The organism is Micromonospora sp. DT47, from assembly GCF_049844475.1.
In the GTDB taxonomy this organism is placed as follows: Bacteria; Actinomycetota; Actinomycetes; order Mycobacteriales; family Micromonosporaceae; genus Micromonospora.
Genome location: NZ_JBNCLC010000006.1, coordinates 111,597 through 166,685 on the forward strand (window position 1 = coordinate 111,597; position 55,089 = coordinate 166,685).

The window sequence follows — 55,089 nt, forward strand, 5'->3', positions numbered from 1 at the left end:
GACCGGAACCTCGGCGCGGCCACCGTGCGCCCCTTGCGCCTGCCGCTGATCGAGGCGAAGAAGTTCCGGTACGCCATGTTCAGGTCCGCGAGAGCCTGCTGAAGCACGACCGCCGACACCTCACCCAGCCACGCCCGCTCCGGCGTCCGCTTGGCCAGGGTGATGACCCGCTTCGACAGCTCACCATCCGACATATACGCCTCGCCCGCCTCGCGGGCATGCTGACGTGCGCGCAGCCCGTCATTGAACACCACCCGCGCGCACCCGAACGCCCGCGCCAGCGCGTCCCGCTGGCCCGGCGTCGGGTACAGGCGGTAGTTGTACCGGAGCTGCACGTTGGACAGTCTACCATTGGTTTATGGCCGATCGTGAAACCATTCGGACTGGCAGGCACTGCATATTCACCCTGCATGCTCATTTGGTTTTCGTGACGAAGTTCCGGCACAAGGTGTTCGCCGACCAACACCTTGCCCGCCTAGAGGAGATCATGCGGGCGGTGTGCGCCGACTTCGAATGCGAGCTGGTCGAGTTCAACGGCGAAGGCGAGCACGTGCACCTGCTGGTCAACTTCCCACCGAAGGTCGCCCTGTCGAAGCTGGTCAACAGCCTCAAGGGCGTGTCCTCGCGGCGAATGCGGCAGGAGTTCCCCGACCTGGTGTCCCACTACTACCGGGCCAACCGGCTCTGGTCAGGCTCGTACTTCGCCGGGTCCGTCGGCGGCGCACCCTTGACCGTCCTACACCAGTACATCGAGCAGCAGCACAGGCCCAGCTAGAGCACGCTCCGGCCTAGCCGGCCCCGCCACACGGCCTTCACCCCGCTCTGAAGTGCGGAGCACTGGCCGCATGTTGGTAGCCCGCCGGCGGGTCGGGACCGCCGGGCGCCTCGACCGCGTACCGCGCGACCAACCGGAACACCGCTGGACGCTGAATGGTTGTGGATCATTGAACCATTCGTGACCGCCTATGATCTCCACTGTGGATCTTCTGACCGGCCTGCTCGACGGGCCCCGCGCCCGGGGCGCGTTCCTGCTCCGCTCGCTGCTGGACCCGCCGTTCGCGCTGCGCATCGAGGACCGGGCGCCGCTTGCCGTGGTCGCCGTGGTCCGGGGCGCCGCCTGGGTGGTGCCGGACGAGGAAACGGCCGAGTTGTTGCATCCCGGTGACGTGGCGGTGCTGCGCGGCCCGGACTCGTACACCGTCGCCGACGACCCGGGCACCGCCCCGCAGGTGGTCATCCATCCCGGCCAGCGCTGCACCACGCTGCGCGGCGAGCCGCTGGCCGCCACTCCGTCGCTGGGCGTCCGCACCTGGGGCACCGGGGCGGCGGGTGACACGGTGCTGCTGACCGGGACGTACCAGCTGCCCGGCGAGATCAGCCGGCGGCTGCTCGCCGCCCTGCCGGCGCTGCTGGTGGTCCGGGCGGACGAGTGGCACAGCCCCCTCGTCGGGCTGCTCGCCGACGAGGTGGTGCGGGACTCCCCCGGCCAGGAGGCGGTGCTGGACCGGCTGCTCGACCTGCTGCTGATCGCCGCCCTGCGCAGCTGGTTCGACCGCCCCGGGGCGGCCCCCTCCTGGTACGCGGCGGCCGGCGACCCGGTGGTCGGGCCGGCGCTGCGGCTGCTGCAGAACGACCCGGCCCGGCCGTGGACGGTGGCGTCGCTCGCCGCCGAGGTGGGGGTGTCCCGGGCGGCGCTGGCCCGCCGCTTCACCGAGCTGGTCGGCGAACCGCCAATGACCTTCCTCACCGGCTGGCGGCTGAGCCTCGCGGCGGACCTGCTGCGCGAGCCCGAGGCGACCGTCGGCGCGGTGGCCCGGCAGGTCGGCTACGGCAGCCCGTTCTCGCTGAGCACCGCCTTCCGCCGGGTACGCGGGGTCAGCCCGCGTCAGCACCGCACCCAGGTCCCGGCCGAAGATCGGTAGCAGGGCGGTCGGGGTGGACGGGGCGCCGGTCAGCGGCCGGCGGTGACCAGGCCGGCGTAGTCGGGCGAGGCCAGGAAGCGGGTCAGCACCTCCACCGTCCCCGGCGTGTACGGCCGCCCGTCGAGGACCTGGTCGGCCGGGATGAAGACGATCGCCACGCCCTCGCCGAGCACCACGTCCTCCTGCCGGGCCCGGGTCGCGCCCCAGAAGTAGTGCTTGACCCGGCCCAGCTCGGGCAGCTCCTGGACGGCGAAGGGGCGCAGCCGACCGTCGGGGACCAGCCCGGTCTCCTCGTGCAGCTCCCGCAGGGCCGTCTGCTCGACGGTCTCCCCCGGCTCCCCGTGGCCGCCGGGGAGTCCCCAGACGTTCGGGTGGTGCGGGGCGTGTTCGTCGCGCAGCTGCAGCAGCAGCCGGCCGGCGGGATCGACCAGCAGCACGCAGGAGACGGGATGCATGAGGTGATCCTATTCCGGCGGCCCGACGCCCGGGCCGGGCCGCGCGTCCCTCAGGGGCGGTCCCGCCAGAGCGGGCTGTCGACGTAGTGGTTGTCGTAGCGCGGGCCGCTGGCGCCGATCTCCGCCGGGTCGGCCTCGCCGCGGTGGACCCGCTCCAGCAGCCGGTAGTAGTCGAACCGGTCGATGCCCGGGGTGAAGACCACCAGCACGTCGGCGGACTCGCCACGGGTCGGGGCGAAGGCGTGCGGGGTGCCCGCCGGCACGACCAGGAAGTCACCCCGGCGCAGCGTGCGGATCTCGTCGGCGACCAGCACGTCGAGGACTCCGTCGAGGACGAAGAAGGTCTCGGCGGCCCGGGTGTGCAGGTGCGGCGGGGCGCCGGGCGAGCCGCGGTGCAGGGTGGCCCGGTTGGCGGTCAGCGCGCCGCCGGTGTCGCCCGCGTCGCCGAGCAGGGTGATCAGGCTGGTCGGCCCGTCGGCGAGGACGGTGGCGTCGTCGGCGCGGACGTGCAGGGGTGCGGTGGTCATGGTGGTCACCTTTCGGGACGGTGGGTCAGGACAGGGCGAAGCGGTCACGGGTGTTGCGCGGGGTGTCCGGGTAGTGGCCCTCGACAGACGCGCGCAGGCCGGCGAGGGTCTGCCCGGCCAGCTCCCGCCGCCAGGCCAGGTCGGCCCGGCGCATGGCCTGCGAGATCAGGCAGGCCTGCCGGTAGTCGACGTCGGCGCTGCCCCCCGGTCCCTGGCGCAGCAGCTGCTCGCAGCGGAACGCCTCCTCCGGGCCCTCGATGGCGGTGACCACGTCGAGCAGGGTGATCTCCTCGGGCGGGCGGGCCAGCCGGAAGCCGCCGCGCGGGCCCGGGGTCGAGCTGAGGATCCCGGCCCGCACGAGAGCTTGGAGCTGCTTGTTGAGGTAGGCGGTGGGGAGCCCGTAGAAGGCGGCAAGCCGGGCCGCCGACACCGCCCGACCCGGCTCCAGCCAGGTCATGTTGAGGCAGCTGTGCAGCGCCCACTCGACGCCCTCGACCATCCTCATATTCTGGATATTACTTATCCAGGATAGATTCGGCAAACACTTCCCCGTATGCCCGCGCACCGACGTCGGCCAGCCACCGTCGGGTCGACGCGTCGCAGAGCGCCCCGGCCAGCCCCGCCCCGTACGCCGCCGCCGGCTCGACCCCGAGCCGGGCCGCGACCGCGTACTCGCCGGCGAGGGTGATGTCGAAGATCGCCGGGTCGTCGGTCGACACCGAGCAGCGCACACCGGCCGCGGCGAGCCGGGTCACCGGGTGCGGCCGGTCCGGCGCGGCGACGCCCAGCCGCAGGTTGGACGTGGGGGTCACGTCCAGCACGGTCCCCCGGTCGGCCAGCTCGGCGACCAGGTCGGGGTCGTCGACGGCGCGTACCCCGTGGCGCACCCGGACCGCCCCCATCGCCAGGACCTCGCGCACGGCCGCCGGGCCGGCCGCCTCCCCGGCGTGCGGGACGAACGGCAACCCGCCGTCGGCGGCGATCCGGACGGCCCGGGCGTACGGCACGGTCGGGAAGCGCCCCTCCGCGCCGGCGAGCCCGAAGCCGACCGCGCCCCGCCCGGCGAAGCGGGTCGCCACCCGGGCGGCCTCCTCGGCGAACGCGACGTCCTGGCCGCGGAAGACCTGCGGGGTCAGTCCGATCGCGACACCGAACCGGTCCCGCGCCTCGGCGGCGGCGTCGGCGCAGGCGGCGAGCACGTCCGCCCAGCCCGACGGCCCGCCGAGCCGCTCCTCGGCGTCCAGCACGGGTTCCAGGTACACCGCGCCGTGGCCGGCCGCCTCGGCCGCGTACGCCAGCAGGCTCCGCCGGTAGTCCTCCGGCGTGCGCAGACAGTCTGTCAGCGCGTTCCAGATGGCGATGAAGTCGTACAGGTCGGCGAAGGCGTACGACCCGTCCGGCGGCACGGGCGGCGCCACGCCGTTGCCGCGGGCGATCTCGGCGAGCAGCCCCGGCCGGACGGCGCCCTCCAGATGCACGTGGAGTTCGATCTTCGGCGAGCTCCGCTGGGCGGGGGTCATCGGTCTCCTCGGGTCGGTCGGGTCAGCGCACCGTCCACCCTGCCCGGAGCCGGGCACGCCGGCCTCCCCCAGGCGAGGGAGAACTGGCTCGGGGCAACCCATCAGAATATCTGTCGCGCGCATTTCCGGGCTCGGCCGAATGGGAGAGCGGGCCGGTAAGATCGGTGACAGCGTTGTGACTGATCGCTGACTGCTCGCAGTGAAGTGGATCACACACACTGTGCCCATGATTACGGGACCCGTACGCGGCAGGGCATGCCGCGTCGCGGTGTGCCGGCGCCCAGATCAGTTACCACCGCACGCCGCTGAAGGATTTCACCAGGGAGAGCGTGAAACTGCCAGGCCCACCGCGTCGGGCGCCCCCGTCGCCGGTGGTGCCGCGGCGCCCACCCAGGTCGCGCAGGGTCGCGAGCCCCGCTACATCCGCTCCTGGGTCTGCATGAGGTGACCCCATGGTCTTCGGAATCATCAGCGCCGCCGTCCACATCGCCTTCGGCGCCCTGCTAGGCGGATGGGCCGGCGGCACCCTCGGCCTGACCATCGGGGCGGTCGTCGGGCTGCTCGTCGGCGCCCCGTTCTGCTGGGCGATCGCCTCGGCCCGGGTGTACGGCCCGGACGTCCGCGGCGTCCTGCTCTTCGTCGTGGACCACAGCTGGAGCCTGCTGAACACGTTCGTCGGCGCGATCTACCTCGCCGCGCACCTGGTGGTCGGCCACCAGCTGGACCGGACCACCTCCGCGCGGACCTGCCGGGTCAACGTGGTGGATGGCGTCTCCCCGCGGTACGCCACCACGCTCGGCACGGTCTGCGCCGGCTCCACCTCGGGCATCCAGCGGCACGAGGACGTGCACATCCTCCAGGGCCGGCTGCTCGGCCCGCTCTACCTGCCGACGGTGGGCCTCAACTACGCGCTCTTCACCATCGCCCCGGTCTGGTGGCTCTGGCACGACCACACCAACGCCCCGATCAACCGCTTCGCCCGGTACTTCGAGATCGGCGTCTACCCGCACGTCTGGAACGAGGCCATCGCGTACCGGATCCAGGGGAAGCCGCCGCGATGACCGGCGACGGGCGCGGACCGATCGAGGCGGCCACCGCCGAGCTGGCGGCCTGGCTGGCCGGGCGGCGGGCGAGGACCTCCGGGTAACCTCATGATCAACGGGACACGACCGGGTCGTTTCCCGCCATGATCGTCTCCGCTTCGGCGGCGCCCTCCACCGCATGTCGTGTCGCTGACGTGCAGACGATCACGAGCAGGTGGGGCGGTCGCGTCGGGCCGCATCGCGGTGCCGCCAGAACCAGATCGCGATCAACAGCAGGAACACGGCGAGCAGCGCCTCGCCGCCCAGCCCGAGCCGCCGTTCCAGCAGCCGGTACGACGCCGCGAAGAGGTAGCCGAGCAGCGCGACGGTCACCGCCCAGATGGCGCCGCCGGTCAGGTTCGCCGCGGTGAAGGTGCGCTGCGGGATGCCGCTCAGCCCGGCCAAACCGGGCACCAGCGCCCGCAGCGCCGCCGCCCAGCGCCCGAGCACCACCGCGACCGCGCCCCGTCGGCGGACCAGGTCCATCGCGCGGCGCAGCTCCCCGGAGCGGACGAACCGGCGCGGGGTCCGGGCCAGCAGGCGGTGGCCGTACCGGCGGCCGACGAGGTAGCCGGTCTGGTCGCCGAGCGCGGCGCCGGCCAGGGCGGCGACCATCACCGCCCAGAGCGGCAGCCGCCCCTCGTGGGCCAGCACCCCGCCGACCAGCACCGCGACCTCCCCGGGCACGAGCAGGCCCAGGAAGGTCGACGCCTCCAGCGCGGGCAGCAGGAAGACCAGCGCCAGGACCAGGGCCGGCGGTAGTCCGACCAGCACGTCCAGCACCCGGTCCACCCGATGATTGTCGCCGGCCGGAGGCGATTTGGGCTCCGGTGCACCGATTTCCCCGATGATCAGAGTCCCGGCGGTTGGACCGGACGGCGGGCGGGGACAATGGGGGATCAACGGGCAGGCGCTGGTCAATGCGCGCCTGCTCAGCACGGGGTGGGGGGACGGGACGTGACGGGTGACCGGGCTGGCGCCGGGCCGACGGGCAACCCCTTGTCGATCGACGAGCTGTTCCCTGGCACCGATCCGACCAGCGCCGCGCACCGGGCGACAAACTGGGCGGACACCCCGTTGGGGCCGGTGGACTCGTGGCCGGCGGAGCTGCGCGCGGCGATACGCACCGTGCTGCCGTCGAGGATCCCCATGCTGATCTGGTGGGGCCCCGAACTGGTGCAAATCTTCAACAACCCCTACACCGGGGTGCTGGGCGAGAAGTTCCCGGCCGCGGTCGGGCAACGGGCTGTGGAGTGCTGGGCGGAGGTGTGGGACACCGTCGGCCCGCTGACCGAGCAGGTGCTCCGGGGCGCGGGCGCCACCTACTCGCACAACCAGCTGCTCTTCATGCAACGGCACGGTTACCGGGAGGAGACGTACTGGACCTTCTCCTACAGCCCGGTGCACCGCGAGGACGGTACGGTCGCCGGAGTCTTCGTGGCCACCAGCGACGTGACCGGCCGGGTGGTGGGCGACCGCCGGCTGGCCCTGCTGCGCGAGCTGGGGGAACTCTCCATCGCCGAGGCGGACAGCGCCGGTGACGCCGTCCGGGCGGCGGCCCGGATCCTCGCCGCCGGCCGCGCCGACCTCCCGCTCGGGTTGGTCTACCTCCGCGAGGACCCGCTCCTCGGGGACGAGGGCGCAGCCCAGGCACCGCGCACCGGGGCGGACGGGGACGCGGGCGACGAACTGACCCTGGTGGCGTCGTTCGGCGCCGACGGCGAGGACGGCCCGGCCGCGCACGGGCTCCCCGCCCCCGGTCAACTCGCCGAGGTGGCGGAGGTGATGCGTACCGGACGACCGGCACGGATCACCGGCCTGGCCCGGCGCAGCCCCAACCCGGACCGCGCCGTGCCGGTGGACGACGCCATGGCGTTGCCGTTGCTGGCGACCGGACGGGTCCGCCCGGTCGGCGTGCTGGTGCTCGGCGTCAGCCCGTATCGGGAGCTGGACGAGCCCTACCGGCACTTCTTCGACCTGGTGGCCAGTCGGGTCTCCACCGCGCTGACCGACGTGCTGGCCTACGAGGCCGAGCGCCGCCGGGCCGCCGCGCTCGCCGAGCTGGACGTGGCCAAGACGGAGTTCTTCACCGACGTCAGCCACGAGCTGCGGACACCGCTGACGCTGATCACCGGCCCGGTGCAGGAGAGCCTGGCCGACCAGCGGGATCCCCTGCCACCCGCCCAACGCGAGCGGCTGGAACTGGTGCGCCGCAACGCCGGACGGTTGCGCAAGCTCGTCAACGACATGCTCGACTTCGCCCGGGTCGAGGGCGGCCGGCTGGAGGCGGAGCGGGTCGCCACCGACCTCGCGGCCCTGACCGCCGGCATCGCCGAGTCGTTCGCGCACGCCATGCGGCAGGGCGGACTGACCTACCTGGTCGACGTCGGGTCGCTGCCGCACACCGCGTACGTGGACCGGGACATGTGGGAGAAGGTCGTCGTCAACCTGCTCTCCAACGCCCTGAAGTACACCCTGTCCGGCACCGTCCAGCTGCGCCTGGGCGGTGACGACGACGCGGTGACGCTGTCGGTCAGCGACACCGGGGTGGGCGTCCCCGCCGACCAGCAGCCGCTGCTGTTCCGTCGGTTCCACCGGGTCCGGGGCAGCGTTGGCCGGTCGAGCGAGGGCACCGGTATCGGGCTGGCCCTGGTGCAGGAGCTGGTCCGGCTGCACGGCGGCGAGGTGGCGGTGCGCTCGGTCGAGGGCGAGGGGTCCACCTTCACGGTCCGGTTGCCGTACGGCCGGCCGACCGGGACGACGGGCCGGGCGACGTCGGTCGGGCCGTCGTACCGGCAGGAGGCCATGAGCTGGGCGACCCCGACCGGCGGCGACCGGGGTGCGGTGCCGGCCGCCATGCCCGCTCACCCGCGCGACACCGCCACCGTGCTGGTGGTGGAGGACAACGCCGACCTGCGAACGTTCCTGGGCGGGCTGCTGACGCCGCACTACCGGCTGGTGACCGCGGTGGACGGCCGGGACGGGCTAGAGAAGGCCCTGGCCGACCCGCCGGACCTGGTGCTGACGGACATCATGATGCCGCGGCTGGACGGCTTCGGGCTGCTGCGGGAGCTGCGAGCGCACCCGCGCACCGCGACCGTGCCGGTCATCGTGCTCTCCGCCCGGGCCGGTGAGGAGGCGGCCGTGGAGGGGCTGCGCGCCGGCGCCGACGACTACCTCGCCAAGCCCTTCTCCTCGGAGGAGCTGCTGGCCCGGGTCGGGGCCCACCTGGAGCTGTCCCGGCTGCGCAACCACGAGGCGACCTGGCGCACCGCGCTGGTCGACTCGTTGCAGGACGCGTTCGCGGTGGTGGAGCCGGACGGCACGCTGGTGGAGGTGAACGAGGCCTTCTGCCGGCTGGTCGGTGTCGGCCGACTGGACCTGCCGGCGCACCCGCCGTACGGGTGGTGGCCGGACGCGGAGCTGGAGCCGGACGAGCGGGCCCGGATCTCCTCGGCGCTGGTCGACGCGGGCCGCGCCGGACGAGGCCGGCTGACCCTGCCGCTGCGACATGCCGACGGCCACCGAGTCTGGGTGGAGGCTGTCTACAACTCGGTACGGGAGCCACGCACCGACCGTCGGCTCTTCGTGGCCACCCTGCGTGACGTGACGGTCGAGGTCGGCGCGGCTACCCGCAACGCCGCACTGGCCGCGCTCACCGCCCGGCTGGCCGGCGCCACCGACATCAGCGAGGTGCTCGACGCGGGCCTGTCCGAGCTGTCCGACCTGGCCCACGGCGCGCGTGGTGTCGCGGTCGCGCTGGACGGCGCCGGGACGCCGGTGGTGGTGAGCGCGGGGGTCGAATTGTCCGACCGGGTGCGGCGGATCTTCGCCGAACTGGGGCCGGACGGCGACCCGTACCTGCTCCGGGACGACGCGGGCCGGGTCACCGGCCTGGGCGCCCGGATCGAACCCGGCGTTGGTGAGGGCGGGATCTGGCTGGAGCTGGACCCGCCGCGACCGTTGCCGGCGCTCGATCAGCCGCTGGTCCGGCAGCTCTGCGGCGCGCTGGCGCAGGCGCTGGCCCGGGCCCGCGCCTACGAGACACAGCGGACGGTGGCGCTGGCCATGCAGCGCGCGATGCTCGGCCCGGTGAGGCTGCCGACCGGTTTCGCGGTGCGCTACGAGCCCGCGGTCCGGCCGCTCGAGGTGGGCGGCGACTGGTACGACGTGGTGCCGCTCCCCGGTGAGCTGGTCGGCGTGGTGGTCGGCGACTGCGTCGGCCGAGGGCTCACCGCGGCCACCGTGATGGGCCAGCTGCGCAACGCCTGCCGAGCGCTGCTGTTGCAGGCCAAGAGCCCGGCGGAGGTGCTGGCGGCGCTGGACGACTTCGCCCGGATGGTGCCCGGCGGCGGCAACACCACCGTCTTCTGCGCGATCGTCGACCGGTCGCTGGGGGTGCTGCGCTACTCCTCGGCCGGGCACCCGCCGGGCATCCTGATGCACCCGGACGGCACGTCGGAGATGCTGGATCGGGCCGGCTCCGTGCCGCTGGCCAGCGTCGCGGTCAGTGGCCGCCCGGAGGCGGAGGCGCAGCTGCGCTCCGGTTCGACGCTGCTGCTCTACACCGACGGCCTGGTGGAGCGGCGACGGGAGCTGATCGACGCGGGCATCGCCCGGGCGGTCGACAGCCTCGCCGAGGGCCGGCAGCTGCCGGAGAGCGAGCTGGCCGACCGGATCATGCATGACCTGCTGCCGGACGTCCGCGACGACGACGTGGCGGTGCTCGTCTACCGGCACCGGGAACCGGCGGTGTTCCACGCCGCGCTCGCCGCCGACCCGGCGCAGCTCTCCCCCACCCGGGAGGCGCTGCGGGCCTGGCTCGCCGGCCTGGGCGCCAACGAGTCGGACATCGAGGCGGTGCTGATCGCCGTCGGTGAGGCGTGCGCCAACGCCATCGAGCACGGCTACCGGTTCGCCCCCGGGGCGACGACCACGGTACGGGGGCGGCTGCGGGCCGACCGGCTGGAGATCGAGGTGGCCGACACCGGCGGCTGGCGGGAGGCCCACTCGGAGGGGTCGGAGCGGGGCCGGGGCCGGTTGATCATGGCTCGGCTGATGGACGAGGCGAGCATCGACGGCGGCCCGGAGGGGACCACCGTCCGGCTGGTCAAACGACTGTCCGGTACCGCCTGACCGGTCGGGAAGGTGACCGCCGGACCCGGCAGGTAATGAAGATCCGCTATAAGTGGTGCCATGGAGTTCCCGCCGCACCTCGACACCATGCCGATGCACGCGATCACCGAGATCCACGGCGAACCCGGCCTGCTGGAGCGGTTCCGGCTGGAGATCCGGGCCTTCGACCCGGCCGCCCGGGACCGGCTGACCGCCGCCCTCGACCTCGCCGCCGAGCTGCACCGCGACGACCGCCGGGTCCGGGAGCCCTACCTGAACCACCTGCTGCGGGTCGCGATCCGGATGATGCACCACTACCAGGTGCGCGACATCGACGTGATCGTCGCCGGGCTGCTGCACGACGCGGTGGAGGACCACCCCGACGAGCTGGCCGGCCCGGGCACCGCCGACCCGACGGCGGCGGCGCTGACCACACTCGCCGACCGGTTCGGGCCGCGGGTGGCCCGGCTGGTCGGCGCGGTCACCAACCCGGCGTACGACCCGGAGCGGGACCGGAACCTCCAGTACCGGGAGCACGTGGCGGCAAGCCTCGACCGGGAACCCTGGGCCCGGGTCATCAAGGTCTCCGACTTCACCGACAACGGGGTCGGGGTCGTCTACACCATCGGGCCGAAGGTGGCCCGGTCGGCGGCGAAGTACCGGCCGCTGGTGCCGGTGTTCCGGGACCTGATCGCCCGGCCGGACACGCCGCTCTCGCCGCCGGTGAAGCGGCACATCTTCGCTCAGCTGGACCTGGCCGAGGAGCGGTTCAGCGCGATCCTCGACCAGCCGGCACATCCGAACTGACGGTGGCCGGATGGCACGATGTCCAGCATGGACTGGATACCGCGTCAGATTTGACCAGGATGGCGTCCAGTGAACGCGGCAAGACGGTCGTACAACGGGGCGTCGTCGGCAACCGGGACCTCGGGGCCGAACGCGCCGCCGTCCGTCTCCTTGGCCCGGAACTGCGGTCGCAGTGTGCCCTGGATCCAGTCCAGCGAGACCTGACCGACCTCCGGATCGAGGTCGGTCGACTGGCCGGTCGCCTTGGCCAGGTCCCAGGCGTGCACCGCGAACTCGGCGGTCTGCTGGTCGACCGGAAAACGGGCCGGCACTTCGCCCATCCCCGGCAAGGTGATCGTTCCGGTCAGGTCGCCGGCTTTACGCCATGCGTCGAGCAGGTCTGCGGCTCCCTTGCGAAAGACGGCGGCCCGGTCCTGCGTCACCGCCGGGGCCGGCTTGGACCAGTCCGGCTTGCCTCCGGTCGCTGTCAGGGTGAACTGGTGCAGGTCATGCACCAGGTGGTCGCCGAGCTGCGCCACCGTCCAGGAGCGGCAGGGGGTCGCCTGATCCTGCTGGTCGTCGCGGACACCGGCAAGCACCTCGCCGGCCTGGTCCAACGCACGCGCCAGAAATGCGAGCGGCTCGTTTCCCGTCGTCATGAGATTTCTCCCTGTGATGAGGGCCGGCCAGAGCGACCTGCCACAGGGCAGACAACCATATGCGTACGACAGTCAGTAATCCACCGCCCGCCGTCCCTCCTCCCCCCGAACCCGCGGCACGACCCGCAGCCGTCGCGCCGCCCCGGGTGGCGGGTGGGCGGGTTCGAGGCCCGCCCACCCGCACGCTCGGGTCGCCTCCCGGCTACCCGGTGAACGCCTGGAACTCCGCGATGCGGACGTTGGACGCCTGGACGCTGGCGGTCGCGCAGTCGGTGGCCGCCCGCGGGTCGGCGTCCTGCTCGCCGGCGTAGTCGGGCGCGCCGGTGCACTGGTTGGTCACCACCTCGACGCGCAGGTGGGTCGCCTTCGTCCGGGGGATGTCGAACGACCGGGTGATCAGCTCCGGCGCCCGGGGTCGGGGCGCCACCGACGGGAAGGCGTCCGCCGGGCTGGTGTAGACGGCGTGGAAGTCGGCGGCGTCGGCACAGGTGACCGTGCCCGTCGCCGTGCACGCCAGCACCCGGAACTGCCGCAGTGCCGAGAACCGGCTCTGCGTACCGGCGTCCGGGTCGCCGGCGACCGGCGGCCGGAGCATCGCGCTGACCTGCACCCGGCGTACCTGCTGGGTGCCGCCGGCCAGGTCGACGGTGACCTGCCGCCCGGCCACCGGGCTGCCGAGCGAGGCCCAGTTGGTGGCCTCGTCGTCGTCCGCGACCCGGGCCAGGTTGACGCCGTCACCGCTGACCGCCGCGCCGGCGGTGGTGGAGGCGAGGTTGACCCCCAGCTGCACCGGCAGGTCGCGCACCTGCCCGGCCTTGACGGTGACCGGACCGACCCGGACGTGTCCGTGGCCCGGGGCGCGGACGACGAACTCGTACGTGCCGGGGACCAGGCTCACCTGGTCGGTCAGCGGGGTGGCCGGATCGGTGTCCGCGACGGGCACGGCCCGGGCCTGGTAGCGGCCCACGAAGAGCTGCGCCCCCGGCACGACCACGTCGTCGACCACCGGCTTGAACGTCAGCGTCGCCTCGTTCGCGTACGGGGAGGTGAAGGACGGCTTCGGGTTGACGTCCCCGTTGCCGGTGCTGGCGGCGGTCTCGCCGAGGCCGCGCGCGGCGAAGGCGTTCCAGAGCAGGTCCTGGTTCGCCCCGCCGAAGCGGATCTGGTCGGCGGCGAGCATCGCGTCCCGGGCGTCGACCATGCTGACCTGGCTGACCGCCATCAGCAGGAACGAGTCGAACACCAGCTGGATCCAGCGCCGGTTGCCCGGGCAGGCGGTCACCGGCGTCGCCCCGTTGGCGCAGGACTTCTGCAGCGCCGCGTCGCCGGCGCCATACCGCTGCATCATCGCGGCCCGGATGTCGACGTTGGTGGCGCTCCACACCTCGCCGGAGGCGTGCACCTGCAGCCCGACGAAGTCGTAGTCGACGCTGCTGTAGTTGAGCGGGCTGTCGCTCATGTTGTAGTTGCGGATGCCGGCGTCCGGGTCGCTGGTGGCGTACTCGCCGATGGTGAACCCGCGGCGGCCGGCCGGCGCGTACCCGTGCTCGTAGAGGTACTCCATCGCCAGCTGGTCCGACCAGCTCTCGCTCATCCCCTGCGGCGAGCTGACCCCGGCGTTCGGGCCGGCGATCATGCGGTTGCTGACGGCGTGGCCGTACTCGTGGGCGATGACCGACATGTCGAAGTCGCCGTCCACGCAAGGCGAGTAGAACGATCCGGCGATCGGCTGCCAGAGGTACATGTTGGTGATCGGCGCGACCCCGTCGGCCGGGGTGATCTGGTTGGCGTTGTCCCGGGCGGCGAAGTTCGGCGGCCCGCCGCTGATCCCGCCGGCCTGGGCGTTGCCCTGCTCGGGGTCGGCGCCGAGGCCGCCGCGGCCGAAGTTGTCCTGCTGCAGGTTCCAGGTCGCCTCGGTGAAGCCCAGGTGGTACGACCAGTCGTGCATCCGGTTGTGCATCCCGAACAGGTTGGCCCGGGCCGCGTCGATGTCGTTGGCCTGCGGCGAGGTGAAGGTGTCCGGGCTGCACTTCTGCTCGTACCACTGGTTGGTCCAGGGGTAGACGTAGTTGCGGTCCGGCCGCGGCGTGGCCGTCTCGGTGCCCACGCTGAATGGGTCGTTGCTGTTCCAGTTCTGCACCGAGATGGTGTTGTTGCCTTTGGTGGTCTGGGTGGACGCCCCGGTGGCCGGGTCGACGTCCCAGGGCAGCGGCGACGCGGCGGTGCCGACGACCTCGTCGCACCCGGCGCCGGCCTGGAAGCACCAGCGGGCCCGGGTGTCGGCCGACGAGTGGTCGGTCGACGGGGAGTTCGGGAAGACCTCCCACTGCGGGTTGTCCGCCTCGTGGTCGACGAGGTTCTCCCGGACCAGCACGCTGCCGTCCCGGGCGTCCACGTAGGTGGAGAAGGCGGCCGGGTCCGCGCCGGTGAGGTCCGCGCCGAGGATCACCTCGTACGCGGCCCGCGCGCCCCGGTCGGCGGTCGGCACCGCGACCAGCGAGGTCCGCAGGATCTTCGGGTTCGTGAGACCGGCGTCGGCGGCGGCGGCCTGCTCCGCCTGCCCGGCGGTCAGCGTGGCCGGGGCCGGCGCGGCGCCGTCCCGGGCAAGCGAGGAACTGACGTGCCACACCGCGCCGCCGCGGACCCCGATCGCGAGGACGCCGTCCACCGCGGCCGGCAAGTCGCCGAAGCGCTGTCGGAACAGGACGGTGGCGCCGCCGCCCATCGGGGCGACGGTCAACGGCTCCAGGGCGTCGGCGCCGCTGGCGGTCAGCCCGAGCAGGTCACGGTTGGCGTCCACGTAGGCCCGGGCCGCCGCGGCCGGGTCGGCGGGCAGGCCGGTGGCCAGCGGCCGGCCGGTCGAGGTGAGTGTGGCGGGCGTACCGAAGGTGGACCAGCGGGCCCGGGCGCCGAGGGCGGCGGCCCGGTCGCGCTGCCGGTCGGTCGGGGCGATCTGCCCCTTGCGGTTGTCGGTGGTCTTGCTGTCGTGGGTGTCCCCCGGCAGGTCGCCGGGCGGGGCCTGGGTCGGGGTCTGGTTCCGGGGTGCCGCCTGGCCGCCAGCTCCTGCGGTCAGGACCAGCCCGGCCGCGAGCAGCAGCGCGGTGGTCCCCGTCAACGCACGGGATGGTGTGCGCACGGTCCCTCCTGTCGTCGAACGGCGATGTCCGTCCCTGCCATCCGACCAGCTCACAGTGGACCTGGGGATGGGCCGAACATCTACACATGCGCCGAGGTCGATGGCCGACGGAAGCGATGAAGGTATTTTGTCGGAATATCCGGACGTCACAGCGCGGCACAGACAACGGCGGCGGACAAATCGGTCAGGCAATGGCTACCGTGAGGCATGGACGGCGGTCTGGCAGCGCCCACCGAGGACGGGGACGACCCGCCTGCGCGCGGCTCCCCCGGCCGGGGGCCGGCCCCGTCGTCGCCCGAAGTGAAAGAGCCGAACGGTCGGAGTGGAGCGGGCCCGCGCGGAGCGGACAGCGACATGAGCGACGGCACCGGGTCCAGGTCCCAGGACTTTCGGCAGCACCTGGTCCAGGCGGCACTGGCGCTCTGGCGACGGACCGCCCCGCTCCGGCGGAAGGTGAAGGAGCGCTGGCGGCGCATGATCGACGCCTTCCAGGAGACGGCGCCCGTCTCGGGGGCGACCTGGGCCCCCTCGGCCCCCGCGGGCCCGCTGATCGAACGACTGGACGCGCCGGCGCCGATCCGGGTGTCGGGTCAGGGTCGGACGTTCAACTTCCACATCCACGCCCGGTGCGTCTGGTCATCGGAGGATCTCCGCCGGGAGGCGCTGGTCAGCTACGCGCACTACTACATGACGGACGTCATCCGGCGGCTGACGCCGCTCGCGGCCCAGCACGCCGCCAACTTCGCAGCGCACCGGGCGGCGGAACTGGAGGTCGACCTGGAGCGGGTGTTGTCGGAGGCCGGCCCGTGGCGCTACCAGCGCGGTGACACGGTGTTCACGTGTCAGCCCCACGTCTGGGTGGACGTCGACGAACGCGTGCGGAAGGTCGTCCTGCCGTACTGGGAAGAGCTGGTCAAGATCGACTGCGAGTTCGACGTCGATCTGCGGCGGGCCGAGCACGCCGACCGGCTCGGTCGGCAGCGGGTGGCCAACGACGAGAACGTCACCGACGGCACCGCTGCGGGCAATGTCGCCCAAACGTCCAGTGAGAACCTGGCCAGCGACGTGCGGCGGATGGCGACAGAGCTGAGGGCTGCCGCGCAGCGGCTCGAAGATTCGCTCGGCGAGACGCTGCGCGACGGCGACATCTCCTAGCGGTCGCGCTCGCGCATCCAGGTCTTCGGGCCGGTGACGCAGACGCTCTTGCCCTGCTGCCGACGGATCCGTGCTGCCGGCGCTCCCGGAAGTCCCGGATCCCTGCGCTAGGCGTCTTCCGCTGGATCGCCGTCTACAACCATCGACGACGCCACTCAGCCCTCCCGGTGTCCACGTCACGTGGGGACTCCAGTGGGGAGAGAGATCATCCGGATGACAGTGCGGTAACGGCAGTTGACCGGTCGTTGCGAGAGAGATTGGATATGGCAGGTTCAGGATCTGAACCGTCGCGGACGGCGCGTCCCTAACGGGCCGGATTGGCGTTGGCCGACCCACCCTCTGCGGCGGCGCGACGACGCGACGTGAAGAAGCGACGCGAAGAGGAGCTGTGATGCGAGCACGACGCGGTTCATCGCTATCGATTGCTGTAATCGGCACACTGGCACTTGTCGTGGGAGCTGCCGGATGCGGCGGTGACGACGGCGGCGGCGGCGGAACGCAGGCTCAACCAGGCACATTGGAGGGCAAAGGCCCTATCACGTGGGCTACCGGAAAGGACACATCCGGCTACATCAAGTCGGCGTTGGACAAGTGGAACAAGGACCACCCGAACGAGCAGGTACGGCTGATCGAGTTGCCCGAGGCCGCCGACGCGCAGCGGCAACAGCTGATCCAGAATGCGCAGACGAAGTCGGACGCGTACAGCATCGTCTCTACTGACGTGGTCTGGACTGCCGAGTTCGCGGCCAACGGGTGGATCGAGCAGCTGCCCGAAAGCGAGTTCCCGATGGACAAGATGCTCCAACCGGCGATCGAAACGGCCAAGTACTTCAACAAGCTGTACGCGGCGCCCTGGCGCACCAACGCCGGGCTGCTGTTCTACCGGAAGGACCTGCTCGACGCCGCCGGGGTCACCTCGGCCCCGAAGACCTGGGACGAGATGAAGCAGGCCTGCCAGAAGGTGCGGGCGAAGGCACCCGGGATCGGCTGCTACGCCGGCCAGTTCGAGAAGTACGAGGGCCTCACGGTCAACTTCAGCGAGGCCGTGCACTCCGCCGGCGGCGTCGTGGTGGACGACCAGGGCAAGCCGAACGTGAACACGCCCGAGGCAAAGCAGGGTCTGGACTTCCTCGCGCAGGGCCTGGCGTCCGGGGTGATGCCCAAGGATGCCATCACATACAAGGAGGAGGAGGGCCGGCGGGCCTTCCAGGACGGCAAGCTGATCTTCCACCGGCAGTGGCCGTACCAGTACTCCCTGGCGAACGCCACCGACGGCTCGAGCAAGGTCAACGGCAAGTTCGCGGTGGCCCCGCTGCCCGGAGCGAGTGGACCGGGCAAGTCCAGCCTCGGCGGCCTCAACCTGGCGATCAGCAAGTTCGGCAAGAACAAGGGCAGCGCGCTCGAGTTCATCAAGTTCATCACCAGCGAGGCCGAGGAGAAGGTGCAGCTGGAGAAGACGTCGGAGGCGCCGGTCTACACCGCGCTGTACGACGACCCGAGTTTGCAGCAGAAGTTCCCGTACCTGCCCATGCTCAAGGCGTCGGTGGGGAACGCAGTCGCCCGCCCGCGGGTGGTCAAGTACGGCGACACGACCCTGGCGATCCAGGAGGAGGCGTACGCGGCCCTGACCGGTAAGAAGTCCTCCGACCAGGCGCTGAAGGACCTCCAGAGCAAGCTCGAATCGATCAGCAAGTAGCCAAGTCGCCGGGCCGGGGTGTCACGCCCCGGCCCGGTACATTTCGGCAGGGAGGTCCACAGTTGACCCCGACGACCTCGGTAGAAGAGCCGACCAACACGAAGCGCAGACTGCCCGGGCGCGGCCTCGGCCGGCGCGAGGGCGTGGGCCGGCTGGCGGCGTACCTGGTCTCGCCGTCCCTCCTCGTGCTCGGCCTGGTGATCGGGTACCCGATCCTGTCCGCACTGCGGCTCTCGTTCGTCAAGTCGATCGAGGGCATCGACCCGAACACCGGCCTCATCACCCGCACGACGGCGTTCTCGCTGGACAACTACACGAACATCTTCAAGGGCGATACCGGCGAGGTGTTTTGGAACGCCTTCTGGAACACGACCACGTTTACCGTCGTCACGGTGGTGATCGAGACCACGATCGGCATCTGCATGGCATTGATCATGAACAAGGCGTTCCGTGGCCGCAGCTTGGTCAGGGCCAGCATTCTCGTGCCATGGGCCATCCCCACCGCCATCTCTGCCCTGCTCTGGCGCTGGATCTTCGCGACGGACGGCGTTGCCAACGACATCCTCAACGCGAACGTGCTGTGGACCACCGAGGGTTTCCAGGCGTGGCTGGCCGTGGTGATCGCGGACACATGGAAGACGGCACCGTTCATCGGCTTGCTGGTCCTCGCCGGAATGCAGATCATTCCGGCCGAGGTGTACGAGGCCGCGAAGGTCGACGGCGCGAGCGCCTGGCGGACCTTCTGGGGGATCACCCTGCCACTGGTCAAGCCGGCACTTGTGGTCGCTGTGCTGTTCCGCATGCTCGACGTGCTGCGGATGTTCGACCTGCCGTTCGTCCTCATCGGTCCGCACAAGGCGTCGGTGGAGACACTGTCCATCCTGTCCTGGTACGAAGTGAACAATTTGCGCTTCGGCCCCGCCGCGGCGTACTCGACGGTGCTCTTTATCTACGTCGCGGTCGTCGCGTACGTCTTCGTCCGGGTCCTTGGCGCCGACATCGCCGGTCGCGGCATTGAGAGGTCACGATGAGCCAAATGGCCGGCAAGTCGGTCACCGAGACCCGGCTGCCTGAGACGGCCGCCGCCGGGGTTGGCAAGCGGCGGCGCTGGCGGACCAGCCCGCTGTACTACGTCGGCGTCGCCGCGATCGTGCTGTACTGCCTGGCGCCGTTCTACTGGATGGTGGTCTCGGCGCTGCGGCGGCCATCCGACCAGTTCTCCAATTCGCTCCTGCCGGCGCCGCCGTCGCTGGAGAACCTCGAGGCGGCGTTCTCGCCGGGGAACGGGTTCGGCCGTGCGCTGCTCAACAGCGTCATCGTCGCCGGCACGACGACGCTGCTCACCCTGATCCTCGGCATCAGCGCCGCGTACGCCCTGGCCCGGCTGGACTTCCGCGGCAAGGGATTGATCCTCTCGCTAATCATCGCGATGTCGATGTTCCCCGGGATCGCGGTGGTGGTGCCGCTGCTCCAACTGTTCACGGACATTGAGTGGATCAACAGCTACCAGGCGATGATCGTGCCGAGCATGAGTTTCGCGCTGCCGCTGGCGATCTGGCTGCTCACCGCGTTCTTCAAGCAAATGCCGTTCGAGTTGGAGGAGGCCGCGAAGATCGACGGGTGCACCCCCGCACAGGCGTTCCGCAAGGTGATTCTGCCGCTGGCCGCGCCAGGGGTGTTCACCACCGCGATCCTGGTCTTCATCGCGGCGTGGAACGAGTTCATCATCGCGGTCAGCGTGGTGAACAAGAACGAGATGAAGACCGCGAACGTGATCGTGTCCCAGTTCACCGGGCAGTACCGGTTCGACCAGCCGTTCGGTACGCAGATGGCAGCGGGCGTCGTGGTAACGATTCCGCTCGTCATCGCGGTGCTGCTGTTCCAGCGGCGGATCGTGGAGGGCCTCACGGCCGGTGGCGTGAAGTAGCGGCCGCGGGTATTCGACGTGCCCGGAGCGGGCCGGCCGCTGGTCTGGCTGCGGGCCGGGTGGCGGGTCAACCTCGTCGCCAGCCGGTGGTCGGACGACCCGATCCGGGCGCCCTGGACCTCGCCGACTCAGCCGTCCATGACAACTAGGGCAGATACGCCAGCCGCACCGGCTCGGCGAGCACGGCCTGGGCCGTGGGCACGTCGGCCAAGCGCGTCGCCAAACGCGGTCCACCGGTTGGCTTTCCGCGTTGCCGGGGCGCGAGGCCAGCCGTCGCAGCCGACCCGCCTCCCGTAGCTGGTCGATGAGTTGGAGGAACAGCGGGGCATTCGGCGCGGACCCGCTGCACGGCCTTGTGCCGGTGGACCTTCGCCACTCGCATTCGAGGTCGGCGAGTCCACCACTTACATGCATGTATTTAGGCGGCCTTGAACACGGTGTCGAGGTGCCACTCCAGGAACTCGCCGTTCGGCCGGTCGCCGCGCCGCTCCGGAACGGCAATCTGCGTTCCCGCCTTAGCGTAAAACTGGTCGCCGTTGCCGAATTCGCTGCGGAGCCGTGAACTGACCATCAGCCGGTACTTCGGATCCACCCCAAGGTAGCCACGGTCGAAGAGGATGTGGACGTCCGACTTGAGAAGCAGACCGTTGTCCAAGCGGTGCTCGCCGCCCTTCGGAAGCGGCCGGATGTGGGCGGCCTGCAACACCGGCTGAACCTTGTTGCCCGTGATTGCGCAGCGCCGGCCGTATGCCCCGAGTACCACAGCCTTGAACGACTGCTGGCCGAGGCGCTGCGGCACCAGCCTGGGATCGCCGTACACCGGCCCCGGACGGTGCCACGGCTCGCTCAGATCGAGCTCGACCGTCGTACCGATCAAGCGGTGGATCAGCAGGTCGAAGTAACCGGCTGCGGAGCCGTCGGCAAGATCGTACGTCTTCCCCTGCACAACGTTCGAGGCGAACCCCGGGGGCGGTGCGACGGTGGACTCGTCCGGAAAGAACGTGGTGTCGCGGACAAAGATGCAGCCGATGACCGGGTCCTCGTCGACGCCGATTGCCTGCTTGCGGTACCGGCTGACGCTGCGACGCATTTCATCGAGGCTGGCGACACCGTTGGCCTCGCCAAACAACTCCCACGCCTCAGAGATCCGCAATTGGGTGAATCCGCTGAAGAAGCCGCCACCGATGACACGGTTCAGGGGATGGTGAGCCTTGAAGAAGAAGGGCTCGCCGGGGGTGAGCGCCCGAAATCCCCCGCCGGACGGGCGCCAGAAGTTGACCTCGTTCAGGCTGGGGCGAGCCGCCAGGAAGCGGTACCACTTCTCGTCCGTCACCCCCACGAAGGCCCTCACAACGGCCAAGAGTGCACCGGAGTTGATCTCGTGACCACCGCCCGAACGGTCATGAATCCACTTGCGATGACCGGCCGTCCCCGAACGGACGTCTCTCAATCCGTCGCTCCTTCATGCCATCAAGGGGCAGCGGGAAGCAGCGATCAGGGCTCGCGCATCCAGGTCTTCGGATCGGTGACGAAGATGCCCTTGCCCTGATGCCGCCGGATCACCCGCAGGGCCTCCAGCCGCACGTAGACCATCTGGATGGTCGACGAACTGACTTCGAAGCGGTCCGCCATGTCAGCGATCGAGGGCAGCTTCTCCCCCGGCTGCACCTTTCCGCTGCGCAGGTCCTTGATGATCTCGTCCGAGATCCGGATGTAGTCCGGTGTCTGTGGCATGACGCTCCTTGCGTGGCACGCCAATTTGATCACGACACGCACCGGCGGGACAACCAAGCGTTGCGTTCCGCTACTTAGGCATATATGTTTGATCGCGGGATGCTCCTCGCGTGGCAACGAGATCGGCTCATCCCCCTGGTCGGGGCGGGTGCGCGTGCCCGCCCCGACCCACCGGACTGCTCTGCTGCCGTACCGCTGAACTGAGCTGCGGCGGCGGAGCGGGCGGGCCGCCCGCGGCCGGCATGCGGCCGGCCCGCCCTTCCAGACCCACCGAAAGGACCTCTCCCGCTCCCACCTGCATAGGAAAGGAACGACGTGGCCCAGGTGTATCGAGGTGGCCAGCTCTACGGGACCGGTCACCCGGCCCGGTTGACGCCGCACGAGGTGCGGACCCGCGAGTTCGACCCGCGTCGGCGCGGCGCCGACCCCGATCAGGTACGCGAGTTCCAGCTCCAGGTGGCCGACGAGCTGAACGACCTCCACCAGGAGGTACGGATGCTCAGCCAGGAGAACGACCGGCTCAAGCGGGCGCTGCGCGACTGGCAGACCATGCACGCCCGGGAGTGCCGGCCGCCGCAGGAGTACCACACCAACGAGGGCCGCTGGTAGTCGTGCGTCCCTCCCCCGGCGACCTGTTGCTCATCGACGGCCGGGCCTCGGTGCAGTTCGCCGGGGACCGGGCCCTGACGTTGCGGGTGGTGTCCGTCTGCGACCGGCCGACGTACTCCGGCTGGGTCTGGCTGACCGGCTAAGTCATCAACCGCGCCGGCCGGGCGACCGCCAAGCGCGAGGTCTACGTCCAACTTGCCGGGCTCCACCCCGCTACGAGCACCCCGGCCCCAAGCCGCTCCCGTGTCACCCGCCCCTACGCTTCGCGGCATGACCAGGGTGACGGCAGAGCAGCTCGCGACCGCTCGGGGCTGCGTGCTCGGGCTGATTTTCGGTGACGCGATCGGTGCGATCGGCGGCAACGTGCCGGCCAGCGGGACGCTGCGGGCCACCAGCGCCGGCCAGCTCGCCTGCTTCACCGTCGACGGGCTGATTCGGACCCCGTTCGCCTCACGCATAAAGAGTCTGCCCACCGCCGATCAGTGTTTGGCGGGGGCCCTAGACGCCCCGGACCGCGACCCGGAGATCGATCTTGCCGATAGGAGTCTCGGTCGCTTCGCCGTTCTGAGCTGGCCTTTCAACCCTCCGGTTGACAGGCTCGCCGCACGGGCGTAGCGTGCCTTTCAACTGAGGGGTTGAAAGCTGGTGAGGTGGCGATGACGGCAGACTCGCTGTCGCGGATCTTCGCGGCGCTCGCGGATCCGACCCGGCGCGACATGGTGGCTCGGCTCTCGGCGGGCGACGCGACCGTGAACCAGCTCGCCGAGCCCTACCAGATGACGCTGCAGGCGGTCTACAAGCACCTCAAGGTGCTCGAGGACGCTGGGGTGGTGAGCCGGCCACCGGGGCCGCAGCCTCGGCCGGTGCGGCTGGAAGCGGAGGTCTTCGACCTGATGGACAAGTGGATCGAGCGCTACCGGCGCCAAGCGGAGGAGCGCTACCGCCGCCTCGACGCGGTGCTGGCGCGGATGAACGACGAGACACCGAACGATACCGAGGAGCAGAAGGGGAGTGCGGCGTGAACACTATCGCCGAAACCACGATTGAGGCCGACCCGAAGGTGCCGGTCATCCGGATGAGCCGCGACTTCAACGGTACGCCCGAGCAGCTGTTCCGGGCGCACACCGATCCTGCGCTGTTCGCGGACCGAGCGCCATGGAGACGCGCGTGGTCGAGTGGGATGCGCGCTCCGGTGGCAGCTGGCGGTTCGTGTCCACCCGCAGCGGCGAGGAATACGGATTCCGCGGCTGCTTCCACGAGGTCCGGCCCGACCGGATCGTGCAAACGTTCACGTTCGAAGGGCAACCCGACGGGGTGGCGCTGGAGACGCTGTGGTTCGAGGATCTCGGCAACGGGCGTTCCCGTCTACGCGCACAGTCCCTTGTGGATAGTTTTGAGAGCCGTGACGCGTGGCTCGCCAGCGGCATGGAGGTCGGGGTCAACGAGGGTTACGCCAAGCTCGAGGAGATGCTCGCCGATGGCAGTGTCTGACCGGCCCGCCGAGCGGCATCGGGAGATCGGCCGGGTGTTCACCGACCGTGTCCGGGGCACCCGCTCGTGGGACGCGCCCTGTCCGGTCGCCGGCTGGACCGCCCGCGACGTCGTGCGTCACCTCGTCGAATGGTTGCCGTCGTTCCTTGCCGGCGGCTCCAGCGTGCGGCTGCCGGCCGTACCATCGGTCGACGACGACCCAATCGGGGCCTGGCAGGCGCACGTCGATGCCGTACAGGCGCTGCTCGACGACCCGGCGACCGCCGAACTGACCCTGTCCAACCGGCACATCGGCCAGCTGCCGCTGGACCGCGCGATCGACCAGTTCTACACCTCGGACGTGTTCATGCACACCTGGGACCTGGCCCGGGCGACCGGCCAGGACGACCGCCTCGATCCGGAATTCTGTGCCCTGCTGCTGGCGGGGATGGAGCCGTTGGAGGACGTCATCCGATCGTCCGGACAGTATGGACCCAGGGTGCCGGTGAAGGACGACGCCGACACCCAGGCCAAGCTGCTCGCCTTCATCGGCCGGGATCCGCAGTGGACACCAGCAAACTGACCGCAGCCCTGGTCCTCCTCCAAATCAACCACGCCCGCACCACATGACAACACTCAGTGATCAAAACCTTGCGCGGAATGGCTCACTGTGGCGGCGGCCCACCTGGAGCGGTGGGCCGGCCGCAGCGTCACATGGAGAAGTTCGGGTCGTTCTTGATGATCGAGAAGGCGCCACCCTGCGGGTCGATGAGTGTGGCGAATCGCCCGGCGGGCGAGTCCTGCCGCACCTTCTCCGTCGCGCCTAGCGAGATGGCCAGGTCCGCGGTGGCGTCGCAGTCGTCGACGGCGAAGTAGACGCTCCACTGCGAGGGCATCGGTCCCCAGTCGGGTTTGATCTGCATGGCTCCCGCCACGGGCTGCCCACCGGCCTCGATGAGCGTGTAGGTCTCGTTGCCGCCCATTGCCACGTCCCGCGTCGCGACCCCGAAGACGGAGGTGTAGAACGCCTTGCTCGCCGCGATGTCGCTCGTCATGAGCTCGGCCCAGGTGAGGCTGCCGTGCTCGCCGGTCACCTCGGCACCGCGGTGCTTGCCGGACTGCCAGATCGAGACGTACGCGCCAGTCGGGTCGAGCAGGACCGCCATGGTGCCCTGGTCCATCACCTGCATCGGTGCCATGATCACCTTTGCGCCGGCGCCCTCCGCGGCGGCAGCGGTCGCCGTCGCGTCGTCCGTAGCGAGATAGGTCGCCCAGGACGTGCCGCGCTGCGGATCCGCCGCCGGGCCGATCCCGGCCGTCTGCCGGCCGTCCTTGAGGAACGCTCCGTAGCCGCCCGCGTCGGGTCCGAAATCCAGGTGTGTCCAGCCGAAGAGCCGGGTGTAGAAGGCGACGGCACCCGAAATGTCGGTCGTGCCGATGTCAACCCAGGTCGGGGCGCCCTTGGGGAACTCTGGTGTCCTCATGCCGCCATCCTGACATATCGGTCGGACACTTCCGGGCCGGACGCGCGCCGCGGTGGCGTTCGCGCAAGCCAAGTGATCTCGCCCGGCGCGCCCCGAGAGCAGTGATATCAACTACGCGAATTCTTGTACGCCCGCGGCCCCACTCAGCTCTGCGCGGCCCGGTCCGCCTGGGCCTGCCGGGCCTGCAGGAACGGCCCCAGCCCCATCCTGTCCTCACTCGCCAGGAACGCGCCGCGCGCGTTGAGCAGCGTCTCGTCGGCGTGGTCCATGCAACCCCACACCGTTTCGCCCCACGAGTCGGCGAGCTTCACCTCGGCTGGCTCCGGGCACGCCTCGCCGCGCGGACCGCCGATCTGGCAGCGGGCCGGCGCGCCACCGCGGCGGCTGACCGCCTCGGCCGCCTCGCGGATCAGCGAGAAGCGGGCCTCGCCGCCGGGCTGCTCGACCCGCGCCTGGGCCGGTACGGCCCGACGCTGCCCGAAGACCACCACGTTGCCGTCCGGATCGGTGGTACGGCACTCGCCGCCGGGGGCGTGCTCGGGGTAGCCGACGCGTTCGACGGTGTGCCCGGCGGCGGTGAGCCCTTCGACCGTCGGCTCCAGGTCCTTGACGTACAGGTAGATCAGCAGGGGCAGCTCGACGCTGATCAGCCTCGGAGTGACCGCGGCCAGCAGCAGGGTCAACTCGCCGCACTGCAGGTACGACCAGTGGGAGTCCCCGTCACCACCGGAACGGACCTCGGCGTAGCCGAACACCTCGTAGAAGCGTCGCGCCGTGTCGGCATCCGCGACGTACAGCACCGGCACCTGCGCCTGCACTCCACTCTGCACCGCGCCACCTTACCTATACGGGAGGCACGAATCACGTGTTCGAGATCGCCTTTTCTCGTGCCCCCACGGCACGATCGTCCGCCCCTACGATGCGGCCATGTTCTCCTCTCGCGGAACCAGCTCCCGGACCGCCGACTGGACACCACCGCGGCGGCCGGACTGCTCCTGCCCGGAGCACCACGAGGAGCTTGCCGACCTGGTGCTGCCCTCCATCGAGCCCACCGAACCGGGGACGACACTGCCGGACCTGGTCGCCGCGAACGCCCTCGGCGTCGTGCCCGCCGAGCCGCGCGACCGCTGGCTGGAGATCCACGACGAGTCGGACAGCGGTCCGGTGCGTCTCGGTCCCTTTCACTGGGGTCTGTGGCTCGGTGACGAAGCCAGGTCGTGCTACGACGACGACTCCGAGCGGTCGCTGGATCAGGCGCTGCTCGACCGCCCGGGCGTCGAACGGGTCGAGTGGATGGAGCGGGAGGAGTTCCTGGTGGGCGCCCCCACCCTGTGCGCGAGCGGGCTGCTGGCCGCCATGGCTCGCGCCCTGGCGGATCCCCGGGTACGCGCCGCTTCCGCCGGGCAGCCACCCCCGTAGGCCGGATCAGCGGGCCAGCGCCGGTGACCGAGCCGCGACCACGCGGGCGATAACAGAGTCCGGGGCGTGCCAGGAGCGGCAGCTGCTGCTGACGTCCGGCACGCCGGAACCAGTGCGCGTACTGCGCGGCCGACTCCACCGACGTCGGCTGATCTGCCGATCCGGCCGGGTCGGCTCCCTACAGGTAGGCAAATCTGGCCGGCTCTCGAAGCACCGCAGCGGCGGCGTCGACGTCGGCGAGCCGGGCGGCGAGCGTCGCGGTCGCCAGGCGGGTCGGTAGGGCACTGCTGCGCTGCCACGGGTCAGCCAGATCGCTGAGGGTGGCGATCAGGGTGGCGTTGGTCGGAACCCCGCCCAGGGCCAGGTCATCAAGCGGTGACGACCCGCCGCTTCAACGCCACTGGGCGGCGTCAGGAGCTCGACTGGTTCACTCAGCCGCAGGAGGCACAGGCACCGATCACTGGGAGTTGGACGAAGCAGCTCGGACAGAGCGGTCGGCGCGGCTCCGGGGCGTTTCGCTTCAGAGTCGCGCGGAGCTTCGGTGCGAGCGCCGGCACGCCTCCGCCCGTCGGCAGAGCCGCCCCGAAGTGGCGGTAGCAGGCCAGTCGGGCGGCGGCGGCGTGCTTCTCCCGGGCGATCTCGTCCGCCACCGGTGGCCCGCCAGTCACCTGGAGCACTTCCTCGTACCCTCCGCCGACCATTCCGTCGTCGAGCCGCACGACCAGCGCGCTCAGTGGCGGATCACCCCTACGGTGCGCCTCGCGGATGACCCGGTTGAGGACCTCCCCGATCCAGTTCTGGAGCAGAGCCGACGTCCGGATGCCCGAACTGGCCTGGAACCTGTCCCTCAGCTCGCCGTAGGTGATGATCGCGTGATAGCTCCCGGCGACCTCGACCAGGATGTCGTACGCGTGGTAGGCCCAGATGTCCCAGGCTTCCTGCGCACTGATCTGGTCGCCGTTCTCCCGCCAGTACCCACGCTGTCGCACCACGGTTGCCTCCTCCTCGGGCCGTACGGGCGGTCCCGCAGGAGCTTAGGGCCGCCGGCGTTTGAACGGTGTCCAGATGGTGCCGCCGGCTCCTTGGTAGCCCTTGTCTGCGAAGGTCATCACGCCAGCATTGGTCAGGGCGTCGATCAGGCCGTGGGTGCGGGCGGCGGTCAGGTCATGGGTTGAGCCGGGCAGCGCGGGTGAGGCCCAGATCAGCCGGCCGGCGGGGTCGGCCAGGACCTGCACGTTCACCCCGTGTCGCTTGTGCTTGCCCGAGTAGTAGGACCGCTGATCGGGGACCCGATCGATCGGGATCAGGGTGCCGTCGAGGATCGCGTAGGCCAGTCGGGTGACTCGGCGCATCGCTTCGGCGAGGTCGGCGGCATCAGCTGAGAGTAGGTCGACTGCCTCCCGCAGGTACCGCCACACGGTGGTCACCGATACGCCGAACCCGGCCGCGAGGCGGGTGAGGGTGTCACCGTTGCGCAGGTGGGCCAGGGCCATCAGCGCCTGTTGATGCTCGGGCAACCTGCGCCAGCGGGCGCCCAACGCTCTCCGGCGGGTGCGAATCAGGTCGGTCAGGCGGTTCAGGCTGCGCGTGGACAGCGGGATGCTGGCAGGATAGGTCAGCAACGAAGCTCCCGTGCTGGGCGGTTGTTCTTGGTCGACTGCTGTCCTACCGGGAGCCTCGTCCTATCTGGAGCACCGACACACCGGCGTCGCGCACCTGCTCACCACCTTGAGCCCGGTGAAACAGGGCGGGGTGTGTTGACCTGACGTGCGAGGCGGGCCGCGGTGGGAACGTCGCCCACCCTGCACGTCGTTCGACAGAAAGGTGGCGGGGCTCGATGACCTACTACGGCTACTCCGAGGACGAGTCGCTACATGCCGTGGTGTGCCTGGATCCGCGGGACCCGGCTCGTGTCGCGCGGAGTTCTCGGGCGTGGCTGAAGCAGGGTTGGGACGGGCTGTTCGGTGAGGTGTCGCGGGCAGTGGCTGCGAAGGATCCGGATGTGGCGGCCTCGCTGATCGTGTGTGCCACGGAGCGGGACCCGATCCGTGCTGTCCGTCGTTCCGATGATCGGTGGGCGGCGGCGCTGAGCAAGACTCACGAGAATCCGGTGCTGGTCCAGGTCGCGGCGGCTACGGAGGAGAAGACGTTGTCCTACGCGCATGTCCGCCTAGGGGTGAGCCGGGTGCTGGACAACAATCCGTGGGCGCACCTGGTCACCCGGGCGATGCTGGGCACTGCCTTCGACCCGGCTGTGGAGTATGACCGGTGGGTGGACTTCTTGGCCATGGTGTTGGCCGATGCGGATCCCGGGTACGGCGAGGTCAGCCATGACGGCGGCAATGACGCGTCTACCGAGCTGGACAAGGCCCTTCGGCGTGACAGCGACATTTCCGTCGAGCAGAGTCGGCAGCTGCTGCGCGGATACTCGTGGGTAACGGTGGTGCCCCAGGAGCTGGTGGACCGACTCGGCGGGGCTGACGTCATCGAGGCGTCTGGCGCGGTGGCGGAGGTACGACGCTTCAGGGCTGGTGGGGTGCTGCTGCGAGCGACCCGTGCGCCAGAGGAATTCGACGACGAGACGATGCACCGCCTTTTCGCGCTGCTGGCTCCCGTGTTGCCGCCGGGGCAGCCGCGCGACCTTCCCGGCTGGCCGACCAGCCATCGAGTCGTCTATGAAGACGCTTCGATCTACCACTGAGCCCTCTTCATCGCTGACCAAGCTTCGTTGCGGCCCCCGCCGCCACCGCGATCGTGCAGGCCATCCTCGTCCTCCAAGCCGCCGAAGGTGCCCCGCTGCAAACGATGAAAATGGCTCACTGCAACGCGCCCGAGGCGAACGCGTGGCTGGCCTCGACAATCCCCATCACCGTTGACAGCTCGGCATCATTCCGCGGTCCGTAGATCATCACCATCCCGCGGGCGAGCCGGATCCCGGCCAGGGGGTGCGCGACCGCCCAACCCTGTGCCACGGCGTTCGCGGCGAGCGCCGGGGGTAGCGCGACGTGCAGGGAGCCGTCGTGCCCCGGGTGCAGGTGGGCGAACTCACCGACCGACGGCACCAGGAAGGCGTCCAGCGGGCCCTGCGCGGCCGGTCCGAGCATGAGCCCCCAGGCACCGGGTACCGAGATCGCCGACTGTCGGGACGAGACACCGGAGAGGGTGCTGATGCGGCGGAACAGCCTCTCCTGCAACGCCTTCGGCGCGTTGTCGCTGCGCTGCTCCTGCGGGATCGTCCAGGACACCTGTGGGCGGTGACCCTCGCGCGGTGGGAGAAGACCGTCCGGAAGGCTCGGCCACCGAACACCCTCCGCCAGCCCGACGGGCCCGCTGCCCCGCTGGGTCAGGAACCCCAGTCGCTCGCGGATCCAACCGCCGAGCTCTGCCAGCGTCGCCTGGGAAATCCCATGGCCGCCCGGGTCCCGGCGGGCATAGGCGGGAGCGCCCGAGTCGCCGAGGAGGTAGTGCCAGGTGCTGTCGAGAAGTTCGCGAGGGATGACGGTGTCCTGGTCGCCTTGGGCGACGAAGACGGGTAGACCCGCGAGGCGGGCTGGTGTCACCGGGACGCCCGCGTCGAACGGGAGCGTGCCGTAGAGGATGGCCGCGCCGCTGAACCGCTGGGGGTCCGCGAGGATCAGGCCACCGGCGAAGGCGGCGCCGCCGCTGAACCCGACCAGGATGACGGGACGTCCCGGCGGGGCGGCCTCGTCCAGCCAGGTGCGGAACCAGGTCATGGTCTCCGCCAGGGATTCGGCGACCGGCCGTCCGATCCCGCGGTTGGCGAACCAGGCGTAGCCGGCGCCCTCGGCGATCGGTGCCCGCACGGCCGCGTACGCCGGACTGCTGGGCAGGTGGTCGGCGAGCGCGATGATCTCGCGCTCGTGGGAGCCGCGGCCGTGCAACAGGACGACGAGCGGCGCCTGCGGGTCGGTCGAGCCCGCCGTCGCCACCGACGCGGGTGCAAAGCGGGGAATGCTCATGCCTGCTGCTCTCCTTCCCGGGCGCCGGTGACGACCCGACCGGCCGTGCGGACGCCAGACCGGCGGTCGAGTTCGGCCTGCGGGTCGAGCGCGACGACCGGGGCCTGGGCGACATTTCTCTGATCAGTCAGATGTTGACTCCTCAAACATTAGCACAACTACTGTCTGGTCAACCTCTGACGAGTAAGATTTCTGCCATGGCTACGACCCCCGCTGCTCCCGACAGGGCCCTGATCACGACATTCGGTCGGCTCGTGGAGGTGTTCAGCTCTCTGGAACAGCGGCTGGGGGCGTCCCTGGAGGAGCGCTGTGGCATCCCGCACAGCTGGTTCGAGGTCATGCTCCGAATCGCCAGGTCCGAAGACGGCCAGGTGAGCATGGGGTCACTCGCCGAGCAGATCGCGCTGACCACAGGAGGGGTCACCCGACTGATCGACCGGATGATCGCTGCCGGTTACATCGAGCGGGTGCCCTGCCCTACTGACCGCCGGGTGAACTTCGCGTCGCTCACCCCGGCCGGTCGCGCAAAGCTCCAGGAGGCGGCCGAGGTCCACGCCGGCAACCTCGAGCAGGTCTTCGCCGACTTCACCGGCGACGACCTACGGAGGCTGGATGAGCTGCTCGATCGGCTCCGCGGCCGAGCAGGCACCGGCTGAGTTCGGCTGAATCCGAGTCCCAGACGGTGACCATCACGTACCCGAAGACGACGAGCGCCGTGACGGCCATCAACGTCAGCGGACGGTCAACGTCATGGACCATCCTCGCCAGCCGATGGCCGCGGGCGATCCCCGCCGTTCACCCCGTCGGCGCACCCGCCGACCTGCGGGCGGTGAAAAGGAGGTACTCCCACTCCATGACCGTCGCCCCCGCACCGCGGTCGTTGCGGCGCGCCAGCTCGGCGAGGTCGCGGTCCAGCGCGGCCGTCCGGTCCGGGTCGTCGGCGATGCCCCGGTACGCCGCGACGGTGGGGCCGTAGTTGGTCTTGAAGAAGTCACGGAACGCCTCGGGGGTGGCGAACTCGTCGACCCGCAGCGCCTGTCGACGCGCCACCACCTCGGTCACCCGGTCCCCGAGCAGGGCTCGCACGTGCTGCTCGTCGCCCCACAGCGGTGCGGGCTGCGCGCCGGTCGGCGGCGGCGGCACGTACGGCTTCAGCGTGCCGAGCAGCTGTCCGACGAAACCGTCCGGCGTCCAGCTGAGCAGGCCGATGGTGCCGCCCGGGCGGCAGACCCGGACCAGTTCGTCCGCGCTGGCCTGGTGGTGCGGGGCGAACATGACGCCGACGCAGGACAGCACCGTGTCGAACCCGCCGTCGGCGAACGGTAGCGCCTCGGCGTCCGCCTGCCGCCACGCCAGGTCGGCGCCCTGCTCCTCGGCCAGCCGCCGGCCCACCTCCAGCAACTCCGGAGTCAGGTCGCTGGCGGTGACCCGCGCACCGGCCAGCGCCGCCGGTACCGCCGCGTTACCCGAGCCGGCGGCGACGTCCAGCACCCGGTCACCGGGTCGGATCCCGCACGCCGCGACCAGGATCCGCCCCAGCTCGGGGATGATCTCGGATGCCACGGCCGGGTAGTTGCCGAGGGCCCACATGGCGCGGTGGCGGGCCTTGAGGGCCTCGTCGGCCGCCGCGGCGTCGGTAAATGTCGTCATGGGCTGTCGCCTCTCGTTCGTCCTGCTCCTGGCAGTGACGCTAGGGACGGCAACCCGACGCGCCTAGTACACGTTCTGTACTGGACCGGTAGACGACAGGTACTAGCCTTCATCCATGGGGTCGTCGTATCACCAGTTCTGCCCCGTCTCGAAGGCGATGGAGCTGCTCGACGGACGGTGGACGATGCTGATCGTCCGCGAACTCGTCAGTGGCAGCGAGCGCTTCAACGAACTCCGCCGTGGACTGCCCCGGCTCTCGCCCGCGCTGCTGTCCCGGCGGCTGCACGAGCTGACCGTCGCCGGCATCGTGCGTCGGGAGGCCGACGGCGCGGAGGTGCGGTACGTCCTGACGGCAGCCGGCCGGGAACTGCGACCGATCGTCGAGGCGCTCGGGGTGTGGGGTGTGCGCTGGGTCGGTGAGATCGGCGACGAGGACCTCGACCCGAAGCTGCTGCTGTGGGACATGCACCGGCACGTCGACCACGCGGTCGTGCCGGTCGGACGCACGGTGGTGCAGTTCAGGTTCACGGACGTGCGCGCCCGGCAGCGCGACTGGTGGATGGTGATCACGCCGACGGAGGCGGACGTGTGCGACGCGGACCCCGGCTTCCCACTCGCGGTCACCGTCCACGCCAGCCTGCGCGCCCTGATCGACGTCTGGCGCGGCTCCGGGACGTGGGCCGACGCGCTGCGGGGCGGCACGGTCGAGGTGCAGGGTCCGGAGGCGCTGCGCCGGGCGGTGCCCCGCTGGTTCACCCTGTCCCCGTTGGCGTCGGTGCCACGGCCGGCCTGAGGCGGGGTCGTCGCGTCAGGCGGCGAGGGCGGCGTACCGGCCGTCGTGGTCGAGCAGGCTCTGGTGGGTGCCCGATTCGACGATGCGGCCGTGGTCGAGCACGGCGATCTGGTCGGCGTGGCGGACGGTGGAGAGCCGGTGCGCGATGGTGAGCACCGTCCGGCCCTCGGAGAGCCTGTCGAAGGCCCGCTGGACGGCCCGCTCGGTCTCGGTGTCCAGCGCGCTGGTGGCCTCGTCCAGCACCAGGATGCGCGGGTCCCGCAGCAGCGTACGGGCGATCGCCAGACGCTGCTTCTCCCCGCCGGAGAAGCGGTGGCCGCGGGAGCCGACCATCGTGTCGTACCCGTCGGGGAGCCCGGCGATGAGGTGGTGGATCTGTGCGGCGCGGGCCGCGTCCTCGATCTCGGCGTCGGTGGCGTCGGGCCGGGCGTACCGGAGGTTCTCCCGGACGGTGGTGTGCAGCAGGTACGTCTCCTGACTGACCACGCCCACGACGGCGGCCAGGTCGGTCAGTCGCAGGTCGCGCAGGTCGACGCCGTCGATGGTGATCCGACCGCTGCCCGGGTCGTGCAGCCGGCTGACCAGCGCGGCGAGGGTGCTCTTGCCGGAGCCGGTCTCGCCGACCAGAGCCAGGCTGGTGCCGGCCGGCACGTCGAGGGTGACCCCGGCGACGGCGGCGGTGTCGCTGCCCGGGTAGCTGAAGGTGACGTCCTCCACGCGCAGGTGGCCGCGGACCCGGGCCGGGTCGATCTCGACCGGCCGGGCCGGGTCGTCCACCTCGACCGGCAGGTCCAGGTACTCGAAGATGCGGGCGAAGAGCGCCAGCGACGCGGTGAGCGAGACGCCGACGTTGAGCAGCCCCATCAGCGGCCGGAACAGTCCGCCCTGCAGCGCGGTGAACGCGACCAGGGTGCCGATGCTGAGGGTGCCGGCGGTGCCGGGCAGCCCCGCGCTGAGGTAGATGACCGCCGGGATGGCGGCGAAGATGATGCTCATCGAGGCCATCCGCCAGCGTCCGGCCAGCTCGGAACGGAGTTCGAGGTCGACCAGCCGGGCCGAGGAGGCGGTGAAGCGGTGGGTCAGCGCGGTGCCGGCGCCGAGGGTCTTGCTGAGCTGCACGCCGCTGATCGACAGCCCCTCCTCGATGGTGACGTTGAGGTCGGCCAGCTCGCGCTGGCGCTGGGCGGTGATCTCGCGGCGCATGGCCGCGACCCGGCGGGTCAGCCAGATGGCCGGGGGCAGCACCACCAGCGAGACCAGGGTGAGCCGCCAGGAGAGCGCCACCATCGCGACCAGCGTGGCGACCACGGTGGTCAGGTTGGACGCGATCGAGGTGGCGGTGGACGTCACGACGGTCTGCATGCCGCCGATGTCGTTGGTGATGCGGGACTGCACCTCGCCGGTGCGGGTGCGGATGAAGAACGCGATCGACTGCCGGTGCAGGTGGGTGAAGACGTCGGTGCGCAGCCGGTGCATCACCTGCTGGCCGACCCGGGTGGAGATCCAGGTCTGCACCACACCGAGCACGGCGGTCACCGCGGCGACCGCGACCATCCCGCCGACCAGCCAGGCCAGCAGGGTCAGGTCGCGCTCGGGCAGCGCGCGGTCGATCACGGTAAGCAGCAGGAACGGCGAGGCCATCGCGAGCACCGAGGAGACCACGATGATCGCGACTACCGTCGCCAGCTGCCCACGGCACGCGGTGAAGAGCCGGCCGATCCGGCGCAGCGACACGTCCCTGGCCTGGGCCTTCTCGGCGGCGCTGACGGTCCGGGGGGCGCCGCCGCGGCCCTCCCGGCGGGTGGGGGTGGTATCCAAGGGAGACCTCTTCCTGTCAGGGGTGTTGCTGAGGTTACCTCATCATGAGGTAGCAACAGGAAATTCTGCTACGGTATTCCGGTGACCGCCGAGGAACGCGACCCGCACGAGGAGAGCCTGGCGGAGCTGTTCTGGGCGGTGGCCCGACGGCTGCGCCACCAGTCCCGGCAGACCCTCGGGCCGTGGGAGGTCAACCCCGGCCACGCCCGCGCGCTCGGGGTGCTCACCCGGCACGGCGCGATGCGGCTCAGCACACTCGCCGAGCATCTGCACATCGCGCCGCGTTCCACCACCGAGGTGGTCGACGGCCTGGAGGAGCGCGGGCTCGTCGCGCGCCAGCCCGACCCGGCGGACCGGCGGGCGACCCTGGTCGCGCTGACCGAGGAGGGTACGAGGGTCGGCGCGGCGATCCGTGCCGCGCGGGACGCCGAGGCGGAACGCTTCTTCGGCCACCTGGGGCGCGACGACCGCGAACAGCTCACCCGCATCCTGCGCACCCTGCGCGACTGACCGCCCCGCCCACTCACCAGCGACCAACCCACGGCTCGCCACACCGACCCGCGATCTCGTTCGTAGCCACGACGCTCGTCGCGCCCCGCCCGATGTCGCGATCACGCCGTCGCCCGCCGGCTGGCCAGGATCGCGAGCACCTCCCGGCGTACCGCGTCGACCTCGTGGACCAGCCGGCGATGGGCGAAGCGGACCACCAGGATGCCGACGGTGGCGAGCAGCGCGTCCCGACGCAGGTCGATCTCGCGCTGTCGGGGATCGCCGTGTGTGGTGGCGCCGTCGAGTTCGATGTCGACCCGTTCCCGCTCGGCGTAGACGTCGAGGTACATGGTGCGGGCGCCGACGACGACCTTGGCCTGTCTCCCGAACGGGGGCATCCCCGGGCCGGTGAACACGTGGTCGTGACCCCAGATCTCCAGCGGGCTGCGGCAGCCCGCGTCGAGCCGGGCGAGCAGCGTCCGCAGCTCCGCCCGGCCGGTGAGTCGGGGCGCGGTCTCGAGGAGAGTCGTGATCCGCTCTGGCGTCGTGAGGCGGTCGTTGACCGCGCGGATCACGGGTGCGGCACGCTCGGCGGGAGGCAGCAACGGCCAGGCGTCGACGAGCGCCCGTTCCAGCCGCACCAACGGCACACCCGACCGGATCGCCACCTCAGGGGGATCCATGACCAGGCCATTGCGGTGGTGCACGGCGAGGTGGGGTCGGGGATGGACGCCCGAACCGCGCGGCGCGTCGAGGTGTACGGGCTCGTCGTCGGGTTGGCGGCGCAGGCCCCACAATTCGAGGGCGGTGAGGCTGCTCAGCGCCGCCCGCCCGTCGGCATAGGCGAGCGCCGCACGCCTCCTCGTCGCCGGGGCAAGTCGGGCGAAGGCCGTGGCGTCGGCGGCTGCGTCGGGGCGGCCCCGCTGCGCCCTCGAGCCGGGGCGGCGTAGCTCGACGGTCGAGCCGGCGGAGAGCAGCGCGGTGTCGACGTAGACGCCACACGCCGGAGCGACCCGCTGCGGCAGGCGTGCCGCACGGCCCACTCGGGAACCACCTCGGCCGCCACCCGTCGGGTCACCACGCCCTGCCCCAGCTCGACAAGGGACCTCAGCACCGGATGCACGGAGCACACGGTGGCCCACACCTCGACATCCGACCAGCCCGATGGCCCCCTCCTGTGGACATCCGCCCACCTGTGGAAGACAGCCCACCCGGTCACCGCATCTGCTACGGGCCGCCATGATCGGGTAGCGGTTTCCGAGACGACCCGCCAGGGAATCTGCCGAAATCCGCTACCCGATCATGGGCGTCCGGCGGCTGAAGGGGAAGGCCGTCAGTGGTGGGGGTTCAGGTGGTTTCGTTGGCGACGGAGGTACGCCTGTTCCGCCCCGTTGGCCGTGCGGCTGATCGCGGATTCGTAGGCGGCACGGGCTTCGGACTCGCGGCCCAACCGGCGCAGAAGGTCGGCGCGGACGGAGTGGAAGACGTGGTAGCCGTCGAGGTCGAGGTCGTCGACGAGGGCGAGGGCGGCCGCCGGCCCACGCACCTCGGCGAGCGCCACGGCCCGGTTCAGCGCCACCACCGGCCCGGGGTCGAACGCCTGGAGCTGGTCGTACAGCTGGAGGACCTGGGCCCAGTCGGTGCCGGCGGCGGTCGTCGCGTCGCTGTGCACGGCGTGGATCGCGGCCTGGATCTGGTACGGGCCCGGCCGGTTGCGGCGCAGGCAGCGGCGCACCAGGGCCTGCCCCTCGACGATCAGGGCGGGGTCCCAGCGGCTGCGGTCCTGGGCGGCGAGCGGGATCAGGGTGCCGTCGGCGGCGACCCGGGCGGGGCGGCGGGCCGCGGTGAGCAGCATCAGGGCGAGCAGGCCCAGCGCCTCGGGCTCGTCGGGCATCAGCTCGACCAGCAGCCGGGCCAGTCGGACCGCCTCGACGGAGAGCTCCTCGCGGACCGGCCGCGCCCCCGCGCTGGCCGTGTGCCCCTCGTTGAAGATCAGGTAGAGCACGGCGAGGACCGCGCGCAGCCGGTCGGGCAGGTCGGCGTCGGCGGGGATCCGGTACGGGATGCCGGCATGCCGGATCTTGGCCTTGGCCCGGACCAGCCGCTGCGCCATGGTCGGTTCGGGGACGAGGAAGGCCCGGGCGATCTCGGCGGTGCCGAGCCCGCCGAGCAGGCGCAGGGTGAGCGCGACCCGGGCGGCGGGCCCGAGCGCCGGGTGGCAGCAGGTGAAGATCAGGCGGAGCCGGTCGTCGCGCACGGGTCCCTCCTCGGCCGGGGCGTCCGGGGTGTGCAGCAGCGCGGCCTGGGCGTGCCGGTCGGCCCGGGTCGCCTCCCGGCGCAGCCGGTCGATGGCCCGGTGCCGGGCGGTGGTGATGATCCAGCCGGCCGGGCTGGGCGGGGGGCCGGCCTCGGGCCAGCGCCGCACCGCCTCGGTGAACGCCTCCTGGACCGCCTCCTCGGCGAGGTCGATGTCACCGAGGAGGCGGACCAGCACGGCCACCGCGCGGCCGTACTCCGCGCGGAAGACCCGTTCAACGTCGACCGTCACGCCTCGCCCTGGAACGGGCGGACCTCGATCGGCAGGGTGGTGGCGACGGCGTAGCGGCGGCCCCACTCCAGGGCGGCGTCCAGGTCTGGCGCCGTGATGATGGTGAAGCCGCCCAGGTACTCCTTGCCCTCGACGTACGGCCCGTCGGTGACCAGCACCTCGTCGCCCTTCGTGCGCAGCACGGTGGCGCTCTCCGGCCCGTGCAGCCCCTGCCCGAAGACCCAGGAACCGGTGGCCTCCAGCTCCTGGCGGATCGCGCCGAGTTCCCGCATGACGCCGGCCAGGAACTCCGGATCGGGCTGGCCGCCCTCGGGCTGGTACATGCTCAACAGGTACTGCTTCATCTCGCTCCTCCTGATCGATCGGACCCTTCACCTCTGACACGATCGGTGGTGGCCCGGATCGACATCCCGCCGGAATTTTTCTCCGATCGGATCAACGCGGGCGGGTCAGGGCCGGTAGCCGTGGGCCAGGATCCGCTGCGCGCCCATCGCGTACGCCCGCAGGTCGTCCGGGGTCGCCGCACCGAGCCCGTCGGCGTACCGGTTGTACATGGTCGCCGCCCGCCTCGGGTGATTGCTTATATAAGTCCCGCCTGATAGAAAGGGTCGGTGCACGCCTTCGACGTCCTCGGCGACCCGGTGCGCCGCCGCATCCTGGAGCTGCTGGCCCAGGGCGAGCTGACCGCCGGCGGGGTCTGCGCGGTGATCCAGGAGGAGTTCGGCATCTCCCAGCCCGCCGTCTCGCAGCACCTGAGGGTGCTGCGGGACAACGGGTTCGCCACCGTGCGACCGCAGGGCGCCCGGCGCCTCTACGCCGTGGACCCCCGCCCGCTGCGGGAGGTCGACGAGTGGCTGGCCGGCTTCCGCCGGTTCTGGGCGCCCGCCCTGGACGCCCTGTCCACCGAACTGGCCCGCGGCCGGCGCGAACGGCGATCGCACGCACCCGACGACCCGACCGACGACAGGAGAGCCCGATGATCGACGCCACGCACCAGATCAGCGCCGTCCGGCGCACCGTGGGCAACCGCACGCTGGAGGCCGGCGAGGCCCGCGTGCTGACCATCAGCCAGGCGTACGACGCGCCGCTGGAGGACGTCTGGGACGCCTGCACCAACGCCGAACGCATCCCCCGCTGGTTCCTGCCGATCTCCGGCGAGCTGCGGCTGCACGGCCGCTACCAGTTCGAGGGCAACGCCGGCGGCACCATCCAGCGCTGCGACCCGCCGAAGAGCTTCGCCGCCACCTGGGAGTACGGCGAAGAGGTCAGCTGGATCGAGGTCCGGCTCACCCCCGAAGGCGACGGGCGTACCCGGTTCGAGCTGGAGCACGTCGCGCACGTCGACGACGAACGGTGGGCGCAGTTCGGCCCCGGCGCCGTCGGCGTCGGCTGGGACGGGGGCCTGCTCGGCCTCGCCTCCCACCTCGGCGGCGCGGGCGCCGGGATCACGCCCGAGGAGGCCGCCGCCTGGATGGGCTCCGAGGAGGGGCGGCGGTTCATGACGCTGAGCAGCGAACGCTGGGGCGAGGCGAGCGTGGCCGGCGGCACCGACCCGGAGGCCGCGCGGGCCGCCGCCGAGCGGACCACCGCCTTCTACACCGGCGCGCCGGCCTCCTGAGGACAGTGCCGGGCCGCGTCACCGCGCGGCCCCAACCGGGGGTACGCGGTCCGCGTCCACGACGCGACCGATCGGGGGTACGCCGGGCCGCGTGAGCGCGCGGCCCCGCGTGGCTCGCGGTCCCCGGCGGCGCTCAGTCGGTGGCGGCCGGCTCGGCGTGGAAGGAGCGCACGACCTCGATCCGACCGACGATGTGCCGGTTGAACTCGGCCAACTCCTCCGCCGGCACCCAGAGCTCGAGGATGTCCCGGCCACCCACCTGGTGGACCGGGTAGCGGGCGGCGAACTCGCGGTCCACCTCGAACCGGGTGACGAAGCCGGCGCCGGAGGCCGGCACGTTCCAGTCCCGGGCGATCATGACGGCGTACGCCTCGTTCAGCACCGGATAGAAGATCGGCTGGTCGGGCAGGCGCGGCGGCCATGCCGTCCAGCCGGAGGCCTCGACCAGCGCCAGCTCCTGCGGCCCCGTCGGCCGCCACAGCGTCAGCGTCCCGCTCATCCTGCTCACCCCGTCCCGTGTCCGCCGGAGGCTATCCGCCGGCCGGCCCACCCTGCGACCGGTTTGGCCCACGGCGGCGACTCCCCGCACCGCTGGTCAGGAGTGATCGGCTACGGTCGCCGGATGCGTGACGGATCGGGCTACACCTGTGGGACCTGCGGTCGACGGCACGACGACCTGCCGCTGTCGTACCGGACCCGGGCCCCCGCGTTCTGGTCGGAGCAGCTGGCCGAGGACGACCGCAGCGAGCTGACCTCGGACCTCTGCGTCATTCGCGGGGAACACTTCTTCGTCGAGGGCAACATCGAGATCCCGCTGTCGGACGCGGAAGGCACGTTCACCTGGGGAGTGTGGGTGTCGCTGAGCGCCGCCAACTTCGGGCGCACCACCGAGCTGTGGGAGACGCCGGGCCGTGAGTCGGAAGGGCCGCACTTCGGCTGGCTCTCCACCGAGCTGCCGGTCTACGGCGTCAGCACCATCGAGCTGAAGACCCATGTGCACACCCGGCCGGTCGGCGAGAAGCCGTTCATCGAGGTCGAGCCGACCGACCATCCGCTGGCGGTGGAGCAGCGGACAGGCATGACCATGGCCCGGGTCCGGCAGATCGCCGAACAGCTCCAGCACGCCGGATGGCGGTGACCGGCGACGCCGGGGGCCGTCCGTCGGCCGCACAGATCCGCGGGCACCTCCGGGCGAAGGTCAACGACGCGTTGCGCCGGCCGGGCATGTATGGCGGGGAGATGGCCCTGCACCTGCTCCTCGACGCCCTGGCCTTCGCCGAGGGACGGCACGAGGAATGGCGTCGGGCGAACGACGGGCTGCGCGAGCGGGGCCGCTTCACGTCGGTTGGCGTGCGTGGGGTGTTCCTGCCCGTGTTGCCGAAGGCCGTGAACCACGACGACGCGGTCAGCTCGGTCTACGCCGAACTGGCCCACCGACTCGGCTGGCTGGAAACCGACCGCCTCCTCACCGCCGAGGAGTACGACGACCTGACGGCGACGCTGCCCGGGTGGGTCGCCGAGGACCGCGGGCTGACCGACGTGCTGGCGCGGTTCGGCCGGCCGTCGATCCGGCTCGGCGGGGGCAACCCGCGCTTCCCGTACACCCTGCTCTACGTCGCCGCAGGGTCGGATCAGGTGGTCAGCTTCCACCTGTGGGGCGACTGGGCGGAGCCGCTCGCGGACGAGCCCACGCTGCTCGCCGCGCGCCGGGGCGATCTGGCGTTCACGACCGGTCTGCACGCCACCCCCGAGGGCGCGCGCCGCCGTCCCACTGAGTGACGGGGAGCGTGCCGCCACCCGGGCCGGTAACGTGCGGCGACATGACGGGCTCTCCGTACTCGCACTGCTCCTTCTGCGGCACCGCCTACCCGGCGGGCGCCGCCTGGCCGCGGGTCTGCGCGGTCTGCGGTGAGACGGTCTGGCGCAACCCGTTGCCGGTCGCGGTGGCGCTGCTGCCGGTCCGCACCGGCGCGGGCCTGGGCCTGGTGGTGGTCCGCCGGGACATCGAGCCGGCCCGCGGCCTGCTCGCGCTGCCGGGTGGCTTCATCGAGTACGGCGAGGAGTGGGCCGACGCGCTCGTGCGGGAGCTGCGCGAGGAGACCGGGCTGATCGGGAAGGCCGACGAGGCGCGGCTGTTCGCGGTGCACGGCGCACCGGCCGGCGGCACCATCATGATCTTCGGGGAGCTGCCGGAGCGGCCGGCGGAGGGGCTGCCGCCGTCGGCGCCGACCGAGGAGGCGACCGAGTGGCTGGTACTCACCGAGCCGGTCGAGCTGGCCTTCTCCACCCACACCCAGGCGATGGCCGAGTTCTTCGCGCGCCAGCCGACAGGCTGAGCCCCGAGGCCGGCCCGTCGACCGCAGGTCGGGCTGCGGCGCGCTCAGAGGAAGTGGCCGCTGGCCAGGTAGGGGGCTGGCCTGGAGGTCGAACAGCGAACAGCTCACGCCCGGTGGTGGCGACACGTGTCGCGATGGCGAGTCGCCGACCACCTCGCGGGACGGGTCCGCCGCGTCGCGTCGCGCGGGTCCGCCGCGGGTGGCAGGCTGGACTCGAGCCGGCGGCGGCCGGCGCACCCGTGGCCGCCCGGCGACACCGTCGTGAAGGAGAAGATCGACCCGATGGCTGCGAGTGTGACCACCACCGACGAGTGGCAGGCGCTGCGCAAGCACGCCGAGACGATGCGCGGCGCCCACCTGCGGGAGCTGTTCGCCGCCGACCAGCGCCGGGGTGAGCGGCTCACCGGCGAGGTCGCCGACCTGCACGTCGACTACAGCAAGAACCTCATCACCGACGAGACGCTGGGCCTGCTCACCGCGCTGGCCGAGCGGGTCCGGCTGAGCGACCGGATCGCCGCGATGTTCGCCGGCCGGCACATCAACTCCACCGAGGACCGGGCGGTGCTGCACACCGCGCTGCGGCTGCCGTCCGACGCCGCGCTGACCGTGGACGGCCAGGACGTGGTGGCCGACGTGCACCGGGTGCTGGACCGGATGGCCGCGTTCAGCGAGCGGGTCCGCTCCGGGCAGTGGCGCGGGCACACCGGCGAGCGGATCACCACCGTGGTCAACATCGGCATCGGCGGCTCCGACCTGGGGCCGGTGATGGCGTACGAGGCGCTGAAAGCGTACCGGGACGCGGGGATCAGCTGCCGGTTCGTGTCGAACATCGACCCGACCGACATCCACGACAAGACCTACGACCTGGACCCGGCGACCACGCTCTTCGTGGTGGTCTCGAAGACCTTCTCCACCCAGGAGACCCTGGCCAACGCCAATCAGGCGAAGACCTGGCTGCTCTCCGGGCTGGACGCCGACGACGACGCGGCGATCGCCCGGCACTTCGTCGCGGTCAGCACCAACGAGCAGCGGGTCCGCGACTTCGGCATCGACCCGGAGAACATGTTCGGCTTCTGGGACTGGGTGGGCGGCCGGTACTCGCTGCCCTCCGCGGTGGGGCTGTCGGTGATGCTGGCGATCGGCCCGGACCGGTTCCGGGAGATGCTGGCCGGCTACCACGCCGTGGACGAGCACTTCCGGACCACGCCGGTGGAGCGCAACATCCCGGCGCTGCTCGGCCTGCTCAACGTCTGGTACGTCGACTTCCTCGACGCGCAGACCCACGCCGTGCTGCCGTACGCGCAGTACCTGCACCGGTTCCCGGCGTACCTGCAGCAGCTGACCATGGAGAGCAACGGCAAGTCGGTCAGGCTGGACGGGACGCCGGTCGACTACCGGACCGGGGAGATCTTCTGGGGCGAGCCGGGCACCAACGGGCAGCACGCCTTCTACCAGCTGATCCACCAGGGCACGCTGCTGATCCCGGCCGACTTCATCGCGTTCAGCCAGCCCAACCACGACCTCGGCGACATGCACGACCTGTTCATGTCGAACTTCTTCGCGCAGACCGCCGCGCTGGCGTTCGGGCGGACGCAGGAGCAGGTCGAAGCCGAGGGGACGAAGCCGGAGGTGGTGCCGCACCGGGTGATGCCGGGCAACCACCCGACCACCTCGATCATCGCGCCGAAGCTCACCCCGGCGACGCTCGGTCAGCTGATCGCCCTCTACGAGCACATCGTCTTCACCGAGGGCGCGATCTGGGACATCAACCCGTTCGACCAGTGGGGCGTGGAGCTGGGCAAGGTGATGGCCAACCAGCTGGCGCCGCTGCTCACCGACAGCTCCCCGGACCTGTCCGGCGTGGACTCCTCCACCGCCGGGTTGATCCGCCGCTACCGACAGGAGCGCGGCCGCGGCTGAGGTACCTCCGCGGAACGGCGGCCGGGTCGGTGACCCGGTCGCCGTTTCTTTGGTGCGCGAACTGGTCCAACCAGTTGACGGATTGATGTGCGTCACGCCACACTGCTCCCGTGGCCTTCGTCCCCGTCCCCCGCAGCTCCGTCTCCGACCACGTCTTCGGGCAGCTCTGCGACGCGATCGTCAGCGGCCGCTACCGCCCCGACGACCCCCTGCCCGGGGAGCGGGAGCTGGCCGTCGCCTTCGCGGTCAACCGGCACGCGGTCCGCGAGGCGCTGCGCCGCCTGCAACAACTCGGCCTGGTCCGGATCAGCCAGGGCGGCGCCACCCGGGTGCTCGACTGGCGGGTGCACGCCGGCCTCGACCTGGCCCTCTCCCTCACCCAGTCCGGTGACGTGCTGCCCGTGGAGCACCTGGTGCGGGACATGATGGAGATGCGCGCCTGCGTCGGCGTCGACGCCGCCCGGCTCTGCGCCGACCGGGCCACCGCCGCGCTGCGGCGCGTCGTCACCCGCGCCGTCGAGGAGTACGCCGCGCTCGGCCCGGACCTGCATGCCATGGGCGAGGCCAACATCGTGCTCTGGCGGCACATCGTGGACGGCTCCGGCAACACCGCCTACCTGCTGGCCTTCAACAGCCTGGTGGCCGGGGCGGTCGCCGTCGGCGAGGTCCCGCCCGAGCGGCGCGCCGCCGAGCTGCTGGACGTCGCCGGGCACCGCCGGCTGGCCGAGGCCCTCGCGCAGGGGCGGGGCGACGACGCCGCCACCCAGGCCCACGCGCTGCTCACCGCTTCGCTCACCACCCCCACCACCCCACCCGGAGAGGAATGCCGAGCATGATCCCCGCCGTGCTCTACGCCGTACCGGCGTTCCTGCTGCTCATCGTCATCGAGGCGCTGTCGTACCGGTTCGCCCCGGACGACGACGAACGCGGCTACGAGCTGCGCGACACCACCACCAGCCTGACCATGGGCGCCGGCAGCCAGATCATCGGCTTCCCGTGGAAACTGCTCACCGTCGGCCTCTACGCCGCCGTCTGGACGGTGGCGCCGGTGCAGCTCTCCCCCACCAGCGTCTGGACCTGGGTGCTGCTCTTCTTCGCCGACGACCTGGCGTACTACTGGTTCCACCGGGCGCACCACGAGGTACGCCTCTTCTGGGCCGGGCACGTGGTGCACCACTCCAGCGTCTTCTTCAACTTCTCCACGGCGCTGCGGCAGAGCTGGACGCCGATGACCTCGCTGCCGTTCTGGCTTGGCCTGGCCCTGCTCGGCATCCCGCCGTGGATGATCTTCCTCCAGCAGTCGATCAGCCTGCTGTACCAGTTCTTCCTGCACACCGAGCGGATCACCCTGCTCCCCCGGCCGATCGAATGGATCTTCAACACGCCGTCGCACCACCGGGTCCACCACGGCGCCAACGCCGAATACCTGGACCGCAACTACGGCGGCATCCTGATCGTCTGGGACCGGCTCTTCGGCACCTTCGAGCCGGAACGGGACACCGTCCGGTACGGACTGACCAAGAACATCGGCACCTACAACCCGCTGCGGGTGGCCACCCACGAGTACGCGGCGATCTGGGCCGACGTCCGGCGGGCCACCTCCTGGCGGCACCGGCTGGGCCACGTCCTCGGCCGGCCCGACTGGCAGCCGGCCCGATGAGGCGACGCCTGCTCGGGCTGTTCGGGCTGGTCGCCGCCGTCGAGCTGGTCGGCGTCGCGCTCGACGCGCCCGCGCTGCAGTGGGTGGCCAAGCCGCTGCTCGCGCCGCTGCTGCTGGCCTGGCTCTGGGCCGTACGCCGGCGGTTCGACCTGGTCGCGACGGGCCTGGTGTTCGCGACGGCGGGTGACGTGGCGCTGCTGCTCTCCGGCGACGTGGCGTTCCTGGTCGGGATGGGGTGCTTCCTCGGCACCCAGCTCTGCTTCCTGGCCGCGTTCCTGCGGCACCGACGGGCGCCGCTGGCCGCCTTCGCCGGCTACCTGGTGCTCTGGGCAGCGGCGAACGCGCTGCTCTGGGGGCAGCTCGGGGCGCTGCGGCTGCCGGTGCTCGGCTACAGCCTGGCGCTGAGCCTGATGGCCGCCGCCGCAACCGGGGTGTCCCGGCGCGCGGCGGCCGGCGGGGCGTTGTTCCTCGTCTCCGACCTGCTGATCGGGGTGGGCGCGGCCGGGGCGGAGCTGCCCGGGCACGGGCTGCTGGTGATGGTCACCTACATCGCGGCGCTGTTCCTGCTCACCACGGCCTGGGCCGACCGCCGCGAGCCCGACCGTCGATCCGAATCGGCCCCCCGTCCCCCGCCGCTGACCACCGCCTCGACTGAAGTGTGATCGACTCCGTGTGCGGCGGATGGCCGGGTCCGGTTGCCCCGGACACCGCCACCTGCCGCACTCCATGTTGATCTCGGCTAGGGGCCCTCGGGTGGTGTCGTCACGGCGGACCGGAGGTACCTGGCAGGCCGGGACCGGGGATGTCGGTCGGTTGCCCTACGGTGTGCGCCGTGAACGCCGTCCAGACGTACCGATACCTCCAGCCGTCCACGTTGCGCCCCGCCGGTCTCGACCTCCAGACCTGCGGCGGCCCGGCGGCAAATCCGCGCTTCTTCAGCGGTTTCCTCACCACCCCTGCCGCGGCGGCCGCCGGCCTCCTCGCGGTCGCTGAGGTGGCCCGCACCCGCTACCACCAGCCGGTCAGCCCGGCCAGCCTGGACCCGGTGGTGACGGGCAGCCGGGACCGGCTGCGCTTCGAGTCCTTCTCCGGCTGTTGCGGGGTGTACGCCCGGATGGACGTCGTACCGGCCGGCTTCGACGGCGAGATCGTCGGGCACGGCACCACCAACGTCGACGTGAACCCGCCGCTGCGGGAGGCGCTCGCCCGGGTCGGCGGGATCGAGCCGCTGCACCTGGCCGTCGGCCCCGACGACCTCACCGTCTCCACCATGGACGGTCCGGTGGTGGAGAAGAAGGTCCCGCTGCCGGGGCGCTGGCTGCGCGGCTTCGCCGAGGTGCACGTGCTCACCGCCGCGTTCGAGCCGCGCGCCGAGATTCCCGCCGCCGCCGAGGCGGCCGCGTTCCTGCGCCGGCTCCCCGGCGGCAGCGACCGTTCCGTGCTCTGGGCGGTGCCCGCCGGGCGTACCCTCCGGCTGACCTCGCGACCGGCGCCGGGCGCGGTCTGCCTGGCCGGCGCGGGGCGGCTCGCGGCGCTGCGCGGCCTGCTCCGGCACGCGCGCACCCTGCGGGTGTACGGGCCGCCGGTGCGGGCCGGCTCCCCCGCGGTGCCGAGCACCTGGGAACTCGACACCGGCGCGCTGCGGCTGTCGCTGACCCTCTCGCCCGAGCCCTACCGCGGCTTCTCCGGCGAGGGGGCCGCCCTGCTCGCACTCGCCGGTGACGAGGTGGTCGACGACGCAGAGCTGGTCGGCGCCCTGCTCTCCTGGGACCCGACGATCGACGTTGCCGCGCTCGCCGACGCGGCCGGCCTGCCCGACGACCGGGTACGCGCCGCCCTGGCCCAGCTCGGCACCGCCGGCCGGGTCGGCTACGACGTGGCCGACGGCGGGTACTTCCACCGGGTCATGCCGTACGACGCGGGGCGGGCCGAGCGGGACAATCCGCGTCTGGTCGGGGCGCGGGTGCTGGTCGAGCGCGGCGCGGTCGGCTGGCAGGACGAGCACGCCACGGTACGCAGCGGCGACGAGGTCTACCGGGTGCGGCGGCTGCCGGACGGGTCGTACACCTGCTCCTGCCGGTGGTGGGCGCGGCACCGCGGGCAGCGCGGGCCCTGCAAGCACGCCCTGGCCGCGTCGATGGTGGCGGCACCGGCGGAGGTGGGGGCGTGACGGACTTCTTCGAGTCCCTGGTCCGGGGCGACGTGCGTGCCGTCCGGTCGATGCTGGACGGGCTGGACGAGCCCGACCGCCGCGCGCTCGGCGACGAACTGGTCGCCCACGTCCGGCGGCGGCGGGACAACTGGTGGTGGGGGAAGGAGGCGACGGCCCTGGCGGTGGCGGCCGTGGGCACACTCAGCACCGCGACCAAGGCCGCCGCACTGCTCGGCCGGCGGTCGGTCATGCTCCGGGACGCCGACCCGGAGCCGGCGGTCGCCGTGGCCCGGCAGCGGGGCGTGACCTGGCTGGCCGACCTGGCGCACAAGCTGGCCGACCGCATGCCCCGCAGCCGGCCGTGGGAAGGCTGGCACTTCACGGCGGGGCTGCTGCTGGCGGAGAAGGCGGCGCCGCCGACCGGGGACGCGTTCGTCGCCGGCTGGGCGTACGCGATGTGGTGGCAGCGTCCCCACGACCGGCAGCAGCAGCCACCGCTGGTCGACCGGCTGCGCGCCGATCCGTTCCTGGACCCGCTGCTGCCCTGGTTGTTCGAGGTCGACGGCGTCGGCGCCGACCTGAGCTTCGGCGGCGAGCCGCAGGCGGTGCCCCAGGCCCTGGCCGCGCTCGCGGCCGAGGGCCGGCTGGACCGGTCGACGCTGCTCGACGGCCTGCTGGGGCGGCTGCTGCGTGGGGACCGGCAGGCGGCGCTGCGGCCGTTTCTCGCCCTGCACGACCTGCTGGCGCCGACCCCGCACGAGGTGGCAGCACGGGCGAGCGCCTACCTGCGGCTGCTCGCCGACGCGCCCGGGCCGGTCGCCACGGTGGCGCAGCGGGCGCTGCGGGACCCGGGCGACGCCGTGGAGCTGGAGTCCCTGTTGGACGCCGCCCGGACCGTGCTGATCCGGCCGGAGAAGGCGCTGGTGCGGGCGCAGCTGTCCTGGCTGGACCGGCTCGCCCGGCAGCGGCCGGACCGGGCCGCGGAGATCGCGGCGGTCCTCGCGGTGGCCGCCGAGCACCCGGCCGCGGACCTGCGGGACCGGGCGGTGGCGCTGGCGGAGCGGCACGGCCACCGGCCGGGCCCGGTCGTGGTCGTGCCGGTGGCCGGCGACGAGCTGCCGTCCCCGGCGCCGGCGGCGTCCGCCCCGCCTTCGATCACCGAGGTGGACGAGCTGGTCGAGGAGGTGTCGGCGCTGCTCGGCGGGCGCTGGCCGGCGCTGGCGGTCGAGCGGGTCGTTGACGGGCTGGTCCGGCTGGGCACCACCGACCGGGACCGGCTGGAGGCGGCCCTGCTGCCGGTGCTGCAACGCCACCGGGTGGGCGCCGACGACCACATGTGGGCGGTGTTCAACCTGTCGGTCCAGCTGCACGGGGTCCTGCTGGCCGCCGCCGCCCCGGCCGAGGCGGCCACCCGCCGCGACCAGTGGGCCGGCATCCTCACCGAGTCCCGCCCCCGGGCGCTGCGCCCCTTCCGGGGCGGTCCGGCCGTCCCGGCGGCCCGTCGCCCCGCACCCACGCAGCTGTACTGTGCCCGGCTCGCCGAGGTCGGGCAGCGGCTCGACGGACGGGACGACCCGGGCCTGCTCGCCGCGCCCACCTCCGCCACCGGCGCCGTCGACCCGACCGCGCTGTACGACCGGTTGGCCGCCCTGGGCGACCGCCCGGTCTGGCGATGGGATCTCACCCAGGCGCTGCTGCGACTGCCGGCCGGCTTGGACGAGGCGCTGGCGACCCGGGCGGCGGCACTCGGCACGCCGGCCGGCGACGAACTGGCCGGCTGGCTGCGCGGGGACGCCCTCCCGTCGGCGGTCCAGCAGGTGGTGACGGTCGGGCGGCGGGATCGGGTGGGCAGCTACGACTTCGGGTACGACCGCCTGCCGGGAAGGCGGAGGGTGGTCGCCACCGCGCCACCGGAGGGCGTGGTGGACCGGCTCGGGCTGCTCACCGTGTCGCCGCAGCAGGTGGGTCGGGGCCACGGTGGCTGGTCCGACCGCTGGCCGGCCCTGCTGCCCGGGCACCGGGGCCTGGTCGCCGCGCATCTGCTGCCCGAGGTCGCCCGGGCGGCGCAGGAGGACGTCCGGGAGGGCGCCACGGTCCTGCCGGTGCTGGTCGAGTGTTCCGGCGCGGGCGGCCCGGCGCTCGACCTGGCGCTGGCGTACGGACTGTGCGCCCGGCACGAGGTGGACCGGGTCGCCGCGCTCGACGCCCTGCTGATGCTGGCGGCGGCCGGAGACCTGGACGCGCCGGCCGTCGGCGGGCAGCTCGGCGCGCTGGCGGCGGACGACCAGGTGACGCTTACCCGGGCCGGCACCCCGCTGCGCGACGCGGTCGCGGCGGGCGCCCGGCTAAGCACCTGGCGGCTGCTCGCCGCGGCGCTGCCGCCGCTGCTGGCCATGCCGACGCCGCCCCGGGGCACGCCGGACCTGCTCACCCTGGCGGCGGAGACGGCGACCTCGACCGGGGTACGGATCGAGGTGCCGGGCCTGGCCGACGTGGTGGCGCGGGGCGGCGGGAGCCGGCTGGTGACCGAGGCTCGACGGCTCACCACCGCGCTGGCCTGACGGGCCCGGGCCGGGACGCGGGCCGGGCCGGGACGTCCGTCCACGCCATCAAGCTTGCAGCGGCAGAGACAGACAGTCGGCCTCGCTCAGGGGTGCATCTCGTACGCGCCGGAGAGGGCGACGACCCGCTCCCAGACCCGGGCGGTGCGGTCGGCGTCGCGGACCGGGCGGCGGAGGTGCGCCAGCGCCCAGGCGGCCTGCTCCTCGGTGGCGGTCGGCTTGCCGTGCAGCTCGGTGGCGTAGCCGGAGAAGTCGCGGACCAGGATGTCGAAGATCTCGTCCAGCAGGTCGGCGTCCAGCCCGGTCAGCTCAGCCTGCTCCAGGATCAGCTGCCCGTAGACGACCAGCGCGAAGAGCTGGCCGAGGGCGAGCAGGAAGTCCAGGTCGCGCTGCTGCTCCTCGCTCGGGGCGTGCGCGGCGAGCAGGGCGCAGAGCCCGTCGGCCTGCTCCCGGAACCGGGCCACGTTGGGCACGTCGGCGTGGGCGTCGTACGCGGCCCGCCAGTCGTGGAACCGGATCGCGCCGAGGCCACGAGCCGGGCCCTGCCGGAACAGGAACTCGTCGTCGGCCGGGTCGTGCCGGGTCGGCACCGGCGGGTGCTCGGCCGGGTGGAACAGGTAGTTGGCCATGAACTTCAGGATCAGGGCCAGGTTGACGTGCACGGTGCCTTCGAGCTTGGGCAGGCCGCGGATGTCCCGGGCGGCCTTGTCGAAGTAGGTGTCCGCCTCGAAGCCCTTGGCGGCGATGACGTCCCACAGCAGGTCGATGACCTTCTCGCCCTCGGTGGTCACCTTCATCTTGGTCATCGGGTTGAACAGCAGGTAGCGCCGGTCGTCCGGGCCGGCCGAGCGGAAGTAGTCCACCGCCCGGTCGCTGAACAGCTTCATCGCCACCAGGCGGGCGTACGCGTCGGTCATCTCCCGGCGGACGTGCGGGAAGTCGGTGACCCGCTTGCCGTAGAGGACCCGGTGGTGGGCGTGGGTGACCGCCTCGTACAGGGCGTGCTCGCAGATGCCGATGGAGGCGGTGCAGAGGTTGAACTTGCCGACGTTGACCGTGTTGAGCGCCGCGTCGAAGGCGGCCTTCCCGGTGTGCAGCACGTCCTCGGCGCGCACCGGGTAGTCCTCCAGCCGGAACTCGCTGACGTACATCTGCGCGTTGACCACGTTGCGCACCAGCCGGTACGCCGGGTGCCGGCTGTCGGCGGCGAAGAAGACGTACCCGTCGGGGCCCTCGACGTCGGCGCGGCGGCCGAAGACCGAGACCAGGCCGGCGACGTTGCCGTTGCCGATGTAGTACTTGCCGCCGGTGGCCCGGAAGCCGCCCGCGCCGTCCGGGGTGAGCACCATGTCGGTGGAGTAGATGTCGGCGCCGTGGCTGCGCTCGGAGAGGCCGAAGGCCATCACGTGCCCCTCGTCGAGCAGCGTCGCGGCGCGGGCCCGGGCGGCGGCGTTGTCGCTCTGCCAGACCGGGCCGAGGCCGAGGACGGTGACCTGCCAGGTGTACCAGTAGCCGAGCCCGTAGAAGCCGAGCACCTCGCTGAGCGCGGCGTTGCGGGCGGTGTCCCAACGCTTGGCCGGGTCGCCGCCGCCGTCGGCGGCCGGGGTGCAGAACGCCGCGAAGAGCCCCTCCTTGGCGGCGAAGTCGAGGAAGTCGCCGTACCAGGAGTGGTCGTTGTAGCTGTCGACCAGCGCCTTCTTGCCGCGGCTCTCGAACCAGTCGACGGTGGCGCGCAGCAGCCGGCGGGACTCGGCGTCGAGGTGGGCGGGGTCGTAGCTGTGCGGGTTGAGCAGCGGCGAGTCGGCCATGGCGGTGGTCCTTCCTCAGGGGGTGGTCAGCGGTCGAGGTCGCGCAGGGTGGTCAGGACGTCGTCGAGCCAGGCGAGCACCATTCGCTCGTACGCGATGCCGCCGCGCAGCACGACGTGCTGGAGGGCCGCGCGGGCGTCCTGGTCGTCGGGCCCGGGGAAGTCGCGGCGCTCGCCGGCGAGGTAGCTGGCGAGGACGGCCTGGTGGTCGGCGCGGTAGCGCTCGACCTCGGCGACCAGGGCGGCGCGCCCGGCCGGGTCGGCGAAGGCGGCCCCACGGATCTTGACGGCCAGTTCGTGCCGGACCGCCTCGGGCTGCACCGGCGCGCGCAGCCAGTCGGCCAGCACGGCCCGCCCGGCGGGCGCGGCCGACCAGCACCGCTTGTCGGGCCGGCCGTCCTGCCCGACCTCCTCGGCGGTGACCCAGCCGTCGGACTCCATCCGCTTGAGCACCCGGTAGATCTGCTGGTGGGTGGCGGTCCAGAACCGGCCGATGGACCGGTCGAAGCGCCGGGCCAGCTCGTAGCCGGACGCCGGCTGCTCCAGCAGGGAGACCAGGATCGCGTGCTCGAGGGCCATGCCGGCATCCTGCTATGCAACTCGTTGCATAGCAAGAGTGCGGGACCGCCCACCCCACTCCGTCCCGGTGACGTCCGGCCTACCGGGGGCTGCGCGGACGAAACGACGGCTACGAGACGATTGGTCCTGCTTAGGGCCATGCTGCGAGTCTCGACGTCACTCGTCACCGGCGTCCCGCCGACGGGGCGCGGAAACCACCGGACGTGGCGATGATCACTGGGTTCGAGGTTTGGCGGACCGGCAGTCTGGAGACTTCCCACCGGCACCTACAGAGGGGGAGACCCGTGTCCGATACCGAGCGCCCGCAGCCACGCGACCGGGGCGACGCGCCCGCCGGGGTCACCGACCCCCTCCTGTGGCGGCTCGCCGTCGGCGTGGTCGACGCCCACCGGCCAGACGAGACGGGGCACTGCGACAACCTGCTCTGCGACCACCAGGAGTGGCCGTGCGACGCGGCGCGCAACGCCCGGCGGGCCCTGGCCCTGGCCGGCGACGCCGCCGAGGAGACCGCCGAGGAGCCGCAGGAGGACGAGCGGTGGGAGGAGTCGGAGCAGGCGCTGTCGACCCCGCCGCATCACCGGTCGCGGACCGCCGCCGAGGCCGCCTGACACTCGGCGCCCTCACCCCAGGCCCGGGGCGAACCGGGCCAGGGCCGGGGGGCGAGACGGCGGTACGGGGTCAGGCGGACGCCTCGGCGCGCAACTCCTCCTCGGAGGCGCCGCGCCGCCAGTAGCCGGCGAAGGTCACCCGCCGCCGGTCCAGGCCGCGCTCGGCGATCAGGTGTCGGCGGACCGCCCGCACGGTCGCCGACTCGCCGGCGATCCAGGCGTACGGGGTGCCGGCCGGCAGCCGGGCGGCGCGGACCGCCGCCACCAGCAGGCCACTGCCGGGCGGGTTGCTCCCCCGCACCAGCCAGCGCACCTCGGCGGTGGCCGCGGTCGGCAGCTCGCGGATGTCCCCGGCGGCCGGCACCTCGAGCCACGCCCGGACCGGGGTGCCGGCGGGCAGCCAGGCCAGGATGCCGGCGGCGGCGGGCAGCGCCGTCTCGTCGGCGACGAGCAGCACGGGTCCGGTGCCGGGTGGCGGCCGGAAGCGGACGCTGCGCTCGTCGGACACGGCCGGGCCCAGCAGCACCACCCGGTCGCCGGGCCGGGCCCGCCCCGCCCACCGGGAGGCGGACCCGGTGTCGCCGTGGTGGACGAAGTCGATGTCCACCTCGGACGCCTCGGGACGCTGCCCGCTGACCGTGTACGACCGCATCACCGCGCGCACGGCCGGGTCGGTGGCGCGCCAGCGGGCGTACCAGTCGTCGCCGGCGTCGAGCGGGACCACCGGCCGGGGCTGGCCGGGATGCGGCAGGAAGAGCGAGACGCTCTGGTCCCGGCCGCTCCCGGCGAAGCCGGCCAGCTCGTCGCCGCCGAAGGTGACCCGGATCAGCGAGGCGCCGATCCGCCGCGCGCGCCGCACCTCGGCGCGGTAGAAGCGGTAGCGGAGGACGACGGGTGCGACGGTCGCGCTGCTCACGGCCGTCAGCCGAGCCGCTTGGCGGACCGGATGGCCGCGGCGAGGTTCTCCAGCAGCGGCGCCGCGCCCGCGTACGAGAAGCGGGGCACCGCGTCCCACGGGGTGACCTGGCCGGCCCGGACGGCGGGGAGCTGCCGCCAGGTCGGCTTGCCGGCGAGGTCCTTGGGCTGCAACGCGGTGGACCGGTTGTCCAGCAGGATCAGGTCGGCCGGGAACTTGCCGGCGTTCTCCCAGCTCAGGCTCTCGAAGTAGTCGCCGGTGGCGAGCTTGGTCGGCACGACGATGTCGACGCCCAGTTCGGCGAAGTACATCAGGTCGGTGCTGACCTTCGGGTTGGAGACGTAGAACAGGTCGGGGCTGCCGGAGGCGGCCATGACCCGGATGCCGGGGTTGGTGCTGACCGCCCGGCGGACCGACTCGGCGGCGGCCTCGAAGCGCGCCTTCGCGTCGGTGACCTTCCGCGCGGACAGGTCGGCGCCGAGGGCGGCGGCCAGTTCGGCGTAGCGGGCGATCGGCCGGGTCATCGGCACCCGGGCGGTGGCGACCGCGACGCTGGGCGCCAGCGCGAGGATCTTGTCGCGGCTCTCGTCCGGGACGTACCAGAGGGCATCGGGGTCGTACATGTGGGTGACCAGCAGTTCGGGGCGGAGCGCGGCGTACTTCTCCACGTTGAACTCGCCCCAGACATTGCCGAGGACGGAGACCCGGTCCACGTCGAGCGCGCCGGCCTGCGGGTCGGGCGAGCCGTCCTTCCGGGTGGTCTCGCCGAAGACCCCGGCCACCTGCGAGTCGAGACCGAAATCGACCAGGGCGGCGGCGACCCCGGTGAAGGCGACGACCCGGGTCGGCGTGCGCGCCGCGGTGACCTGCCGGTCGCGGTCGTCGGTGAACGACCAGGGGCCGGTCGACCCCTTGGAGCTGGTAGTGGAGTCGGATGACTCACCGCAGCCGGCGAGGA

General features: G+C 71.9%; 56 protein-coding genes and 1 pseudogene (2 of these 57 running past the window's edge). 32 read left to right on the plus strand and 25 right to left on the minus strand.

The features are described 5' to 3' along the window. Window positions 1-335 carry the 5' portion of an RNA-guided endonuclease InsQ/TnpB family protein gene (locus ACLQ2U_RS11695; RefSeq protein ID WP_425750613.1) on the minus strand. It extends 898 nt beyond the left edge of the window, so the window shows 335 of its 1,233 coding nt (coding positions 1-335); it begins with the start codon at window positions 333-335; the stop codon falls past the left edge of the window. Window positions 336-358: 23 nt separating this feature from the next. Here ACLQ2U_RS11695 and tnpA point away from each other — a divergent pair, with 23 nt between their 5' ends. Both tnpA and ACLQ2U_RS11705 read left to right on the plus strand, forming a co-directional pair. Further along, a complete protein-coding gene (tnpA, locus tag ACLQ2U_RS11700) occupies window positions 359-775 on the plus strand; it encodes an IS200/IS605 family transposase (protein ID WP_425750614.1) in 417 nt (138 codons plus the stop codon). Between the two features lie 202 nt (window positions 776-977). After that, window positions 978-1,922, plus strand: a complete 945-nt coding sequence (locus ACLQ2U_RS11705; protein ID WP_425750615.1) for an AraC family transcriptional regulator — start codon at window positions 978-980, stop codon at window positions 1,920-1,922. Between the two features lie 29 nt (window positions 1,923-1,951). Here the strand turns inward: ACLQ2U_RS11705 and ACLQ2U_RS11710 are convergent, their stop codons facing one another. Genes ACLQ2U_RS11710 through ACLQ2U_RS11725 form a run of 4 tightly spaced genes read right to left on the minus strand, consistent with a single transcriptional unit; the run spans window position 1,952 to window position 4,424 of the window. Then, window positions 1,952-2,377 carry an NUDIX domain-containing protein gene (locus tag ACLQ2U_RS11710; RefSeq protein ID WP_425750616.1) on the minus strand — a complete coding sequence of 142 codons (426 nt, stop codon included), beginning with the start codon at window positions 2,375-2,377 and terminating at the stop codon, window positions 1,952-1,954. Between the two features lie 50 nt (window positions 2,378-2,427). Next, window positions 2,428-2,904, minus strand: a complete 477-nt coding sequence (locus ACLQ2U_RS11715; RefSeq protein ID WP_425750617.1) for a cupin domain-containing protein — start codon at window positions 2,902-2,904, stop codon at window positions 2,428-2,430. Window positions 2,905-2,929: 25 nt separating this feature from the next. Continuing rightward, on the minus strand, window positions 2,930-3,403 hold the full coding sequence (locus ACLQ2U_RS11720; RefSeq protein WP_425750618.1) for an RrF2 family transcriptional regulator: 474 nt from the start codon (window positions 3,401-3,403) through the stop codon (window positions 2,930-2,932). 16 nt (window positions 3,404-3,419) lie between these two features. Then, window positions 3,420-4,424 carry an adenosine deaminase family protein gene (locus ACLQ2U_RS11725; RefSeq protein WP_425750619.1) on the minus strand — a complete coding sequence of 335 codons (1,005 nt, stop codon included), beginning with the start codon at window positions 4,422-4,424 and terminating at the stop codon, window positions 3,420-3,422. Between the two features lie 452 nt (window positions 4,425-4,876). Between ACLQ2U_RS11725 and ACLQ2U_RS11730 the strand changes: the two genes are divergently transcribed. Next, window positions 4,877-5,485, plus strand: a complete 609-nt coding sequence (locus tag ACLQ2U_RS11730; protein ID WP_425750620.1) for a glycine zipper family protein — start codon at window positions 4,877-4,879, stop codon at window positions 5,483-5,485. A 186-nt stretch (window positions 5,486-5,671) separates the two neighbouring features. Here the strand turns inward: ACLQ2U_RS11730 and ACLQ2U_RS11735 are convergent, their stop codons facing one another. Continuing rightward, window positions 5,672-6,298, minus strand: coding sequence for a DedA family protein (locus ACLQ2U_RS11735; RefSeq protein ID WP_425750621.1), 627 nt, complete (start codon window positions 6,296-6,298; stop codon window positions 5,672-5,674). 165 nt (window positions 6,299-6,463) lie between these two features. On the opposite strand from ACLQ2U_RS11735, the gene ACLQ2U_RS11740 reads away from it, so the two are divergent. Together ACLQ2U_RS11740 and ACLQ2U_RS11745 are read left to right on the plus strand one after the other, a co-directional pair. After that, entirely contained in the window at window positions 6,464-10,642 is a 4,179-nt protein-coding gene (locus ACLQ2U_RS11740) for a SpoIIE family protein phosphatase (RefSeq protein WP_425750622.1), read from the plus strand. Between the two features lie 60 nt (window positions 10,643-10,702). Then, window positions 10,703-11,428 (plus strand): HD domain-containing protein, encoded by a 726-nt coding sequence (locus tag ACLQ2U_RS11745; RefSeq protein WP_425750623.1) that lies wholly within the window; start codon window positions 10,703-10,705, stop codon window positions 11,426-11,428. A gap of 44 nt (window positions 11,429-11,472) precedes the next feature. Here ACLQ2U_RS11745 and ACLQ2U_RS11750 read toward each other — a convergent pair whose 3' ends face one another. Together ACLQ2U_RS11750 and ACLQ2U_RS11755 are read right to left on the minus strand one after the other, a co-directional pair. Next, entirely contained in the window at window positions 11,473-12,024 is a 552-nt protein-coding gene (locus tag ACLQ2U_RS11750) for a TIGR03086 family metal-binding protein (RefSeq protein WP_425750624.1), read from the minus strand. Between the two features lie 244 nt (window positions 12,025-12,268). Next, window positions 12,269-15,181: a M36 family metallopeptidase gene (locus ACLQ2U_RS11755; RefSeq protein WP_425750625.1), complete on the minus strand. Its 2,913-nt coding sequence runs from the start codon at window positions 15,179-15,181 to the stop codon at window positions 12,269-12,271. A gap of 375 nt (window positions 15,182-15,556) precedes the next feature. On the opposite strand from ACLQ2U_RS11755, the gene ACLQ2U_RS11760 reads away from it, so the two are divergent. The 4 genes from ACLQ2U_RS11760 (at window position 15,557) to ACLQ2U_RS11775 (ending at window position 19,980) form a co-directional block, all read left to right on the plus strand. Beyond that, window positions 15,557-16,357 carry a hypothetical protein gene (locus ACLQ2U_RS11760; protein ID WP_425750626.1) on the plus strand — a complete coding sequence of 267 codons (801 nt, stop codon included), beginning with the start codon at window positions 15,557-15,559 and terminating at the stop codon, window positions 16,355-16,357. A 391-nt stretch (window positions 16,358-16,748) separates the two neighbouring features. Further along, window positions 16,749-18,053, plus strand: a complete 1,305-nt coding sequence (locus ACLQ2U_RS11765) for an ABC transporter substrate-binding protein (protein WP_425750627.1) — start codon at window positions 16,749-16,751, stop codon at window positions 18,051-18,053. Window positions 18,054-18,115: 62 nt separating this feature from the next. Next, on the plus strand, window positions 18,116-19,084 hold the full coding sequence (locus ACLQ2U_RS11770) for a carbohydrate ABC transporter permease (protein WP_425750628.1): 969 nt from the start codon (window positions 18,116-18,118) through the stop codon (window positions 19,082-19,084). A gap of 5 nt (window positions 19,085-19,089) precedes the next feature. Further along, entirely contained in the window at window positions 19,090-19,980 is an 891-nt protein-coding gene (locus tag ACLQ2U_RS11775) for a carbohydrate ABC transporter permease (protein ID WP_425750629.1), read from the plus strand. A gap of 418 nt (window positions 19,981-20,398) precedes the next feature. Here ACLQ2U_RS11775 and ACLQ2U_RS11780 read toward each other — a convergent pair whose 3' ends face one another. Then, complete coding sequence (locus ACLQ2U_RS11780) at window positions 20,399-21,313, minus strand: HNH endonuclease (RefSeq protein WP_425750630.1); 915 nt, start codon at window positions 21,311-21,313, stop codon at window positions 20,399-20,401. Window positions 21,314-21,474: 161 nt separating this feature from the next. Continuing rightward, window positions 21,475-21,714 (minus strand): winged helix-turn-helix domain-containing protein, encoded by a 240-nt coding sequence (locus ACLQ2U_RS11785; protein WP_425750631.1) that lies wholly within the window; start codon window positions 21,712-21,714, stop codon window positions 21,475-21,477. A 315-nt stretch (window positions 21,715-22,029) separates the two neighbouring features. On the opposite strand from ACLQ2U_RS11785, the gene ACLQ2U_RS11790 reads away from it, so the two are divergent. From ACLQ2U_RS11790 to ACLQ2U_RS11815, 6 genes are all read left to right on the plus strand, one after another. Then, a complete protein-coding gene (locus ACLQ2U_RS11790; protein ID WP_425750632.1) occupies window positions 22,030-22,323 on the plus strand; it encodes a DivIVA domain-containing protein in 294 nt (97 codons plus the stop codon). Window positions 22,324-22,325: 2 nt separating this feature from the next. Then, complete coding sequence (locus ACLQ2U_RS11795; RefSeq protein ID WP_425750633.1) at window positions 22,326-22,466, plus strand: hypothetical protein; 141 nt, start codon at window positions 22,326-22,328, stop codon at window positions 22,464-22,466. Between the two features lie 127 nt (window positions 22,467-22,593). Next, the gene (locus ACLQ2U_RS11800; RefSeq protein WP_425750634.1) at window positions 22,594-22,938 is read left to right on the plus strand and encodes a hypothetical protein; all 345 of its coding nucleotides are present in this window, start codon (window positions 22,594-22,596) and stop codon (window positions 22,936-22,938) included. A 41-nt stretch (window positions 22,939-22,979) separates the two neighbouring features. Further along, window positions 22,980-23,345, plus strand: coding sequence for an ArsR/SmtB family transcription factor (locus ACLQ2U_RS11805; RefSeq protein ID WP_425750845.1), 366 nt, complete (start codon window positions 22,980-22,982; stop codon window positions 23,343-23,345). Between the two features lie 145 nt (window positions 23,346-23,490). After that, window positions 23,491-23,814, plus strand: coding sequence for an SRPBCC domain-containing protein (locus tag ACLQ2U_RS11810; RefSeq protein WP_425750635.1), 324 nt, complete (start codon window positions 23,491-23,493; stop codon window positions 23,812-23,814). Further along, complete coding sequence (locus ACLQ2U_RS11815; RefSeq protein WP_425750636.1) at window positions 23,801-24,376, plus strand: TIGR03086 family metal-binding protein; 576 nt, start codon at window positions 23,801-23,803, stop codon at window positions 24,374-24,376. The genes ACLQ2U_RS11810 and ACLQ2U_RS11815 overlap by 14 nt, the downstream gene beginning before the upstream one ends. Before the next feature lie 127 nt (window positions 24,377-24,503). Here ACLQ2U_RS11815 and ACLQ2U_RS11820 read toward each other — a convergent pair whose 3' ends face one another. Together ACLQ2U_RS11820 and ACLQ2U_RS11825 are read right to left on the minus strand one after the other, a co-directional pair. Then, a complete protein-coding gene (locus tag ACLQ2U_RS11820; protein WP_425750637.1) occupies window positions 24,504-25,277 on the minus strand; it encodes a VOC family protein in 774 nt (257 codons plus the stop codon). 143 nt (window positions 25,278-25,420) lie between these two features. Continuing rightward, a complete protein-coding gene (locus tag ACLQ2U_RS11825) occupies window positions 25,421-26,107 on the minus strand; it encodes a VOC family protein (RefSeq protein ID WP_425750638.1) in 687 nt (228 codons plus the stop codon). Between the two features lie 97 nt (window positions 26,108-26,204). On the opposite strand from ACLQ2U_RS11825, the gene ACLQ2U_RS11830 reads away from it, so the two are divergent. Next, window positions 26,205-26,696, plus strand: coding sequence for a hypothetical protein (locus tag ACLQ2U_RS11830; protein ID WP_425750639.1), 492 nt, complete (start codon window positions 26,205-26,207; stop codon window positions 26,694-26,696). 431 nt (window positions 26,697-27,127) lie between these two features. On the opposite strand, the gene ACLQ2U_RS11835 is transcribed toward ACLQ2U_RS11830, so the two are convergent. Both ACLQ2U_RS11835 and ACLQ2U_RS11840 read right to left on the minus strand, forming a co-directional pair. Beyond that, a complete protein-coding gene (locus tag ACLQ2U_RS11835) occupies window positions 27,128-27,688 on the minus strand; it encodes a hypothetical protein (protein WP_425750640.1) in 561 nt (186 codons plus the stop codon). 48 nt (window positions 27,689-27,736) lie between these two features. Beyond that, window positions 27,737-28,318, minus strand: a pseudogene (locus tag ACLQ2U_RS11840) (transposase family protein); the annotation flags it as partial. 215 nt (window positions 28,319-28,533) lie between these two features. Here ACLQ2U_RS11840 and ACLQ2U_RS11845 point away from each other — a divergent pair. Beyond that, window positions 28,534-29,397 carry a hypothetical protein gene (locus ACLQ2U_RS11845; RefSeq protein WP_425750641.1) on the plus strand — a complete coding sequence of 288 codons (864 nt, stop codon included), beginning with the start codon at window positions 28,534-28,536 and terminating at the stop codon, window positions 29,395-29,397. 115 nt (window positions 29,398-29,512) lie between these two features. Here ACLQ2U_RS11845 and ACLQ2U_RS11850 read toward each other — a convergent pair whose 3' ends face one another. Beyond that, entirely contained in the window at window positions 29,513-30,676 is a 1,164-nt protein-coding gene (locus ACLQ2U_RS11850; RefSeq protein WP_425750642.1) for an alpha/beta hydrolase, read from the minus strand. 197 nt (window positions 30,677-30,873) lie between these two features. Here ACLQ2U_RS11850 and ACLQ2U_RS11855 point away from each other — a divergent pair, with 197 nt between their 5' ends. Continuing rightward, the gene (locus ACLQ2U_RS11855; protein ID WP_425750643.1) at window positions 30,874-31,332 is read left to right on the plus strand and encodes a MarR family winged helix-turn-helix transcriptional regulator; all 459 of its coding nucleotides are present in this window, start codon (window positions 30,874-30,876) and stop codon (window positions 31,330-31,332) included. Window positions 31,333-31,471: 139 nt separating this feature from the next. Here the strand turns inward: ACLQ2U_RS11855 and ACLQ2U_RS11860 are convergent, their stop codons facing one another. After that, on the minus strand, window positions 31,472-32,326 hold the full coding sequence (locus ACLQ2U_RS11860) for a class I SAM-dependent methyltransferase (protein WP_425750644.1): 855 nt from the start codon (window positions 32,324-32,326) through the stop codon (window positions 31,472-31,474). A gap of 115 nt (window positions 32,327-32,441) precedes the next feature. Between ACLQ2U_RS11860 and ACLQ2U_RS11865 the strand changes: the two genes are divergently transcribed. Continuing rightward, on the plus strand, window positions 32,442-33,119 hold the full coding sequence (locus tag ACLQ2U_RS11865; RefSeq protein ID WP_425750645.1) for a winged helix-turn-helix transcriptional regulator: 678 nt from the start codon (window positions 32,442-32,444) through the stop codon (window positions 33,117-33,119). A gap of 15 nt (window positions 33,120-33,134) precedes the next feature. Here ACLQ2U_RS11865 and ACLQ2U_RS11870 read toward each other — a convergent pair whose 3' ends face one another. Then, window positions 33,135-34,937, minus strand: coding sequence for an ABC transporter ATP-binding protein (locus ACLQ2U_RS11870; protein ID WP_425750646.1), 1,803 nt, complete (start codon window positions 34,935-34,937; stop codon window positions 33,135-33,137). A gap of 81 nt (window positions 34,938-35,018) precedes the next feature. Between ACLQ2U_RS11870 and ACLQ2U_RS11875 the strand changes: the two genes are divergently transcribed. Further along, window positions 35,019-35,447, plus strand: coding sequence for a MarR family winged helix-turn-helix transcriptional regulator (locus ACLQ2U_RS11875; protein WP_425750647.1), 429 nt, complete (start codon window positions 35,019-35,021; stop codon window positions 35,445-35,447). 101 nt (window positions 35,448-35,548) lie between these two features. Here the strand turns inward: ACLQ2U_RS11875 and ACLQ2U_RS11880 are convergent, their stop codons facing one another. The 3 genes from ACLQ2U_RS11880 to ACLQ2U_RS11890 form a co-directional block, all read right to left on the minus strand. Continuing rightward, window positions 35,549-36,469, minus strand: coding sequence for a DUF559 domain-containing protein (locus ACLQ2U_RS11880; RefSeq protein ID WP_425750648.1), 921 nt, complete (start codon window positions 36,467-36,469; stop codon window positions 35,549-35,551). Window positions 36,470-36,759: 290 nt separating this feature from the next. Further along, entirely contained in the window at window positions 36,760-37,974 is a 1,215-nt protein-coding gene (locus ACLQ2U_RS11885; RefSeq protein WP_425750649.1) for an RNA polymerase sigma factor, read from the minus strand. Next, window positions 37,971-38,318 carry a YciI family protein gene (locus ACLQ2U_RS11890; RefSeq protein WP_425750650.1) on the minus strand — a complete coding sequence of 116 codons (348 nt, stop codon included), beginning with the start codon at window positions 38,316-38,318 and terminating at the stop codon, window positions 37,971-37,973. Before ACLQ2U_RS11890 ends, ACLQ2U_RS11885 begins: the two co-directional genes overlap by 4 nt. A 267-nt stretch (window positions 38,319-38,585) precedes the next feature. Between ACLQ2U_RS11890 and ACLQ2U_RS11895 the strand changes: the two genes are divergently transcribed. Both ACLQ2U_RS11895 and ACLQ2U_RS11900 read left to right on the plus strand, forming a co-directional pair. Continuing rightward, a complete protein-coding gene (locus tag ACLQ2U_RS11895; protein ID WP_425750651.1) occupies window positions 38,586-38,954 on the plus strand; it encodes an ArsR/SmtB family transcription factor in 369 nt (122 codons plus the stop codon). Then, complete coding sequence (locus ACLQ2U_RS11900; protein WP_425750652.1) at window positions 38,951-39,592, plus strand: SRPBCC family protein; 642 nt, start codon at window positions 38,951-38,953, stop codon at window positions 39,590-39,592. Before ACLQ2U_RS11895 ends, ACLQ2U_RS11900 begins: the two co-directional genes overlap by 4 nt. A 133-nt stretch (window positions 39,593-39,725) precedes the next feature. Here the strand turns inward: ACLQ2U_RS11900 and ACLQ2U_RS11905 are convergent, their stop codons facing one another. Beyond that, a complete protein-coding gene (locus ACLQ2U_RS11905) occupies window positions 39,726-40,091 on the minus strand; it encodes an ADP-ribosylation/crystallin J1 (RefSeq protein ID WP_425750653.1) in 366 nt (121 codons plus the stop codon). Between the two features lie 123 nt (window positions 40,092-40,214). On the opposite strand from ACLQ2U_RS11905, the gene ACLQ2U_RS11910 reads away from it, so the two are divergent. The 9 genes from ACLQ2U_RS11910 (at window position 40,215) to ACLQ2U_RS11950 (ending at window position 50,221) form a co-directional block, all read left to right on the plus strand. Beyond that, entirely contained in the window at window positions 40,215-40,730 is a 516-nt protein-coding gene (locus ACLQ2U_RS11910) for a DUF2199 domain-containing protein (RefSeq protein WP_425750654.1), read from the plus strand. Next, entirely contained in the window at window positions 40,721-41,371 is a 651-nt protein-coding gene (locus tag ACLQ2U_RS11915; RefSeq protein WP_425750655.1) for a hypothetical protein, read from the plus strand. Before ACLQ2U_RS11910 ends, ACLQ2U_RS11915 begins: the two co-directional genes overlap by 10 nt. A gap of 41 nt (window positions 41,372-41,412) precedes the next feature. Continuing rightward, window positions 41,413-41,928, plus strand: coding sequence for an NUDIX domain-containing protein (locus ACLQ2U_RS11920; protein ID WP_425750656.1), 516 nt, complete (start codon window positions 41,413-41,415; stop codon window positions 41,926-41,928). 282 nt (window positions 41,929-42,210) lie between these two features. After that, the gene (pgi, locus tag ACLQ2U_RS11925) at window positions 42,211-43,848 is read left to right on the plus strand and encodes a glucose-6-phosphate isomerase (protein ID WP_425750657.1); all 1,638 of its coding nucleotides are present in this window, start codon (window positions 42,211-42,213) and stop codon (window positions 43,846-43,848) included. Between the two features lie 110 nt (window positions 43,849-43,958). Further along, window positions 43,959-44,684 carry a FadR/GntR family transcriptional regulator gene (locus ACLQ2U_RS11930; RefSeq protein ID WP_425750658.1) on the plus strand — a complete coding sequence of 242 codons (726 nt, stop codon included), beginning with the start codon at window positions 43,959-43,961 and terminating at the stop codon, window positions 44,682-44,684. Next, window positions 44,681-45,508, plus strand: coding sequence for a sterol desaturase family protein (locus tag ACLQ2U_RS11935; RefSeq protein WP_425750659.1), 828 nt, complete (start codon window positions 44,681-44,683; stop codon window positions 45,506-45,508). The genes ACLQ2U_RS11930 and ACLQ2U_RS11935 overlap by 4 nt, the downstream gene beginning before the upstream one ends. Next, window positions 45,505-46,170 (plus strand): lysoplasmalogenase, encoded by a 666-nt coding sequence (locus tag ACLQ2U_RS11940; protein ID WP_425750660.1) that lies wholly within the window; start codon window positions 45,505-45,507, stop codon window positions 46,168-46,170. Before ACLQ2U_RS11935 ends, ACLQ2U_RS11940 begins: the two co-directional genes overlap by 4 nt. 170 nt (window positions 46,171-46,340) lie before the next feature. After that, window positions 46,341-47,678, plus strand: a complete 1,338-nt coding sequence (locus ACLQ2U_RS11945) for an SWIM zinc finger family protein (RefSeq protein WP_425750661.1) — start codon at window positions 46,341-46,343, stop codon at window positions 47,676-47,678. Next, window positions 47,675-50,221, plus strand: a complete 2,547-nt coding sequence (locus ACLQ2U_RS11950) for a DUF6493 family protein (RefSeq protein WP_425750662.1) — start codon at window positions 47,675-47,677, stop codon at window positions 50,219-50,221. The genes ACLQ2U_RS11945 and ACLQ2U_RS11950 overlap by 4 nt, the downstream gene beginning before the upstream one ends. Before the next feature lie 86 nt (window positions 50,222-50,307). Here the strand turns inward: ACLQ2U_RS11950 and ACLQ2U_RS11955 are convergent, their stop codons facing one another. Both ACLQ2U_RS11955 and ACLQ2U_RS11960 read right to left on the minus strand, forming a co-directional pair. Beyond that, on the minus strand, window positions 50,308-52,029 hold the full coding sequence (locus tag ACLQ2U_RS11955) for an acyl-CoA dehydrogenase (protein ID WP_425750663.1): 1,722 nt from the start codon (window positions 52,027-52,029) through the stop codon (window positions 50,308-50,310). Between the two features lie 26 nt (window positions 52,030-52,055). Then, window positions 52,056-52,607: a PadR family transcriptional regulator gene (locus tag ACLQ2U_RS11960; protein WP_425750664.1), complete on the minus strand. Its 552-nt coding sequence runs from the start codon at window positions 52,605-52,607 to the stop codon at window positions 52,056-52,058. Between the two features lie 284 nt (window positions 52,608-52,891). On the opposite strand from ACLQ2U_RS11960, the gene ACLQ2U_RS11965 reads away from it, so the two are divergent. Beyond that, entirely contained in the window at window positions 52,892-53,215 is a 324-nt protein-coding gene (locus ACLQ2U_RS11965; protein ID WP_425750665.1) for a hypothetical protein, read from the plus strand. Window positions 53,216-53,285: 70 nt separating this feature from the next. Here ACLQ2U_RS11965 and ACLQ2U_RS11970 read toward each other — a convergent pair whose 3' ends face one another. Then, the gene (locus ACLQ2U_RS11970; protein ID WP_425750666.1) at window positions 53,286-54,131 is read right to left on the minus strand and encodes a siderophore-interacting protein; all 846 of its coding nucleotides are present in this window, start codon (window positions 54,129-54,131) and stop codon (window positions 53,286-53,288) included. A gap of 5 nt (window positions 54,132-54,136) precedes the next feature. Beyond that, on the minus strand, window positions 54,137-55,089 hold the 3' portion of the coding sequence (locus tag ACLQ2U_RS11975) for an ABC transporter substrate-binding protein (RefSeq protein WP_425750667.1). Its footprint extends 79 nt past the window's final position; the window shows 953 of its 1,032 coding nt (coding positions 80-1,032); its start codon lies beyond the right edge, outside the window; the stop codon is at window positions 54,137-54,139.

Bases quoted from the DNA above. Each gene is read 5' to 3' on its own strand.
- tnpA (WP_425750614.1), top strand. From the start codon at position 359: ATGGCCGATCGTGAAACCATTCGGACTGGCAGGCACTGCATATTCACC.
- ACLQ2U_RS11710 (WP_425750616.1), bottom strand. From the start codon at position 2,377: ATGCATCCCGTCTCCTGCGTGCTGCTGGTCGATCCCGCCGGCCGGCTG.
- ACLQ2U_RS11715 (WP_425750617.1), bottom strand. From the start codon at position 2,904: ATGACCACCGCACCCCTGCACGTCCGCGCCGACGACGCCACCGTCCTC.
- ACLQ2U_RS11720 (WP_425750618.1), bottom strand. From the start codon at position 3,403: ATGGTCGAGGGCGTCGAGTGGGCGCTGCACAGCTGCCTCAACATGACC.
- ACLQ2U_RS11725 (WP_425750619.1), bottom strand. From the start codon at position 4,424: ATGACCCCCGCCCAGCGGAGCTCGCCGAAGATCGAACTCCACGTGCAT.
- ACLQ2U_RS11730 (WP_425750620.1), top strand. From the start codon at position 4,877: ATGGTCTTCGGAATCATCAGCGCCGCCGTCCACATCGCCTTCGGCGCC.
- ACLQ2U_RS11745 (WP_425750623.1), top strand. From the start codon at position 10,703: ATGGAGTTCCCGCCGCACCTCGACACCATGCCGATGCACGCGATCACC.
- ACLQ2U_RS11760 (WP_425750626.1), top strand. From the start codon at position 15,557: ATGAGCGACGGCACCGGGTCCAGGTCCCAGGACTTTCGGCAGCACCTG.
- ACLQ2U_RS11765 (WP_425750627.1), top strand. From the start codon at position 16,749: ATGCGAGCACGACGCGGTTCATCGCTATCGATTGCTGTAATCGGCACA.
- ACLQ2U_RS11775 (WP_425750629.1), top strand. From the start codon at position 19,090: ATGGCCGGCAAGTCGGTCACCGAGACCCGGCTGCCTGAGACGGCCGCC.
- ACLQ2U_RS11785 (WP_425750631.1), bottom strand. From the start codon at position 21,714: ATGCCACAGACACCGGACTACATCCGGATCTCGGACGAGATCATCAAG.
- ACLQ2U_RS11800 (WP_425750634.1), top strand. From the start codon at position 22,594: ATGACCAGGGTGACGGCAGAGCAGCTCGCGACCGCTCGGGGCTGCGTG.
- ACLQ2U_RS11805 (WP_425750845.1), top strand. From the start codon at position 22,980: ATGACGGCAGACTCGCTGTCGCGGATCTTCGCGGCGCTCGCGGATCCG.
- ACLQ2U_RS11815 (WP_425750636.1), top strand. From the start codon at position 23,801: ATGGCAGTGTCTGACCGGCCCGCCGAGCGGCATCGGGAGATCGGCCGG.
- ACLQ2U_RS11820 (WP_425750637.1), bottom strand. From the start codon at position 25,277: ATGAGGACACCAGAGTTCCCCAAGGGCGCCCCGACCTGGGTTGACATC.
- ACLQ2U_RS11830 (WP_425750639.1), top strand. From the start codon at position 26,205: ATGTTCTCCTCTCGCGGAACCAGCTCCCGGACCGCCGACTGGACACCA.
- ACLQ2U_RS11845 (WP_425750641.1), top strand. From the start codon at position 28,534: ATGACCTACTACGGCTACTCCGAGGACGAGTCGCTACATGCCGTGGTG.
- ACLQ2U_RS11850 (WP_425750642.1), bottom strand. From the start codon at position 30,676: ATGAGCATTCCCCGCTTTGCACCCGCGTCGGTGGCGACGGCGGGCTCG.
- ACLQ2U_RS11855 (WP_425750643.1), top strand. From the start codon at position 30,874: ATGGCTACGACCCCCGCTGCTCCCGACAGGGCCCTGATCACGACATTC.
- ACLQ2U_RS11860 (WP_425750644.1), bottom strand. From the start codon at position 32,326: ATGACGACATTTACCGACGCCGCGGCGGCCGACGAGGCCCTCAAGGCC.
- ACLQ2U_RS11865 (WP_425750645.1), top strand. From the start codon at position 32,442: ATGGGGTCGTCGTATCACCAGTTCTGCCCCGTCTCGAAGGCGATGGAG.
- ACLQ2U_RS11890 (WP_425750650.1), bottom strand. From the start codon at position 38,318: ATGAAGCAGTACCTGTTGAGCATGTACCAGCCCGAGGGCGGCCAGCCC.
- ACLQ2U_RS11900 (WP_425750652.1), top strand. From the start codon at position 38,951: ATGATCGACGCCACGCACCAGATCAGCGCCGTCCGGCGCACCGTGGGC.
- ACLQ2U_RS11905 (WP_425750653.1), bottom strand. From the start codon at position 40,091: ATGAGCGGGACGCTGACGCTGTGGCGGCCGACGGGGCCGCAGGAGCTG.
- ACLQ2U_RS11910 (WP_425750654.1), top strand. From the start codon at position 40,215: ATGCGTGACGGATCGGGCTACACCTGTGGGACCTGCGGTCGACGGCAC.
- ACLQ2U_RS11915 (WP_425750655.1), top strand. From the start codon at position 40,721: ATGGCGGTGACCGGCGACGCCGGGGGCCGTCCGTCGGCCGCACAGATC.
- ACLQ2U_RS11920 (WP_425750656.1), top strand. From the start codon at position 41,413: ATGACGGGCTCTCCGTACTCGCACTGCTCCTTCTGCGGCACCGCCTAC.
- pgi (WP_425750657.1), top strand. From the start codon at position 42,211: ATGGCTGCGAGTGTGACCACCACCGACGAGTGGCAGGCGCTGCGCAAG.
- ACLQ2U_RS11935 (WP_425750659.1), top strand. From the start codon at position 44,681: ATGATCCCCGCCGTGCTCTACGCCGTACCGGCGTTCCTGCTGCTCATC.
- ACLQ2U_RS11940 (WP_425750660.1), top strand. From the start codon at position 45,505: ATGAGGCGACGCCTGCTCGGGCTGTTCGGGCTGGTCGCCGCCGTCGAG.
- ACLQ2U_RS11955 (WP_425750663.1), bottom strand. From the start codon at position 52,029: ATGGCCGACTCGCCGCTGCTCAACCCGCACAGCTACGACCCCGCCCAC.
- ACLQ2U_RS11960 (WP_425750664.1), bottom strand. From the start codon at position 52,607: ATGGCCCTCGAGCACGCGATCCTGGTCTCCCTGCTGGAGCAGCCGGCG.